The organism is Ornithinimicrobium cavernae, from assembly GCF_003121625.1.
Lineage (GTDB): Bacteria > Actinomycetota > Actinomycetes > Actinomycetales > Dermatophilaceae > Ornithinicoccus > Ornithinicoccus cavernae.
Map to the genome: position 1 here is coordinate 227,480 of NZ_QDDJ01000005.1, position 56,601 is coordinate 284,080.

Consider the following 56,601-nt stretch of genomic DNA (forward strand, 5'->3'; position numbering starts at 1 on the left):
CGAGGATGGCGCTGCGAACGTACCTCGTGAGGACCGCGGACTGGACCAGCGCCAGGGAGGTGGCCGGCAGGATCAGCTGCTTGACGAACATGACCGGGTCCACCACCGGTGCGGTCCAGCCGTTGGCGGGCAACCACCCGAGCCACACGGCGAACAGCGCGATCAGGAGGATCCCGGCCAGGAACGCGGGGATGGCCACGCCCACCTGCGAGAGGGCCGACAGGGTCAGCCCGGAGAGCTGTCGGTGCCGCACCGCCATGACCGCGCCGACCGGGAGCGCCACCAGGAGCGCCACGATCATCGCCGTCCCGACCAGCCAGAGGGTGACCATGACGCGGTCGGCGAGCAGGGGACCGATCTCCGACCGGGTGACATAGGACAGTCCGGGGTCGAACGTCACCAGCCCGCCGATCCACTCCAGGTACTGCTCCAGCAGCGGTCGGTTCAGGCCGAACTCCTCACGGAGCTGGGTGACCGCTGCCTCGGAGGCGTTGACACCCAGCGCGACGCGGGCCGGGTCACCCGGGATGACCGCCATGAAGGCGAACACCAGGACACTGCTCACCGCGACGCTGGCCAGGAGGATGCCCGCCCGGATGAGGAGTCGGAGAGCCATCGCTGGTCAGGACCTGCCCAGCCCGGTCACGTCGAAGGACTCCGAGACGGCGTTCTGGGGCAGCCCGGTGATGCCCGCCTCCGCGACGATCAGGTTCGGCAGCACGAACAGCCAGTCGGCTGCGGCGTCCGTGGAGAGCAGGCGGGCGGCCTCCTTCAGCAGCTCCACCTCCTCCTGCTCGGTGCCGCTGTCGGCCCGCTGCAGCAGGTCGCGGAACTCCTCGCTGTCGTAGCGGGTGTAGTAGCCGGGGTCACCGAACACCTTGGTCATGTCGCGGGGTTCCGTGTGGGCGATGATCGTCATGTCGTAGTCGGCGTTGGTGAACACGGTGTTCAGCCAGGCTGCGGGGAACTCGAGCTGGTCGATCGTGACGTTGAAGCCCGCCTGCTCGAGCTGGCTCTGCACCACGGTGCCGCACGAGGTGGCGTACGAGCGGGTCGGGAGGCGGAGCCGGAAGGTGTGGTCCGCGTGGCCGGACTCCTCGAGCAGGGCGCTGGCCTTGTCGACGTCGTACGGGTAGAGCCCGGTCAGGTCCTCGTACCAGGGGTCGGTCGGAGGCACCATGCTCCCGATGAGGGTGCCGCGCCCGGCCCAGCACGTGTCCAGAAGGGCCTGGTGGTCGATGGCGTGGCGGACCGCCTGGCGGACCTGCTCGTTCTGCATCGGCTCGCTGCCGTTGTTGAACGAGAGCTGGACCTCGCCGTTCGTGGTGCCCTCGATGACCTGGTACTTGTCGTTGCCCTCGAACTGGCCGAGGGTCTCCGGCGACTCCAGGAGGCCGATGACGTTGATGGTGCCCGTCAGCAGTGCGTTGTTGAGGGCGGTCGGGTCCTTGAAGTACTTGAAGTTCACCGTCTCGAACGCCGGCTCGTCGCCCCAGTACTCCGCGTTGCGGGACAGTGAGATCGAGTCACCGCGGGTCCACTTCTGCAGCTCGTAGGGACCGGTGCCGACGGGTTCGGTCGCCAGGTCCTCCGTGGCGTCAGGGCTGAACATGGCGCCGATCCGGGTGGTCATCCGGTAGAGCCAGCTGTTGCTGGGCTCGCTCAGGGTGACCGTCACCTCGGTGGGGGAGACGACTTCGACGGACTCGACGATGTCCATCGGCTCCTTGAGCGAGATGGTCCAGTCGTCCCGGACCGACTCGATGGAGTACTTGACGTCCTCGGCCGTGAACTCGTCACCGTTGGAGAAGGTGACACCTTCCTGAAGGACGAAGGTGTAGGTCCTGCGGTCCTCGGAAACGGTCCACGACTTCGCGAGCGCCGGGACGATCGTCCCGTCCTGGTCGACCTTCACCAGCGTCTCGTAGATGTTGTAGAGCAGCACCTGGGGCAGGGCCGCCCCTGCGGTCGTCGTGAGGTCCAGGTTCTCCGGCTCCGCGCCGAAGCCGATGGAGAGCTCCTCGGTGTCCGCGGAGCCACCGCCGGCGGTCGACCCTCCCTGGTCGGTGCCGGTCCCACCCTCGCCGGGAGCTCCCGCGGAGCAGGAGGCTGTGACGAGGGAGGCCGCCGCGAGCAGCGCCAGCGTCCGGCTTGTCAGTCGAGACTTCATTGTCAGATCTCCATCCGGGTCGGGGGGCGAGGACGGTATGCGGCTGGGTCGCCACCGTCGGGCGCCGCACCACGTGAGCCCGTGCTACTGGTCCAACCAGTGCACTGGTTTGTGGAGTGTAGCCTGACGACAGAACCGGCGGGTTGTCAAGGGTGCAGCCCGGTGAGACCCGGTCGGAGTGTCCTGACGGAAGGGATCTGTGACGTGTCCAGCGAAACCACTCTGGCCGGCATGACGGCCGTGGAGCTGCGGTCGGCCTACAAGGCCGGAACGCTGTCTCCGGTAGAGGTCCACGACACCCTCCAGGACGTCATCGAGTCCCGTGAGGGCACGCTGAACGCCCTGTGGCACCGCGACCCGCTCGCTTCGCGGGTCGCGGCCAAGAGCAGCGAGCAGCGGTGGCGCGAGGGCCGGCCGGCCGGGCCGGTCGATGGCATCCCGATCACCCTCAAGGAGAACATCGCGCGCGCCGGCATCCCCATGCCCTCGGGCACCGCCGGGGTGGAGGCGGTCATCCCGGACCGGGACGCTCCCGTCACGGCGCGGGTGGTCGAGTCCGGTGGGGTGGTGCTCGGGTCCACGGTGATGCCCGACTGGGGGATGCTCTCCTCGGGGGTGTCCAGCCTGCACGGCGTCACCCGGAGCCCCTGGGACCCGCGCTGGACCACCGGTGGGTCCAGCTCCGGTGCTGGCGCCGCCGCAGCCGCCGGTTACGGACCGCTGCACGTCGGCACCGACATCGGTGGCTCCATCCGGCTGCCGGGGACCTGGCTGGGCCTGGCCACGCTGAAGCCCAGCGCCGGACGGATCCCGCTCGATGCGCCGTACCTGGGGCGCTGTGCCGGACCGATGACCCGGACGGTGGCTGACTCCGCCCTGCTCATGAGTGTGCTCGCGCGGCCCGACGACCGGGACTGGACGAGCCTGCCTGCCGAGTCGATCGCCTGGGAGGACCTGGGCCTCGACGTGCGCGGCCTGCGGGTCGGCCTGCACCTGGATGCCGGTTGCGGCGGTGCGGTGGAGGAGGACATCCAGCGGTCCGTGCGCGGGGTCGCCGAGCTCTTTGCGGAGGCCGGAGCAGACGTCGAGACCCTCGACCCCTTCATGACTCCCGACCTGCTCGACGCCGTCGACCTGTTCTGGCGCGTGCGCTCCTGGAACGACTTCTCCGCGCTCTCGAGCGAACAGCAGGCCGCTGTCCTGCCGTACGTCGCCGCCTGGTGCGCCCCGGGTGCCGACGTCACGGGCAGGCGGGTCCTGGAGTGCTATCAGCAGGTGATGCAGATGCAGGCCCGCGCCGTCGCGGCCACCTTGCCGTTCGACATCGTCCTGTCGCCGGTCGCGCCGGTGGCAGCCTTCGCTGCCGAGCAGCCGATGCCCTACCCCGACAACGGGAAGGGCATGCAGCACATCGGGTTCACGGTCCCCTACAACATGTCGGGCCAGCCGGCGGCCACGGTCAACTGTGGGTTCACCGACGACGGCCGCCCGATCGGCGTCCAGCTCTCCGGGCGCCGGTTCGACGACCTGGGGGTGCTCCGCGCAGCGGCCTGGTACGAGCAGCACCGCCCGGCCGCCGCCACGCCGAGCTGGCCCGCGGTCCCGTCGCAGGCGCAGCCGTGACCGGCGACGAGGGGCCGCGCGCCTTCCACAAGGTGCAGCCGGTCCGTCTCTACCAGACCATCGTCGACCAGATCGAGCAGGCGCTGGCCTCGGGCGAGCTGAGGCCCGGCCAGCGGCTCCCCAGCGAGCGCGAGCTCGTCAGCCAGTTCGGCGCCAGCCGGGGGACGGTCCGGGAGGCCCTGCGGGTGCTCGAGAGCAACGGCGTGGTGCGGTCGCGGCCCGGCGACCCGCGCGGCCCCGAGATCCTCCCGTTCTCGTCCCAGGGGATCGCCAAGCAGCTGACGCGGCTGACGCAGGTCGACGGCATCGGCCTGGCCGAGCTGGTCTCCTTCCGGATGATCCTGGACTCCTCGGCGAACCTGCTCGCGGCCCAGCTGCGCACCGCCGAGGAGCTGGCGGCGATCGAGGCGACGGTCGCAGCGATGCGGGACGCGATCCGGGACGGCTACCAGGCGTTCAGCGAGGCCGATGTCGCCTTCCACGACGCCATCGCGATGGCGAGCCGCAACTCACTCATCCAGGTCTGCAACCACGTGGTCCGTGAGGTCGTGCTGTCGTTGATCTCGGACAAGATCGTGCAGTCGCCGAACAGTCAGGCGCTGATGGAGCGGTCACTGCGTCACCACGAGGACGTGCTGGCACAGATCAGAGCGGGCGACGGCATCACCGCGGCGCGGATCTCCCGGCGCAACCTCTACGACTACTACGCGGACTACATCCCCGAGGAGGAGCGCCGGGCCCTGATCGCCCTCCTCCAGGAGCAGGAGCAGGCCGCCCCGGGTCCCACGCTGAGCGGTGACACCGCGATCCAGGATCCTCGATGACGTCCTTCCCCGAGCCGTTCCACGGCGTGATCGGCCGCACCCACGACGAGTCCACGCCCTGGTGGCCAGAGCCCCAGGGTCCGGCGCCGGACACCCCGAACGTCGTCTACGTCGTGCTGGACGACGTGGGCTTCGCCGATCTCGGCTGCTTCGGGTCCGAGCTGCAGACACCGACGGTCGACCGGTTGGCCGCAGGTGGCCTGCGCTACACCAACTTCCACACGACCACCCTGTGCTCTCCCACCCGGGCCTCCCTGCTCACCGGGCGCAACCACCACAGCGTCGGGATGCGCCTGCTGTCCAACCTGGACACCGGTTATCCCAGCGGGCGGGGCCGGGTCACCCACGCCGCCGGCTCGATCGCCGAGATCCTCAGGAGCCAGGGCTTCAACACGATGTGTGTGGGCAAGTGGCACCTGGCGCCGAGCGAGCACACCACGCAGGCCGGCCCCTACGACCACTGGCCACTGGCCCGCGGGTTCGAGCGCTACTACGGCTTCCTGGACGCTGAGACCGACAGCTTCTATCCCGAGCTCACCTACGACAACCACAGCATCGACCCGCCGGCGACGCCGGAGGAGGGCTATCACCTCACCGCCGACCTCGTGGACCGGGCCATCGGCTTTGTCCGGGACCAGACGTCTGTGACCCCGGAGAAGCCGTTCTTCCTGCACCTCGCCTTCGGCGCGGCGCACGCACCGCACCAGGCGCCGCAGGAGTTCCTCGACCGGCAACGCGGGCGCTTCGACGAGGGGTGGGACGTCCTGCGTCAGCGACGCTTCGAGCGGCAGCTGGAGCTGGGGCTGCTGCCCCCGGGGACGCGACTGTCACCCCCCAACCCCGGAGTGCGTGCCTGGGCCGACCTGCCCGCACGGGAGCAGGGTCTGTATGCCCGGCTCCAGGAGGCCTACGCCGCGATGATCGAGCACACCGACCACGAGCTCGGTCGGCTGGTCCGCGCCCTGGAGGAGCTGGGGCGACTGGACAACACCCTCATCGTGCTCCTCTCCGACAACGGTGCCAGCCAGGAGGGCGGTCCCGAGGGCTCGCTCAACACCGCGTCGTTCCAGAACGGGATCCCCGAGGACCTTGACGAGAACATCCGCCGGATGGATCTCATCGGTGGCCCGGCGGTGCAGCCGAACTATCCGTGGGGCTGGGCGCAGGTGAGCAACACACCGTTCCAGCGCTACAAGCAGAACACCCATGAGGGCGGCGTCCGCGACCCGCTGATCATCCACTGGCCGGACGGGATCGGACAGCGCGGCGGCCTGCGCAGCCAGTTCCACCACGTCATCGACGTCACCCCCACGGTGCTGTCGCTGCTGGGTGTCGACAGCCCCAGGCAGCTGGCGGGTGTCGAACAGATGCCGATGCACGGCACCGACATGTCCTACAGCTTCGAGCAGCCCTCGGAGCCGAGCCGTCGGCGCACCCAGCACTTCGAGATGTTCGGTCACCGCGGCATCTGGCACGAGGGGTGGAAGGCGGTGACCTTCCACACCCGTGGCGAGCCGTATGAGAACGACGTCTGGGAGCTCTACCACGTGGAGGAGGACCCGTCGGAGACCCGTGACCTCGCGGCGACGGAGCCCGAGCGGCTGGCGCAGATGATTGAGCTCTTCTGGCAGGAGGCCGACAGGTACGGTGTCCTGCCACTGGATGACCGTCGGTTCGCGATGCGGGCCAAGGTCCCGCGTCCCGGGTCGCCCCGGGACCGGACGACGTTCACCTACTACCCCGGGATGAGCCACCTCCCGGTGGCCGCCGCACCGCCGACGATGAACCGCTCCCACAGCATCACGGCGTTCCTGGCGGGTGCGGCCGACCGGCCGGAGGGGGTGCTCGTTGCGCTGGGCGGTGTGAGCAGCGGCTACGTCATGTACGTGCAGGACGACCACCTGCACTACGAGTACAACTTCCTCGGCACGCACTACCGGCTGCGCTCGCGGGACCCCGTCCCGGCGCAGGTGTCGACCCTGCGCTTCCAGTTCGTCAAGACTGGGGACCAGCGCGGCACCGGTCGGCTGTACATCGACGAGGTCCTCCAGGCGGAGACGGACTTCCCGCAGGTCCTTCCGGACTTCCACGGCTGGGAGGGACTGGACGTGGGGCGGGACGCGCTGTCACCGGTGACCGACACCTACGAGGGTGAGTTCCCGTTCACCGGCGCGCTGGAGAGGGTCGTGTTCGACGTCGACCCGACCGAGGAGGTCACCGTCTACGAGCCCGTGGACTGACGCGCGGCGACCCGGAACCCGGTGTTCCCGGTGGAGCTGTGTGTCGTGCTGCGGCTGCGCGCCGAGACCCGGTAACGGTTGCAGTAGGACTCGTGGCAGAGGTAGGAACCGCCGCGGATGACCCACTCGGCCTCGGGCGCGGGAGGTGCGTCGGACGAGCTCATCTCACGCTCGGGCTCCGTCCAGGGAGTGGCGCACCACTCCCACACATTGCCCACGACGTTGTGCAGGCCGAAGCCGTTGGGTGGGAAGGACCGGACCGGTGCGGTGCCCAGCCAGCCGTCGTCCTCACGGTTCACCGTGGGGAAGCTGCCCTGCCAGATGTTGCAGCGGTGCCGGCCCTCGGGCAGCAGGACATCACCCCACGGGTAGTCGCGCTGCTCCAGGCCGCCGCGCGCGGCATACTCCCACTCCGCCTCCTCGGGCAGCCGGGTGCCCGACCACGCGCAGTAGGCGCGGGCATCGGCCAGGCTGACGTGCACCACCGGGTGGTCCGGGACCGCCGCCGTCGACGATCCCGGTCCCGCCGGGCACGCCCAGGACGCCCCGCCGACGGCCAACCACCACGGGGCACCGGGGACCAGGGCATCGAGCACGTACCCGCGCGCCCCGGGATGGAGCAGCAGGTGGAAGACGAACGACCAACCCGCACGCTCGGCATCGGTCACGTAGCCGGTCCGGTCGACGAACCGCGCGAACTGCTCGTTGGTCACACAGGTCGCTGCGATCCCGAAGTCGCCGACCTGCACGGAGCGGACGGGGCCCTCCGCGTCCTCCGGTCGGGCCCGTGGGCCCTCACAGCCCATCAGGAAGGAACCGCCGGGCAGCCACTGCAGATCGGCAGGCGGCTCGCCGTCGCCGGTGCTCCCGGCCACGCCGTCGCAGGTGCTCCAGGCCACGCCGCCGCTGACGAGGGACGGTGGCGCGACCGGCGAGCCGGTCTGCCGCGGAGGTGAGCAGCACGCTTCGTTCACCGGGCCACCCTACGAAGCCGCGCTGTGACGTGTTCCACCGCGCGGCTCGGCGCCTGCCCAGGAAATGTTGACGAACTGTCCAGAAGTTGTAGGAGAGACCTGACCTTCCGGGGGTTGTCCGGCAGGCCGGCTGGGCCTAACGTCCGCTGCATGCCAACCCCCCGCCCGCGCAGCAGGGTCGCTGCGTCCCTCGCCCTTGCCCTGGGACTCACGATCACCGCCCCGCAGATCGCCAGCTCCCGCGTCGTCGACGATGTCACCGACGACCCGGGCGCCGGTGTCGCCGGCAGGTCGGCAGCGGGCTCCGCGTCAGCCTCACCCCACACGCAGTCCCGAGCAGACGCCGCGGAGCCCGCACGCGACGGGGAGATGCCCGAGTCCGCCAGCGGTCTCTACATCGTCCGGTTGGCGGAGTCGCCGCTGGCGACCTACCAGGGCGGCACCGAGGGCCTGGCCGCGACCAGCCCGCAGGTCACCGGTGAGTCGAGCCTGGACCCGGACAGTGCCGAGAGCCGGGCCTATCTCGAGCACCTGGCCGAGCTCCAGGAGGACGCCGGCCTGGAGATCGAGTCGTTGCTCGGGCGCGACGTGGAGGTGACCGACAGCTACACCCATGCGCTCAACGGGCTCACGGTGGAGCTCTCGGCCGAGGAGGCTGCCGCCCTGGTGGGGGTGCCGGGCATCGCGGCGGTCGAGCCCGACCAGGAGTGGGAGCTGGACACCGACGTCAGCAACGACATCATCAACAGCCCGGCGATCTGGGCCGGGCAGACCGGAGCGGACGTGGGCACCCTCGGTGAGGGCGTCGTCGTGGGCATGCTCGACACCGGCGTCAACGCCGACCACCCCTCGTTCGCCGCCACCGACGGCGAGGGCTACACGCACACCAACCCCTACGGCACCGGCACCTACGTCGGCGTCTGTGCCCCGGACGCCACGAGGCACGAGGACATCTGCAACGACAAGCTCATCGGCGCCTACAACTTCACGGGCACGGCCAGCGCGACCGACGACAACGGCCACGGGAGCCACACCGGCTCGACGATGGCCGGCAACCAGCACACGGCCGTCTTCGACGTCGGCGCCGACACCTACGAGCTGCCCGTCTCCGGTGTCGCCCCACGCGCCAACGTCATCTCCTACAAGGTGTGCAGCTTCCTGTGCTCCTCGGTCGCCAGCGTGGCCGCCATCGAGCAGGCCATCATCGACGGCACCGACGTGCTCAACTACTCGATCTCCGGCCCCGACAACCCGTGGGGCAACTCGGTCGACCTCGCGTTCCTGTCGGCATACGAGTCCGGCATCTATGTCGCCGCCTCGGCCGGCAACGACGGCCCCGGTGCCGGGACGGTGGCCAAGACGGCGCCGTGGAACGCCGCCGTCGCCGCCACCAACAGCCCGCGCCTGATCGCGCACGACGTCTCCGTGACCGGCCCGACGCCGGTGCCCGAGGAGGTCACCGGTCTGGCGGGTGTGCCCGGCACGGGTCCGGGGGTGACCAGCCCTGTCGCGGCCGAGCTCCGGGAGGCCTCCGTGGTCGCCCCGGGCAACGGCGGCGGGTGCGACGACTTCCCGGCCGGCGTCTTCGACGGCGCGCTGGCCCTGATCGAGCGTGGTGGCTGCAACTTCTCCGTCAAGGTGGACAACGCCGAGGACGCCGGCGCGGTCGGCGTGATCATGGTCAACCAGTTCCCCGGACCGCCGGTCGTCATGGGTGCCCTGGAGAGCACGGGCATCCCCTCGGTCATGGTGGCCAACGGCGAGGGCGTGGCCCTGCGCGCGTTCGTCGTCGACCACCCGGGCACGACCGCCGTCCTGGACAGCGGCAGCGTGCTGACGATGACCGACGCCTGGTCCACGATGGTCGCCGACTTCAGCTCGCGCGGCCCCAGCGAGTTCGACCTGCTGGCCCCGACCTTCGCCGCGCCCGGCCGCAACATCCTGGCGGCCACGATGGCCGCGGACGGGCAGGCCGCCACCTACGAGTTCATGCAGGGCACCTCGATGTCCTCTCCGCACGGCGCCGGTGCCGGCGCGCTGCTGCGCGCCCTGCACCCCGACTGGTCACCGGCGCAGATCCGCTCGGCCCTCGCCTCGACCGCCGACCCGTCCGGCATGCTCAAGGACGACGGACTCACCCCCGCCGACCCGTATGACGTGGGGTCGGGTCTGGTGGACCTGGACGCCGCCGGCCGGATCGGCCTGACGATGGACGAGTCGACCGAGGACTTCGCGGCGGCCGACCCCGACCTGGGCGGTGACCCCAGGACCCTGAACCTGCCCGCGTTCGTCGACCAGAACTGTCTCGGCTCCTGCTCGTGGACGCGGGAGGTGACGAACGTCGCGGACGTCGCCACGGCATACAGCACGTCCGTCACCCCGCCCGAGGGCGTGACGATGACCGTCGAGCCGGCGACCTTCACCATCGAGCCCGGCGCGACCCAGACGATCACCGTCACCGCCGACGTCAGCTCCCTGGTCGGCGGGGCGGCGCTCTTCGGGGACGTGCAGCTGAGCACCGACGGCACCCACGCCGGCGGGGCCGAGATCGCCGACGTGCACTACCCGGTCGTGCTCGTCAAGGGCGAGGCCGAGATGGTCCTGGACCCGACCGGGCTGTCCACCCTGCTGGGCGTCGACGAGCAGGAGGCGCACGTCGTCACGGTGACCAACGAGGGCGGCGCCCCGATGGAGTGGTCACTCACCCAGGAGGGTGACTGCGCCCTGCCGGCGTGGACCTCCGTCGACCCGGCCTCGGGCACGGTCGCCGCAGGGGAGTCGCAGCAGGTCACGGTCACCTTCGACTCCTCCGACATGGCCGGTGGGGAGTACACCGCCAGCCTCTGCCTGGCGAGCAACGACCCGCACCACCCAGTCGCCACCGTCGCGCTCGCACTCGAGGTCGTCGAGATCCCCGTGGTCGGGGTGAGCGCCGAGGAGCTCTCGGCGACCCAGCCCGCCGGCACCGTGACCTCCGAGCCGCTGACCATCGGCAACTCCGGCTACGGCGTGCTCGACTGGACCTTCGAGGACCCGGAGGCCGGGCCGTCGGACGAGCGCATCGAGCAGCTGCGCGAGGGTGTGCTGCTGGTGCCGAACTCCTCCCGCGACCACCGCGGTGTGATGGCCTTCGACCCCGAGGACGGCACGCTGCTGGACCCGGAGTTCATCCCCCACTTCGCGTTCTCGGACAGCACGCTCTACACCCCCAACCACGTGCTCCCGAACGCGGACAACACCGGGTTCCTGGTCGCCGACCAGATCCAGGACGTGGTGACCGAGTACGACCTCGACGGCAACTTCGTCGGCTTCTTCGCGCCCCTGCCCGACGGCGCGGACCCCTCGGTCATGCTCAACATCCGCGGCATGGCCTGGTCCCCGCAGGGCACCCTCCTGGTGACGGTCGCCAGCGGCGCCAACGCGGACTCGATCGTGGAGTTCGACGCCGACGGCAACCACCTCGGCTACTTCGTCGAGCCAGGAGCGGACGACCTGGACGGACCCTGGTTCATCACCGTCCGCGACGAGGACGTCCTGGTCTCGGCCAACGGCAGCGAGGGGATCCACTCCTTCAGCACCGACGGCACGAGTGCGAACGCGAGGTTCGCCACGGGCCTGCGCTGGCCGGAGCAGATCGCGCAGACGCCGGAGGGCACCGTGCTGGTGGCGAACTGGACCACCGGCACCGGCTTCCTGCCGCGTGGGATCCACGAGTACTCCGCGGCCGGCGAGCACCTGGGGCACTACACGATCCCGCGGGCCACCTCCCACGCCGGCGTCCACCCGCTGGGCAACGGCAACATCCTGACCACCACCGAGGACGGTGTCTACGAGGTCGACCGGACCGGCGCGGTGCTGGAGCTGGAGCAGGAGGGCGGCCGCGGACGCTTCATCACCGAGGTGGCCATGCCGGACCTGATGCCGTGCCAGACGCCCGACGAGGTGGCCTGGCTGGACGTCGAGCCGGCCTCCGGGCAGACCGCCCGCGGGCAGGAGTCCGGGGTGCGGGTGCTGATGGACAGCACCGGCCTGGCAGCCGGCGACTACACCGCCACCCTCTGTGTGAGCAGTGACGACCCGGCCACGCCGTATGTGCCGGTGGTGGTGACGATGACCGTGACGGGCCAGGCGTGCGACACCACCGTCAGCGGCGTCCACACCGGACCGGTGACCGTGAGCAGCGGCCTGACCTGCCTCGCGGCGGGTGCCGAGGTCGCTGGACCGGTGACGGTCCGGGGAGGCAGCCTGTATGCCGATGACGTCACCATCGAGGGTCCGCTCTCCGGCAGCGGGGCGAGGGGCGTGGAGGTGACCGATGCCGTGATCGAGGGACCGCTGACCCTGCGCGACGGCACCGGTGTGGTCACGGTGGACGGCAACACGATCGCTGGGGCCACGACGCTCGACCGCAACACCACCGGTGAGGTGCCCGTCCTGTTGGCGGACAACGCCATCGACGGTGCCCTGACGTGCCGGGCCAACACGCCGCCGCCCACGGACGACGGCCGGCCCAACGCGGTGGAGGGCAGGCGGTCGGGGCAGTGCGCCGACCTGTGAACCGCCCGCGGCCGGGACTAGCCTCGGGAGCATGAGGGAGACCCCCGAGGAGCTTGCCGCCCTGCAGGACCTGATGGACGCCTCGCACGCGGCAGGCACGAGCCACCTCCGCGAGATCATCAGCGGGGAGCGGCGGCTGGACGCCGCGACCGTGGTCAGGGCGCTGGAGGGCATGAGGGTGCTGAGCCTGGCGACCGTCACGGCGCGCGGCGAGCCGCGGGTCAGCGCCGTGGACGGGCACTTCCTCCACGGCCGGTGGACCTTCGGCACCGACGGTCGCGCGGCCAAGGCGCGCCACCTGCAGGCGCGTCCCGCGGTGAGCGTGGCCCACCTCGACGGGGAGCGGCTCGGCGTCTTCTGCCACGGGCAGGCGGTCCGGCTCACCGCCCGGGACCCGGGCTGGGAGGAGACGATCGCGCACTGGACGGCGCACTACGGGTCCGACCCGACGACCTGGGGCGACGACATCAGGATGTATCGCGTCGAACCGACCTGGTTCGTCGGCTACGGCACGGCTGCGGAGTGATCCGGGCAGAGCCCGCGCGGGGCGCGTAGCGTCGGCGCCATGACGGAGACGTTGCACACCGAGATCCTGGTCATCGGGTGGGGCAAGGCGGGCAAGACACTCGCCGGTGCCCTGGGACGGGACGGACGGAGCGTGACCCTGGTCGAGCAGGCCGCGGACATGGTTGGCGGCACCTGCATCAACATCGGGTGCGTGCCGACCAAGGCCCTGGTCCACAGCGCCGAGGTGCGGCGCGAGGAGGACGAGGCCTCGGCATACTTCCGCCGAGCGGTCGACCGTCGGGACACCCTGATCGACAGGCTCAACGCCGCCAACCGGGCGATACTGGAACCGGTCGACCGGGTCCGGCTCGTCGTCGGCGCCGCTGCGCACTTCACGGCCCCGCGCAGGGTCCGGGTGGTCGGCGGTGCGGAGGAGCTCGACATCACCGCCGACCGTGTCGTGGTCAATACCGGTGCCCTGCCGCGGGCTCTCGACGTGCCGGGCGCGGACGGCCCGCGGGTGCACGACTCGACCACCATCCAGCACGTCGACCCGTTCCCCGCGCGGCTGGCGATCGTGGGGGCGGGCCCGGTGGCGCTCGAGTTCGCCAGCATGTTCGCCCAGTTCGGCAGCGAGGTGACGCTGCTCGAGCGCGGGGAACGGATCCTGCGCGGCGAGGACGAGGACGTGGCGGACTCGGTGGGTGAGGCACTCGCCGACCTGGGGGTCCGGGTCCTGACCCGCGCCGCGACGACAGCGATCGACGACACCGGCTCCGAGGTCGTGGTGCGCACGGGTGCCGGCGACGTGGCCGCCGACGCGGTGCTGGTGGCCGTGGGACGGGTGCCCGCCACCGACGGCCTCGGGCTCGCGGCTGCCGGGATCGCCGTGGGAGAGCGCGGCGAGGTGGTCGTGGACGACCTGTTGCGCGCCAGCGCGGAGGGTGTCTGGGCGGTCGGGGACGTCAACGGGGGACCGCAGCAGACCTATGTCTCCTACGACGACCACCGCATCGTGCTCTCGCAGCTCACCGGTGAGGGGAACCGCTCGCGCGCAGACCGGGTGGCCGTGCCGACGACCGTCTTCACGACGCCGCCCCTCGGCCGCGTGGGGCTCTCCGAGGCGGAGGCCGCCCGGGAGGGACGGCGGGTCGACGTCTATGCCAAGCCGGTGGCGGGCATCGCCGCGATGCCGCGGCCCAAGACGCTGGGGGAGACCCACGGCCTGATCAAGTTCGTCGTCGACCCCGAGACGGACGAGGTGCTGGGTGCCGCCCTGCACACCGTCGACGCGCAGGAGCTGATCAACCTGGTCGCGCTCGCGATGCGCACCGGCACGACCCGCAGCCAGCTCCGCGACGGGATCTGGACGCACCCGTCCTCCACGGAGGCACTCAACGAGGTGTTGCTGAGCACGCGGGCCTGATCGTCCGCGCGGGCGGCTGCGCTGACGTCGTGCTGGGCCTACGCAGGGGTCACCGCCGTCGCGTCGAGGTAGTCCTCGTCGACAGTCATGCCCAGACCCGGTCCGTCGGGCAGGGTCAGGCGTCCGCGCTCCGGCTGGGGAGCGTCGGGGAAGATGCTGTCTCCGATGCCCTGCAGGCCCGGGTGGATCTCGACCGTGTCGCCGTTGCGGACACCTGCGATGAGGTGCATGTTGAGCTGGCTCCACCCGCCGGCCGAGGCGAGCGTGACGTTGTGCGCTGCCGCGAGTGCTGCGACCCGGCGGACCTCGGTGAAGCCCGAGGAGTACACGACGTTGGCCTGCAGGATGTCCACGGCACCGGCGTCCACGAACTGTCGGAACCGCCACAGGTTGCCCTCCATCTGTCCCGTGGCCACCGGGGTCCCCGTGCGGTGCCGCAGGTCGGCCAGCTGTGCAGGGTCGTTGCCGGCCAGGGGCTCCTCGAACCACGCGAGGTCGGCGTCGGCCAGTGCACGGCTGAGCTGTCGGGCCTCCAGTGGCGAGAACTCGCAGTTCGCGTCGATGGCCAGGGCGATGTCCGGACCGATCGTCTCGCGCACCGCTCGGACCCGGGTCGCGTCCTCGCGCCACCCGCCCGCGCGGCCGCCCACCACCATCTTGAGACAGTCATAACCCGCTGCCACCGCGTGCTGGGCTGCCTCGACCAGCTGGCCCTGGGTGTAGGTGGAGGCGCCAAAGGTCACGTAGGTCGCGACACCGGTTGCGTGTCCGCCGAGCAGCTCGGCCACGGACCGCCCCGCCCCGCGGCCGTGGGCGTCCCACATCGCGATGTCGAGGGCGGCGACCGCGCTCGCGACGACCCCGGTGAAGCGGCGCTGGTTGAGCCTCTGCTCGATGAGCGTGTGGATGCCCTCCACGTCCCGGACGTCCCGGCCCCGCACGAGGGGCAGCAGCTCGTCCACGAGGACCGCCCTCACGGCGGTCGGCAACAGCTGCCCCGTGACGCCGAACCCGGAGATCCCACCGTCCGTCCGGAGCTGGCAGGAGACGAAGCGACGACGACCTGCCGGCCGGTCGAGCAGGGGGAGCACGACGGGAGCGCTGTGCACCCGTGCCGTCAGGGTCTCGAGGCGAAACACGTGACTCCTCAGTCGGTCTGTGAGGTGGGTGCGGTCGGGGCCGAGTCGGCTCCGTCGGTTGAGGCCGGGTCCGCTTCCGCCGGATGTTCCCGCAGCGCGTGCTCGACCCAGCGCGCCGAGGCGATCACCTCGGGGACCCACTCCCTCCGGGCCTCCGGCGTGAAGCGGTGATCCGGCCCGGTGATGTTGAGGGCGCCCAGAACCGCCCCTGCGGGATCACGCACCGGCGCCGCGATCGAGGCCAGGTTGGCTGCCCGGTGGCTCTCGCTCGTGGCGTAGCCCAGCGTCCTGATCTCGGCCAGCTGGGACTCGACGGCCGCTCGCGCCCGGGCGTCCAGATCGGTGCGTGCCTGGAGGTATGCCGTGCGCTCGCCGGGGTCGAGATGGCTCAGGATCGCGAGCGAGGGGGAGCCGAGCAGCAGCGATATCGGCTGGCCGATGTCCCGGTAGGTGCGGTGCAGCTCGTGCCGCGACTCCACCTGACGCAGCACGACCCGGGTCCAGCCCTGGCGGATGTGCAGGGCCGCCGTCTCCCCGGTGCGGTCCCGCAGCCCGACGAGGGCGATCCCACCCACGGTCCCGAACTCGCCCCACTGCCGGGTGTACGCGTCCGCCAGGGCGACGGTGCGCCCGCCGAGGGCGAACCGGCCGGTCTCGCCCGCCTCCCGCACGAGACCGGAGGAGGCCAGGGTCTGGAGATAGCGCCAGGCGGTGGTGCGGTTGAGCCCGAGACGCGTCGCGGCCCGGGCCGGCGTCAGCACGGACTCGTGGTCATCGAACAGGAAGAGCACGTCGAGCGCCCGCTTGACGGACTGGACCGGAGGTGGTGAAGTGCTGTTCATTACCTGAACAGTATCGTTCATGATGTGAACAGTCCAGGAGGCGCAGGTGTCGGCTGACCGCTCCCCGAGCCCGACCGGGCCGACCTTCCCGTTCCAGGCGGTGGTCCTGGGGGCGTTCGTGCCATCGGTGCTCTTCGGGATCGCGATCGGTGTCGTGCTTCCCCTCCTGCCGTTGTCGGCGACGCGGCTGGGAGGGGGCCTTGCCACCGCGGGGGTGATCGCGGCGCTGATCCCGGTCGGCAAGATCATCGCGGACCTGCCGGCGGGTGCTCTGGCGGCCCGCATCGGGGACCGCGGCGCCATGCTGCTCGCCGCCGGGGTCGGCATGGTCGGTCTCGCCTGTGTCGCCGTGGCGACCGAGTTGTGGCTGCTCGGTGCCGGAGCGCTGGTGCTGGGGGCCGCCACGGCGGTGTTCAACCTCGCCCGCCACGCCTACCTGACGGAGATCACGCCGGCCGACAAGAGGGCCAGGGTCCTGTCCACGCTCGGAGGCATGCACCGGATCGGCTACTTCATCGGCCCCTTCCTGGGAGCCCTGGTCGTGGCAGGCGCCTCGATCCGTCCGGCGTACTGGCTCGCGGCCGGCTGCGCAGCCCTGGCCGCCGTGGCGGTCCTGGTGGTCCGGGATCCGGCTCATCTGCGCACCACTCGAGGTGACCGCCCCGGCCCGCCCGTGACGCTGCTCGGTGTGATGGCTCGTCACCGCCGGCTCTTCGTCACGCTCGGCCTGACGACGTTCCTGGTGGGCGCGGTGCGCGGCGCCCGGCAGACGGTCCTGCCGCTGTGGGGTGAGCACCTGGGCCTGGACCCGGAGGTGATCTCCCTGATCTTCGGGCTGTCCGGGGCACTGGACATGCTGCTGTTCTATCCGGCCGGCAAGGTCATGGACCACTTCGGGCGGCTCTGGATCGGGATCCCCTCGATGGTGGTTCTGGCGATCTCGATGACCCTGCTGCCCCTGGCGCACACCATCCCGACCCTCGCGCTGGTCGCCGCCCTCATGGGGCTCGGCAACGGGATCGGGTCCGGCCTGATCATGACCGTGGGGGCAGACGTCGCTCCGCCGGGGGAGCGGGCCGCCTTCCTGGGGGTCTGGCGGCTGTTCCAGGACACCGGGGACGGCGCGGGACCGCTGGTGATCGCGGCAGGAGCCGCGCTGGGCTCGTTGGCTGCCGGCATCTGGGTCACCGCTGCCCTCGGGGTGGGTGCCGCTGCGGCGCTGGCGCGGTGGGTGCCGCGCTACTCCGAGCACGCCAACCGGACAACCAGGCTCCGAGCCGGTCTCACCGCCCGTTAGGCCCGCCGGTGGCGTCAGGGGCCTCCGCACGTGCGAGGGCCTGCGCGATCGTCTCGCCCGTCGCACCGAGCGCCTCCGAGACGGACCGGGCGGCGTCCCGGCACAGGAGGCCCAGCTCCTCGACCCGCTCGTCGGGCACGCGCAGGGCAGGCACCGACACCCCGATGGACCCGAGCACCGAGCCACTGACGTCAAAGATCGGAGCGGCCAGGGAGCGGATGCCGGGGGTGCGCTCCGCGTCGGAGTAGGCGAATCCGCGGCCCCGTGTCCGGGCGAGATCCGCGCGAAGGGCATCGGGGTCCGTGATGGTGCGCGGCGTCGCCGACTCGATGGGCTCGGCCAGGTAGCGCTCCTGCTCCGGACCAGGCAGGAAGGCGAGAATCGCCTTCCCCGGGGCGCCGTGCACGATCCGGATGGGCGACCCGAACTCGGTGTAGGTCCGGCGCAGCTCCTGGCGGCTCTCCACCTGGTCGATCACGACGCGCCGACCGCCGGGGATGTGCTCGTGCACCCCGACGGTCTCGTTCGTCTCGTCGCGCAGCCACTGGGCGTGCGGGCGAGCGGCCGAGCGCAGGGTGCCGGCCAGTGCCCCTCCGGTCGCGAGCTGCACGACCAGGGGGCCCAGCGCATACCGGCGATCCAACGACTGGCGGATCAGGTCGTTCTCCAGCATGGAGCCGAGCAGACGGTGCACGGTGCTGGTGGAGAGCCCGGTGCGGCGTGCCAGGTCGCTGATGCCGAGCTCCGGGTTGGCGGCATCGAAGCACCGCAGGATCTGCACAGCACGGTCGATCGACTGCACCTTGGTGTGTCGCTGTCCGTTCATCCGCGTCCTCCGAAGCCGCCGGTGAAAAGTCTCGTCGCACCCCTTGACCCTCTGGGTGATGGCGCCTACTGTAAGCCCTCAGAAGTTCCGAGATGCGAAATACGTGTCCCAAGATGCGGGAAAGGCCCCCATGCTTCCACTAGATGGCTTCCGAGTCCTCGACCTCACCCGATTCCTGTCCGGTCCCTACTGCACGATGGTCCTGGCCGAGTTGGGTGCCGATGTGATCAAGATCGAGCAGCCCCACACCGGTGATGACTCCCGGCGCCTCGCGCCGAAGGTCAACGGGGAGTCCTACCCCTCGGCGATGCCGAACCGGAGCAAGCGGAGCGTGTCCCTCGACCTCAAGACGCCCGAGGGCCTCGACGCCTTCCTGGAGCTGACCAAGACCGCGGACGCGATCATCGAGAACTTCCGGCCCGGCGTGGCGACCAAGCTCGGGATCGACTACGACGCGGCACGTGCGGTGCGACCCGACATCCTCTACTGCTCGATCAGCGGGTTCGGCCAGACCGGTCCGTACCGGCACCGCCCGGGGTTCGACATCATGGCGCAGGGTCTGACCGGTCTGATGCGGATGACCGGTGACGGGTCCCGACCGGCCAAGGTCGGCATCGCGATCAACGACATCGCCGCGGGCGCGACCGCGGCCTACTCGATCCTCGGGGCCCAGATCCTGCGCAGCCGGACGGGCGAGGGGCAGTACATGGACATCTCCCTGGTCGAGGCCGGTCTGGCCTGGACGGTCTGGGAGTCCGGTGCCTGGTTCGGTGGCGGCGAGGTGCCGCAGGCGACCGGCACGCGGCACCGCCGCTCCTCGCCCTACCAGGCGTTCCGCACCTCGGACGGCTTCGTGACGGTGGGCGCCGCCAACGACCGGCTGTGGGAGCGGCTGGTGACCGGCGCGCTGGAGCGGCCCGAGTGGCTCGAGGACCCGCGCTTCGCGACCCTTCCGGACCGGATGGCGAACCTCGACGAGCTGGAGCGGGAGATCGAGCTGATCACGGAGACCCGCACCACCGAGGAGTGGATCGAGGTGATCGACCGGGCCGGCGTGCCGTGTGGTCCGGTCCTGACCTACGACCAGGCCCTTGCGGACCCCCAGGTTGAGGCGCGTGGTGTCGTGACCGAGGTGGAGCACCCGATCATGGGGACCATGCGGACGATCGCGCCGCCCACGAAGTTCTCCAACCTGCCGGACTACGGCGTGCGGAACCCGGCGCCGTGGCTCGGCCAGCACACGACCGAGCTGCTGTCAGAGGTCGGGCTGGACCGGGCGCGGATCCAGGAGCTGTATGCCCGGGGCGTCGCCTTCGATGCCCACCCGGATCTGCACGACGACGCCGAGGTGGCAACGACCGCGTCGGCCGAGGGGGCGCGTCGATGACCGCCGAGGTTGCCCAGCAGGAGCTGGTCGTCGAGCGGGAGGGTGCCATCGCGACGGTCACCCTCAACCGCCCCCAGAGCCACAACGCCATCACGATCAACATGTACCGGTCGCTGCCGGACGTGCTGGGTCCGTTGGAGGCAGACAGCTCGGTGAAGGTCGTGGTGCTTCGCGGAGCGGGCGAGAAGTCGTTCGCGTCCGGTGCAGACATCTCGGAGTTCGAGCGGGAGCGCGGCAGTGCCACCGCGGCCCGGAACTACAACGAGAAGGTCGCGGCCGCGGAGCAGGCCCTGGAAGGGCTGACGAAGCCGACCATCGCGATGATCCACGGCTACTGCATCGGTGGCGGTGCGGGCCTCGCCCTGGCGTGCGACATCCGGTTTGCCGACTCCCGGGCCAGGTTCGCCATCACCCCGGCCAAGCTCGGGCTCGTCTACAGCCTGGAGTCCACCAAGCGGGTCGTCGACCTGGCCGGGCCCTCCCGGGCGAAGTGGATCCTGATGGGCGGTCTGCAGATCCAGGCTGCGCGGGCCGTGGAACTCGGTCTGTTCGACGAGGTGCTCGACCCCGAGGAGCTGGAGACGCACACCTACGAGTTCGCCAGGACTCTCACGGAGCGGGCCCAGTTCAGCGTGCGGGCGGGCAAGGAGATGGTCCGTCGGGTGGTGGGGGGCCAGGCCCGGGACGACGAGGCGACGACCGAGCTGCGCAACTCCTCGTTCGACACGGACGACTTCGCCGAGGGCGTGCGTTCCTTCCTGGCCAAGCGCCCACCGCACTTCACCTGGTCGTGACCGCGTCGATGAGCGGGTCACTGCCCAGCCGGACCGCTTTCCCGGAGGCGGTGGCCGCGGCAACGTCCGCCGCCGGGTCCGGGACCCAGGAGTTCGGCGACTTCTTCCTGTCACGGTTCCTGGGGCTGGACATCGCCTTCGACGACGAGGACCGCACGTGCACGGTCCGGCTGCCCTACGCCCGACACCTCACGAACCCGCAGGGCGCGGTGCACGGCGGCATCCTGACCACGGCCATAGACATCTCGATGGGCCACCTCTGCCAGCGCCACCTGTCGGCGTCGGTCACCGTCGAGATGCAGCTCAGATTCTTCCGCCCGGTGACGACCGACTGCCTCGCGACCGGTCGATTCATCCGGGCGGGCCGGCGGCTCGTGCACGTCGAGTCCCGGATGACCGACACGGCGGGCGACCTGGTCGCCTTCGGGGTCGGGACCTGGCACAGGCTCGACGCCCTGGCGCCACGCAGTTCGTAGCACCCCCTGAGTCTGCGGCCTCGCAGGCCACAACCGACCGGCAACGAAGCCGGGATAGGAGAAGAGTCGATGCGCAACAGGATCATCGCCGGAATCGGTGCAGTGACGCTCACGATCACCCTGGCCGCCTGCGGAGGCGACGGCGGCGGCGGTGAGGCGGGGGAGTACCCCTCGGACGAGCTGGACTGGACGATCGCCTTCGGCCCCGGAGGCGGCAACGACATCATGGCCCGCACGATGGTGGACATCATCAACCAGTACGAGCTCTATCCGGAGGACATCCGGCTGGAGAACCGCGAGGGTGGCAGCGGCGCCACGGGGTGGGGCTATCTGCTCAACCAGCGCGGCAGCGGCTACGGCATCTCCACCACCTCCGGCTCGTTCATCACCACGCCGCTCCAGGCCGACACCGGCTGGACCTATGAGGACTTCACGCCGGTCGGCCTGTTCGCGACCGACGACGCGCTGTTCGTGGTGCCGGGCAGCAGCGACATCAAGACCTGGGAGGACTGGGTCGAGTTCGCCTCCGGCGAGGAGAGCGTGGTGGTCGGCGGCATCGGCACGATCAATGTCGACTTCATCATCCACGAACTGCTGGCCGAGGCCGCCGGCTACGAGATCGAGTACGTCCCCTTCAACGAGGAGGGGCAGCTCCAGACGGCACTGCTGTCGGGCTCCCTGGACGGGATGGTGTCCAACACGGGCTCGATCCTCGGACAGATCGAGGCCAAGGAGGTCACGCCGCTGCTGTTCACCGGTGCCGAGGCGCTCCCTGCGCTCCCCGACGTGCCGACCGGTGTGGACAAGGGCATCGAGAACCTGCCCGCGATGCCACGCGGCATGATCCTGCCCCCGGACGCTCCGCAGGAGGCCCAGGACTGGTGGATCAAGACCATGAAGGAGGTCGTCGAGACACCGGAGTGGCAGGAGTACATCGAGTCCAACTACCTCACCGAGAAGATCCTCTGGGGCGACGAGTTCTATGAGTCCCTCGGGACGACGGTCAACGACTTCACCGAGATCCTGACCGAGGCCGGGGCACTGTGACGCCGATGGCCTCCGTCGATCACCGCCCAGAGGTGGCCCCTCCGGAGGAGCCGTCGCCGCCGACCGCCAACCGGCACGGGTGGTCGGCCAAGCTGGTCTTCTTCGTGGTCCTGCTCGTCGTCATGGCCGCCTACACACAGCTGGCCTTCCAGATGGACTGGGTGACCAAGGCTGGTCGGATCGGCCCGGGGTACTTCCCCCGCATCATCGGGGTCGCCGCCACCCTGTTGGCCGCGTTCGGGGCGTGGCACAGCTGGCGCCACCCCGGTGACGAGTCCGACGTCGTCGAGGAGGAGATGGGTGAGGGTGACCTCGGCAGACACCCCATGGCGATGCTCGTCATGGTGCTCGCCTCGCTCGTCCTGCTGGTCACCCTGCTCTCGCTCGGCGCCATCGTGGCCTCCGCCGTGTTCATGCTCGCGGTGCTCAGCTATCTCAACCCGGGGCGCTGGGTCACCAACCTGGTCCTCGCCGTCGCGGTCCCGTTCGGTCTGTACCTGCTGTTCCAGACCGCGTTGAACGCCGGGCTCCCCTCAGGCATCCTGCCGCGCTTCTGACCCCCGCGGCACCCGACTGAAAGAGTGGTATGGAAATCTTCGAGGCCCTCGGCGGTGGCATCGCCACCGTCCTGACGCTGCAGAACCTCTTCCTCCTGGCGGCCGGTGTCACCGTCGGCATGATCGTCGGCGTGATGCCTGGGCTGGGCCCGTCGGCCGGGCTGGCCATCCTGCTCCCGCTCACCTTCGGACTGGACCCGTCCGGAGCGATCGTCATGCTGGCCGCTGTCTACTACGGCTCGATGTATGGCGGCACGATCACCTCGGTCCTCATCAACACCCCTGGCGAGTCGGCCACCGTCGCGAGCACCTTCGACGGCTATCCGCTGGCCCGCCAGGGTCGGGCCGGCCCGGCACTGGTCATGGCGGCGATCGCCTCGTTCGTGGCGGGCACGGTCGGTGCGGTCCTCATCAGCTTCTTCGCGCCGATGACCGCCTCCGTGGCCAAGACGTTCGGTCCTCCCGAGCTGTTCCTGGTGGTCGTGGCCGGGCTGCTCACCCTGATCGTGATCATCGGCAGGAACAAGCTGCTCGGGGTCCTGTCTGCGCTCCTGGGCTTCGCGCTCGCCACGGTGGGTATCGACGTGGGGGTCGGTCAGCAGCGCTACACCTTCGGGTCCACCGAACTGATCAACGGCATCGACTTCGTCCCCGTGGCCATCGGTCTCTTCGGCGTCGGCGAGATCCTGTACACCCTCTGGCGCGGTGGGCACAAGGAGTCGATCGCCTACGCCAAGGTCACCGTGCGCGATCGGGCGTTCTGGCCGACCCGGCAGGACTACCGGGACTCGAGGGGCGCCATCACCCGCGGGTCCCTCCTGGGCTTCTTCGTCGGGACGGCGCCCGGTGCCGGAGCGACCGTGGCCTCGCTCATGTCCTACAACATGGAGAAGTCCGTCTCCAAGACCCCGGAGAAGTTCGGCAAGGGTGCCATGGCAGGTCTGGCCGGTCCCGAGGCGGCCAACAACGGCGCCTCGGCGGGTGCGATGGTGCCGCTGCTGACGCTCGGTATCCCGGGCTCCGGGGCGACCGCGGTGCTCCTGGCCGGTTTCCTGATGTGGGGCCTGCAGCCCGGTCCGCTGCTGATGGAGCAGAACCCGGACTTTGCCTGGGGGCTCATCGCCAGCATGTACCTGGGCAACGTGATGCTGCTGCTCATCAACATCTTCATGATCCCGAGCTTCGCCAGCATCGCGCGGGTCCCGTTCCGGCTGCTGGCACCGATCATCATCGTGCTGTGCGTCATGGGCACCTTCACGGTCAACGGCAGCATCATCGAGGTCGGGATCATGCTCGCGTGCGGCGTCCTCGGCTTCTTCATGCGGCGCTACGGCATGTCGCCGGCGGCGCTCGTGATCGCCCTGGTCCTCGGGCCGCTGGCTGAGGAGACGCTGCGACAGACCATGGTGATCTCCGGCGGCGACATGACGATCTTCCTGCAGCGCTCGACGTCCGTGTGGCTGCTGGTGCTGATGGCGCTCCTGCTCCTCATCCCCCTCCTGGGCCCGTGGATCCGGCGCATTGTGGACGCGCAGGTGCGGGACCTCGGACGTGCCCGCCGCTACCGTGAGCGGCAGGAACGAAAGAACACGGTGACCGGGCCGGACGCGGACGTCGCAGCGGGTGAGGACCGGCGCGAGGGACACGGCTCCGCCGAGCACGAGAAGGACCCAGCTGGCCACGCCGGCCCGGGAGGCACCGCGTGACCGCCCGACCCGTGTCAGGTGCCCCGGTGTCGGCGTTCGGGGAACATGAGCCTGACACCGACACCATCTGGAATCTCGAGAGGACCGCATGACTGCCCCGCGCTATGCCGTGGTGGGTGGTGGCATCGTGGGTGCCGCCGTCGCCCACCGACTGCTGGAGACCGAACCGGACGCCTCGGTCACCGTGCTGGAGAAGGAGTCCGAGCTGGCCCAGCACCAGACCGGACGGAACAGCGGGGTGGTCCACGCGGGGATCTACTACACCCCTGGCTCACTCAAGGCACAGCTGTGCCGCCAGGGGGTCGGGATGCTCAAGGACTTCTGCGCGGAACACGACATCGCCTACCGGGAGATCGGCAAGGTGCTGGTCGCCCTCGATGAGACCGAGGCCGGGCGGCTGGGTGACATCGAGAGCCGGGCGCACGCCAACGGTGTCCCTGGCGTGCGACGCCTGGGACCGGACGAGCTCACGGAGATCGAGCCCCACGTGCGGGGCGTGGCAGGGTTGCACTCACCGACGACGGCGATCGCGGACTTTCCCGGCGTGACCCGCAAGCTGGCCGAGCTGGTTGTGCAGCGGGGCGGGCGGGTCCGCACGAGCACCGAGGTGGTCGGACTGCGCAACACGGCGAGCGGGGTGTCGGTGACCACCAGGAGCACAAACGCCGGTCGGCCAGGCCGCGGTGCCGGTCCGGAGGAGGAGGTCGAGCGGTTCGACACGGTCGTCCTCTGCGCCGGGTTGCACGTGGACCGGCTCGCCCGCCAGCTCGGTGCCTCCGACGAGCCGCGCATCATGCCGTTCCGGGGGGAGTACCTCCGGATCCGTCCCGAGAAGCGCTCCCTGGTCAACGGGCTCGTCTACCCGGTGCCTGATCCGCGCTATCCCTTCCTCGGGGTGCACCTCACCCCGCAGGTCGACGGCGAGGTGCTGGTGGGTCCCAACGCGGTGCTGGCGCTCGCCCGGGAGGGCTACACCTGGGGCACGGTGTCCCCGAGGGACCTGGCCGACACCGTGTCCTGGCCGGGGTTCCTGCCGTTCGCCCGCAAGAACTGGCGCACCGGCGTCGCGGAGATGGCCGGCTCGTTGAGCCGGCGTCGGTTCGTCGCCGCGGCCCAGCGCTACGTCCCGGATCTCATGCTGGGGGACGTGCTGCCGGGCCGACACGGGATCCGTGCCCAGGCCATGGACCGCGACGGCAGCCTCGTGGACGACTTCCGGATCGACCTGCAGGGCAGCGTCGTGGCACTGCGCAACGCGCCCTCGCCTGCGGCCACGTCCAGCCTGGCGATCGCGAGCTATCTCGTGGACCGGGTCCGGGGCGCGCAACCGGAGGTGGCCTCATGACACCGCGGGAGGCCCTCCCCGGGGACCTCTGGTCGATCCTGGCGACGCCGTTCGACGCGGACGGTGCGCTCGACCACCGGTCGATGAGGCGACAGGTGGACTTCGTCCGGGCGGCCGGCGCCAGCGGTGTCGTGGCGCTGGGTGTGTTCGGCGAGGCCACCTCCCTGAGCCTGGAGGAGCATCGCGCAGTGGTCCGCACGGTGGCGGAGGCTGCCGACGGTCTGCCGGTTGTCGTGGGCGTCGGCGCCCGCAGCACCGCCGTCGCCGTGGAGCAGGCGGTCAACGTGGTTCACGCGCTGCGCGATCGCGCCGGGCCACGGGCACTGATGGTGATGATCCCGTCCGGTGAGGCGATGGCCACCGTCGCGCACCTGACCGCGGTCCACGAGGCCAGCGGGTTGCCCGTCGTGCTCCAGGACTATCCGGCGTCATCGGGCGTGCGCATCAGCCCCTCCGGTCTCGCGGAGGTCGTGCGGCGCTGTCCGTTCGTCTGTGCGATCAAGGCCGAGGCCGCTCCCACCGCGCCGGCGATCGCCGAGCTGTTGGCTGCGGCCGGGTCCTCGGACGTCGGAGCGGTCCCCGTGTTCGGGGGACTGGGTGGCGTCGGACTGGTCGACGAGCTGAGCGTCGGAGCGTCCGGCGCGATGACCGGTTTCAGCCACCCCGAAGGGCTGCGCGCGACCCTGGACGCCTTCAACAAGGGTGGCTTCGGGGCGGCCCGGCAGGCCTGGGCGCGCTGGCTGCCGATCGCTGTGTTCGAGGCACAGGCAGGGATCAGTCTCGCCCTGCGCAAGGCGCTCCTGCAGCGACGGGGTGTCCTGGGCCAGGCCACCGTGCGGCCACCCGCGCCAGGCCTGCCGGCCGCGATGAGTGACCTCGTGGACCGGCACGCCGCGAGCGCGATGGAGCTGCTGGCACCGGGTGCGGCAGCACGCCGGACAGGGGTCCCGACCGTGGAGGTGACACCATGAGACTGGGCCTCGAGGAGCGGGCGGCCGTCGTGCTGGGTGCCACCTCCGGGCTGGGCAGTGCGGTGGCGCAGGCACTGGACGAGGAAGGAGCTCGGGTGGCCGTCGTGGGTCGCGACGCTGACCGGACCGGGGCCAGAGCCGCCGAGCTGGCCTCCGGTGCCCCGATCGTGGCCGACCTGAGCCAGGCAGGGGCGGCGGCAGCGATCGCCGACGCCGCTGAGCGGGCTCTCGGCCCGGTGGAGATCCTCGTGCTCAACGGTGGCGGGCCCCCGCCGGGCACGGCCACCGACCTCACGGCAGAGGGGGCCCTCACGGCGTTCGACCTCCTGCTGCGCACCCACGTCGATCTCGTCCAGCGGATCCTCCCCGGCATGCGCGAGCGTGGCTGGGGACGGATCGTGGCGATCGGCTCCAGCGGTGTCCAGCAGCCGATCCCCAACCTCGCCGCGTCCAACGTGGGGCGGGCGGCGCTCGCGGGATACCTGAAGACCCTGGCCGCCGAGGTCGCCGGCGACGGCGTCACGGTCAACATGGTGCTGCCCGGTCGCATCGCCACGAAGCGGCTGGCCGCCCTCGACGAGGCCGCCGCGGGCAGGACGGGGCGCACCGTGGCCGAGGTCCGGGCGACGTCACAGGCGAGCATCCCCGTCGGACGCTACGGCGAGCCGGAGGAGTTCGCCGCCGTCGTTGCCTTTCTGGCCAGCGACCGTGCCTCGTTCGTGACCGGCGAGGAGATCCGGGTCGACGGCGGCATGGTCCGTGCCCGCTGACCCGGACACGACGAGGCGACCCACCGAGCAGGGAACTGACCCGCCGACCGCGGCGAGCGGCATACCGACCGATCCGAGGAGTTCACATGCACCTGGCCACCATCACCGAGCAGTCCGCCGAGACACCCGTCCTGGTGGATCCCGACCGCGGGGTCATCGCCTTTGCCGCGCTCGGGAACGACGTGCCGACGGAGCTGCTGGAGGCGATCCGTGCAGAACGGATCACCGAGCTCACGGAGCGTGCTGCCGCTGCCCCCGACAGCGCCTTCCGCCCGGTGGACGCGGTGCAGTTCACGGCGCCCTACCGGCACCCGCGGATGATCTGGGGCATCGGGTTGAACTATGTCGACCACGCCAGCGACCTGTCGGAGAGCGTCCCGGAGGAGCCGGCCTCCTTCATCAAGCTGGACCACACCATCATCGGCCCCGGCGACCCGATCCCGATCCCGGTGCAGAGCCAGCGGACCACGAGCGAGGCCGAGATGGGCCTGGTGATCGGACGGCACTGTCGCAACGTCGAGCCCGAGGAGGCTCTCGACTACGTCCTCGGCGTGGTGAACGTGCTGGACCAGACGGCCGAGGACATCCTGCAGCGGAATCCGCGCTTCCTGACCCGGTCCAAGAACTTTCCCGGCTTCTTCTCCTTCGGACCGCGCATCGTGCCCCTCGAGGAGGTGGCAGCGCACGCCGGCGGCGTCCCGAGGATCCAGGTCTCGACCGTCGTCAACGGTGACCAGATCCGCAGCAACACCGTGGAACGGATGCGCTACTCACCGGCCTCCCTGATCAGCTTCCACAGCAAGGTGATGCCTCTCCAGCCGGGCGACATCATCTCGCCAGGGACCCCGGGAGCGATCCACGTGAGTCCCGGCGACGTGGTCGAGTGCCAGATTCCTGGGCTCGGGGTGCTCCGCAACCCTGTGGTTGCTGGCTGACAGGGCACGACGGTGCGACACTTCGGGGGTGACCACGGCGACCCGGATGCACGGCCCGGTCCTGACGGAGTTCAGGACGACCGACCCGCAGCGGGCGCACGCCCTGATCGCCAAGGCCTACTCCGACAACCGGCTGCGGGTCAGCGGGAGCCCACAGGACTTCCGGTTCAGTCAGCGGCGGGTCGACCTGGGGCCCGTGCAGCTCGACATGCTGCACAACACGATGACCACGAAGTACACGATGCATCCGCTCGAGCGCCTCGTGGTGTCCCGGACGCTCAGCAGGACGATGGATGTCGAGGTCGGCCGCTCGCACCAGCGCGTCGGGGTCGGTGACGTCATCCTCATCGCGCCGCCGGACCAGCCGTACCGGACCTGCGTCCACGGGGCCAGCCTGCAGCTCATCGGGGTCGACCTGGCTCTGCTCGACGCACTGACCGAGGGGGAGGACGAGCCCGCGTCCGTCCGGGTCAGCCGGTTCGTCAGGACGCCCCTGTCGCCCGGTGCCGCCCTCAGCTGGCAGCGCACGGTGGACTTCGTGACGGAGCTGGCCGAGCGCGACGACGAGGCATCCCGCAGCCCGCTCGTCCTCGGCGCGGCGGGGCGACTCCTCGCGGCCACACTGCTCGCCGTGTTCGACCCTGCTGCGGTCAACCCCTCGGGCGCCACGACCGGTGACGTCTCCACCGCGACGACCAGGCGTGCCATCGACTACATGGAGTCCAACCCCGATCTCGACCTGGGGGTGACGGACATCGCGCGCGCCGCCAGCGTCTCGGTCCGCACGCTGCAGCTGGCCTTCCGCAAGGACCTGAACACGACGCCGATGGCGCACCTGCGGCGGGTGCGTCTGGATCGCGTGCACGCCGAGCTCGCCCAGTCCGTGCCCGACGGCACCACGACGGTCACCTCCGTCGCCGCCCGCTGGGGCTTCCTCAACAGCAGCCGGTTCACAGCGCACTACCGCAGGGTCTACGGCGTCCTGCCGAGCGAGACGCTGCGCGCGTGACCGCTGGGCCGCAGTGGGCCCTTGCGCTCCCGTCGGTACGGGTGTGCGTTCTGGGGACTGGTCGGGCGCTCGCGGGTGACGCAGACTTGCTCGACAAGGTGATCGAGGTCCAGGAAGAGGCATGGTGCAGGGAGAGGAACTGGCCCGACTCGTCGAGCTGCTGAGCGCTGAGCCGGAACTCGGCTACACCCTCGAGCAGGTCGTGGAGCAGGCGCTGGCCAACGTGCCCGGGTGCGAGTTCTGTGCCGTCTCCCTCTGGCGGGACCGTGACATCGAGCACGCGACCGCGACCGACCCCGTGGCGCGGGAGCTGGACCACCGGCAGGTGGTGCTCGGTGAGGGACCGGGGCTCGAGGTGTCCTGGGACCACGAGATCATCAGGATCCCGGACCTGGCCACCGAGACCCGCTGGCCACGGTGGGTGCGGGAGACCCGCGAGGCTGAGATCGGCTCGTCCCTGACGCTCCTGCTCCCCGTGGACGGCCGGACCGCCACGCTCAGCATGTACTCGCGACGGGTCCGGGCCTTCGGCCAGGCCTCCATCGACCTGGCCGCGGTCTATGCCCGACTCTCCGGAGTCGCCGTCCAGCAGGCCTACCACTCCGTCGGGCTACGGACCGCGCTGCAGAGCAGGCTGACGATCGGAGTCGCGCAGGGGATCCTCATGCAGCGGTACGGCATCTCCCTCGACCGGGCCTTCGAGGTGCTGCGCAGACGATCGAACGAGACCAACACCAAGCTCCGCGACGTTGCGCTCGCGATCGTGCAGCAGGCAGACCCCGTGGCCCTGGGCGGCACGGCGGCGGGCGTCGGACCGGGGGAGGAGTCCGCTGTCGCGGACTCCCCACGTGAGCCGCGCGGTGAAGGCGCGAACCTCACCGCGCCCGCCTCGGTGGAGCCTCCGGACGGTCCGGTGAAGGACGGTGGCTCCCGCACCGTGGTCACGGTGACCCCGGCGACCGCCTTCCCCGCCCGGCGGTAGACCTCAGGACGTGTGCCGGCGGGGGCGGTCCCACGCCAGTGCCGCGAGGGCCAGTGCGCCGACCAGGAGCCCGAAGTCACGCAGGGCGACGTCGAGGTAGTCACCCATCGTCAGGAGGTTGACGATGATGCCAGCGAGCCAGGCCGCGACCAGCAGCCCGCCGAACCGTGGCGTGATGGCGACGACGAGACCAGCAACGATCTCGACGACGCCGACCAGCAGCATCGCCTGGTGCGCGGTGCCGGGCACGAGGTTGTCGATCCACGGGGCCAGGTAGGCGTCCCAGTCGGTCAGCAGGCCGAAGAACTTGTCCAGGCCGAAGGCGATCGGGGCGACGACGAAGACCGTGCGCAGCAGGAAGAAGGCACGGTCCGCGCCGGTGGCGGAGCCGTCCGGGAACAGGTGGTGGGCGGAGTTGTGAGCGGCCGGGTGGGGTGCGTGTGAGGTGGCCATGACCGGGCTCCTTTCTAAAGGTTGATGTTTTCTACGTTAGACCTCCCAGTGTCTATCGTCAACGGTTATCTGTTTTAGAAGTTCTGGGCGCCCTCGGCTCCGCGCGGCTAGGAGGTGGCCGGCTCCAGGCCACTGCGTTTGAAGGTGGTCGTGATGACGGAGACGTCCACGCCCGTGAGTGCCGTGGACCACCCCGTGCCGGTCGTGATCGAGTCCAGCTCCTCCATCGTCGCGGCAGCCACCTCGACGACGAACTGGTGGTCGCCGGCGATGCGGGTGGCATACCGGACGAAGGGCGCGCGCTCCAGGGAGTCCGCGACGGTCTGGACGTCGGCCGGCTTCGTCCTGACCCAGAGGAAGGCCTTGGCCGGATAGCCCAGCGCCACAGGGTCGACCACGGCGCGGATCAGCAGTCGGCCGGAGCGTCGCATCCGGTCGAGTCGGCGCCGCAGGGTCGCCTCGGACAGGCCGGTCAGCCGCGCCAGCTCCTCATAGCTCCGACGCGCATCCTGCTGCAGGGCCTCGACGATGGTGCGCTCCGTCCGGTCGAGGTCGTCCAGGCTGCCGATGTGGAGCTCGTCGGGCTGGCAGGAGTCCTCCAGCAGCAGGGCCTCCGCGTCCGGGCTGAGAAGGCCGGGGCGCCACTGGTGGACTGTCCGGACGTAACGCAGCACCGGCCAGACGAAGGCCTCCCGGACGCCGGGGACTGCCGGCAGCTCGTCCAGGACCAGGCGCTCGATGCGCTCGGGAGGGCAGCTGGCGTGCGCCACCACATCGAGATGACCGGTGAGGGCGTGGCTGTAGATGGTGTCGGCGCGCCCCGCGAGGGCCCGACCCGTGACGCGGATCCGTCCCGGCTCACAGTGGATCCCCACCACGGCCCCGGCCGCAGGGAGGGTCATCCCGGTGACCTGCACCTCGCCCGTGGACAGGAGCCGCCTCCCGCGGCGCGACACGGTCCGTTCCTGCTCTCCCAGCGCCCGGGCGATGCGGACCCAGGGTGCCCTGCCATCCACCTGGAGCGCGGCCACGATCTGATGATCCAGTTCGTCGAGCATTCGGCCACCAACCTCTCCGCCAACTGCAGAATCAGACGCCAATATGGCCGATTCTGTCATATGGGCAGAACTGTTGACCGTGTCGAAGCAAATCTCTACGGTCAGTGGCATCTGAGCGCCGACGATGCCGCACCCCCAGGAGGACTCCCATGACGACCCTCGACTCCGCCCGAGCCACGACGGCCGCCCCTGCCAGCACTCTCCGGGACAGGATCTCGCGCTACGGTCCGGGGCTGACCCTGGCGATCGGCTCGGTGGGCGCCGGCGACATGGTGACCTCGCTCAACGGTGCCGAGAAGTTCGGCATGGGTCTGCTCTGGGCGGTCCTCGTCGGGGTGCTCGTCAAGTACACCCTGACCGAGGCGGTCGGTCGTCTGCAGCTCGGCAGTGACCGCTCCCTGATGGGCAACCTGGGCCGGGCCGGGCGATGGCTCCCCTCGCTCTTCCTCGTCGTCGTCCTGGTGGTGGCCCTGCTGTATGGCGCGGGGCTGAGCTCGGTGGCGGCGCTGGCGGTGACCGCGATGGCACCCGTCCTGCCGGCGCTCCCCACGACGATCGTGATCGGGTTGGTCTCCGGGGTGCTGGTCATCGTCAACCGCTACTCTCGCTTCGAGACCATGATGATCGCGATGTCCGCGATCCTGGTCGTCGGCATGGGGCTGCTCGCGGTCCTGACGCTGCAGAACATGGACTCGCCGGGGATCGTGGCCTCCACGGCGACGGTCTCGCTGCCGGAAGGATCCGTGTTCGCCGTCCTGGCGCTCATCGGCGGCGTCGGCGGTGGCGTCGGTCTGGGGTTCTACGGCTACTGGATCCAGGAGAAGGGGTGGACCGGCCGGGAGTTCCTGGGCACCGTCCGCCGCGACACGGCGCTGTGCTACATCCTGATCTTCGGGTTCGCCGTCGCGATGGCCGTCATCGGCACGGGACTGCTCTATGCGACCGGTGAGAGTCTCGCCGGCACCGAGGGCCTGGCCAACCTGGCGGGACCGGTGGCCGCCATGGCCGGTGGCTTTGCCCGGGTGGTCTTCCTGATCGTCTTCTTCTTCATCGTCTTCAGCTCGATCGTGGCCGGCTTCAACGGCATCGCCTACCTGGCCGCTGACGGCATCCGCGTTCTGCGAGGCATCCCGGAGGCCGAGGCGGCACGGCACGTGTCCACCCGGTCTCCCGTGTTCCGGGGCTCCGTGCTCTTCATGATGCTCGCGACGATCGTGGTGAGCGCGATGGGCGCACCCGTCCAGCTCGTGCTCCTGTATGCCGCCACGGGCGCCCTCTTCCTGCCGCTGCTGGCTGCCGCGCTGCTGTGGCTGCTCAACGGCACGCACGTCGCCAAGGACCTGCGCAACGGTCCCCTGTCCAACATCGTCCTGGTCACGGCGCTGGTCCTCTTCGGGCTGCTCGCCGTCCTGCAGCTGATGGAGGTCCTGAGTTGAGCGAGCTCGTCGACAAGACAGCGGTCGAGCTGACCCGTCTGCTGCGGGTCAAGGAGGTCTCGGCCCGGGAGGTCCTCGAGGCACACCTCGCGCGTATCGACGAGGTCAACCCGCTGGTCAATGCGGTGGTGACCCTCACGGAGGACAGCGCTCAGCAGGCCGCGCGGCACGCCGACGAGCAGCTGGCCGCGGGTGCTGAGGTGGGCCCGCTCCACGGACTGCCCATCGCGCACAAGGACACGCTGCCGACCGCCGGGGTCCGCACGACCTACGGGTCGCCGCTGTTCGCCTCCCACGTCCCCGACCAGGATCACCTGATGGTCGCCAGGGAGCGGGCGGCCGGCGCCATCGCGATCGGCAAGACCAACGTCCCGGAGCTCGGTCTCGGGTCGCACACCACCAACCCGGTCTTCGGTCCGACCCGCAACCCCTATGACCTCGGCCTCAGCGCCGGGGGCAGCAGCGGTGGGAGTGCCGCGGCACTGGCAGCCCGGATGGTCCCGATCGCCGACGGCAGCGACACCGGCGGGTCCCTGCGCAACCCGGCCTCGTTCTGCAACGTCGTCGGGCTGCGGCCGACCCCGGGCCTGGTGCCCTCCTGGCCCGAGACGTTCGGCTGGGGCCAGATCTCCGTCAAGGGCCCGATGGCCCGGACGATCGAGGATCTCGCGCTGATGCTGTCGGTGGTCGCCGGCCCGGACGACCTGAGCCCCCAGTTCCTCGGCATCCCCGGCGCGGACTTCACGGCACCGCTGGAGAAGAGCATGTCCGGCGTCCGGATCGCGTGGGCCCCCGACCTCGGGGGCCAGGTGCCGCTCGATGCGCGGGTGCGTGAGGCCCTCGCGCCACTGCGGACCACCCTCACCGACCTGGGCTGCCACGTCGAGGACGCGTGCCCGGTCCTCACCGAGGCGGATGAGGTGTTCCTGGTGCTGCGCGCCCTGCAGTTCGAGGTGGCCTACGGCAGGCTCCTCGACGAGCACCGGGACCAGCTGAAGCCCGATGCGATCTGGAACATCGAGGAGGGGCGGCGCCTCACCGGGCCAGAGGTCGGGCGGGCGGAGCAGCTGCGCACGACCGTCTACCACCGGGTGCAGCGGTTCTTCGAGAAGTACGACTTCCTGGTGACCACCGTGAGCCAGGTGCCCCCGTTCCCCGTCGAGGTCCTGTACCCGGACGAGGTCGACGGCGTGCCGATGCGCAACTACCTGGAGTGGATGCGCTCGTCGTACCTCATCACGGTGACCGGCTGCCCGGCCCTCTCGGTGCCGGCAGCAACCACCTCCGACGGTCTGCCGGTGGGCCTCCAGGTGATCGGCAGGCCGCGCTCCGACTTCTCGGTGCTCCAGCTCGGTCACGCCGTGGAACAGGCCGTCGACCTGAGCGGGCTCCGTCCCCACCTCGGTGCCCTCAGCGCATCTCCCTGACCAACCCAGCACCACGCGACCCACCATCTAGGAGGACATTTCATGGCCCTGCAGGACTTCCCGCGGTATCCGTTGACCTTTGGCCCCAGCCCCGTCCACCCGTTGCAGCGCCTGAGCGAGCACCTCGGCGGTGCCCGGATCTGGGCCAAGCGCGAGGACTGCAACAGCGGCCTCGCCTTCGGCGGCAACAAGACCCGCAAGCTGGAGTACATCGTCCCCGATGTGCTGGCCCAGGGCGCCGACACCCTCGTGTCCATCGGCGGCTACCAGTCGAACCACACCCGGCAGGTCGCTGCCGTCGCGGCCCGGCTCGGGCTGAAGGCCGTGCTGGTGCAGGAGAAGTGGGTCGACTGGCCCGACGTCGTCAACGACCGCGTGGGCAACATCCAGCTGTCCCGCATCATGGGCGCCGACGTCCGGCTGGACCCGTCCGGCTTCGGCGTCGGCTTCAAGGACTCCTGGCGCCGTGCCCTGGAGGACGTGCGAGAGGCGGGCGGCGTGCCCTACGGGATCCCCGCCGGCGCCTCGGACCACAAGCTCGGCGGGCTCGGGTTCGCCAACTGGGCCGACGAGGTGGCGGTGCAGGAGCAGGAGCTCGGGGTGTTCTTCGACACCATCGTGGTGTGCTCGGTGACCGGGTCCACCCACGCCGGGATGATCGCTGGCTTCGCCGGCCAGGACCGGCCGCGCCGGGTCATCGGCATTGACGCCTCCGCCAGGATCACGGAGACCCGGGAGCAGGTGGAGCGCATCGCCCGCAACACCGCTGAGCTCATCGGTCTGGACCGGGAGCTGCGCGACGACGAGATCACCGTGCTGGAGGGCTGGGCCGGTGACTACTACGGGATCCCGGTCGAGTCCACGCTGGAGGCGATGCGGCTCACGGGCCGCCTCGAGGGGGTCATCATCGACCCCGTCTACGAGGGCAAGTCGATGGCCGGGCTCATCGACCTGGTGAGCAGCAGCGAGATCCCCAAGGACTCCAACGTCCTGTACGCCCACCTCGGCGGACAGCCCGCTGTCAACGCCTACAGCGCGCTGTTCACCGGATAGCTCTCCGGGCTCCGGCCTCGCTGTGCTGAGGGGCTAGCGTGCTCCTGTCGGATGTCGTCCAGAAGGGATACGAACGATGACCCAGCTCTCGCCCCAGGGTGGTGTCGCGGCCGCGGACGCGTCCCCGCCGGCTGATGACGCGACCCTCCGCCAGGTGGAGGACCGGGTGCTGTGGCTGTCCACAGCGATCATCGACCACGCGAACCGGGTGCGCCCCAACACCTCCGGCCTGAAGGTGGGCGGTCACCAGGCGTCGTGCGCCTCGATGGTCACGGTCATGACGGACCTCTGGATGCGGCACCTGCGCCCGCAGGACCGGGTCTCGGTCAAGCCGCACGCCTCGCCCGTGCTGCACGCCCTGAACTACGTGACGGGTCAGCTGGACGCGGACTACCTGCCCACGCTGCGCGCCCTGGGCGGGCTGCAGTCCTACCCGTCGCGGTCCAAGGACCCCGACCCGGTGGACTACTCGACCGGGTCCGTCGGCATCGGGGCGACCGCCCCCATCTGGGGCGCGATCTCCAGGCGGTATGTCGCGGGGCTGGCCGAGGAGCCGGCCGACCGGACGGTCCTGGGTCGGCAGTACTCCCTCCTCGGTGATGCCGAGCTGGACGAGGGCGCGGTGTGGGAGGCGGTCCTCGACCCGCAGGTCGCCACGCTGGGTGAGGTCGTGTGGGTGGTGGACATGAACCGGCAGTCCCTGGACCGGGTGGCCCCACGGATCCAGACGAGCCGGTTCGAGCAGCTGTTCGCGGCGGCGGGCTGGCAGGTGATCACGCTGCGGTGGGGCGCCCGGATCAGCGAGCTCTTCGAGGGGCCCGGCGGGCAGGCGCTGCGACAGCGGATGGAGTCGATGCCGAACCCGGAGTACCAGCGGATGCTGCGGCGCGCCCCGGCCGAGCTGCGCGAGCACCTGCCCGGTGACGGGACGGCGGCCGACGGGGTGCGCCAGGCGATCGCCGGGCTGTCCGACGAGGACCTGGCGGCGGCCTTCCGGGACCTGGGCGGGCACTCGCTGCCCTCGCTGGACGCAGCGTTCGCGCAGATCGACGACCACCGTCCGACGGTGATCCTGGCCTACACGGTCAAGGGCAACCGGCTCTCCAGCGAGGGGCACCCGCAGAACCACTCCTCGCTGCTGACCGGGGAGCAGATGGCGGACCTGGCGGGCCGGCTCGGTGCCGACCTCGCGGACCCGTGGGCGCCGCTGGACCCCGCCTCACCAGCCGGTGCCTGGGCGCTGGAGCGCGGCAGGGCGCTGGCCCGGGAGACGGTCACACGCCACACCGAGGTCGCGGTGCCCACCGACTTCGGTCGCACGCCGAAGGGGACCGCCACCACCCAGGCGTCACTGGGCCGCGCGCTGCTGGACCTGACCCGGCAGGCCCCCGAGGCGGCCCGGCGGGTCGTCTCGGTCAGCCCCGACGTGTCCTCCAGCACCAACCTGGCCGGTTGGCTCAACAAGGTGGGGCTCTGGACGGGGGCAGCGGAGGAGAACCGCGACTGGTTCGCCGACGACCCCGAGACACTGCTGCACTGGCGCGAGTCCCGCTCGGGCCAGCACATCGAGCTCGGCATCGCCGAGGTCAACCTGGTCTCGCTGATCGGCGAGCTGGGCGCCACCTGGTCGCGGTGGGGCCAGCCGCTGCTGCCGATCGGTGTGCTGTACGACCCGTTCGTGCACCGGGCCCTGGAACCGTGGACCTACGGGATCTATGCCGGCGGCCAGTCGATCCTGGTCGGGACCCCGTCCGGGGTCACCTTGGCCCCGGAGGGTGGGGCGCACCAGTCGATCACCACACCGTCGGTGGGGCTGGAGCAGCCGGGGCTGGTGACCTACGAACCGGCCTTCGCCCAGGACACCGAGTGGGTCCTGCTCGCCTCGCTGGGGCGCCTGGGCCGCCCGGACGGGGTGTCGGCCTACCTGCGCCTGTCGACGCGGCCGGTGGACCAGACCCTGGCCGACGTGCCGACGGACCCGGCTGCGCGGGAGCGGCGCCGGGCCCAGGTCGTCGCCGGTGGCTACCGGCTGCGCCGCACCGCGGAGCCGGCCGTGACCCTCGCCGCCATGGGCGCGGTGGTGCCCAACGCGATCCAGGCCGCAGACCGGTTGGAGCAGCTCGGGATCCCTGCCGACGTGCTGGTGGTGACCAGCCCGGGGCTGCTCTACCAGGCGCTGCAGGCCCGGCGGGGGCGTCCGGCCGCGACGCCCTACGCGCAGCCGTGGATCCTGGACCAGCTGCTGCCCGCCGACCGGGCCACCCCGCTGGTGACGGTGCTGGACGGCCATCCGCACACGCTCACCTTCCTGGGCACGGTCAACCAGGTGCCCACCCACAGCCTGGGCGTCACCGAGTTCGGCCAGTCCGGCGACCTCGACGAGGTGCACGCCCTGCACGGCCTCGATGCCGACGCGATCGTGCGCAGCGCCCTGGACCTGACCACCTGAGGCGCGGCCTGCCGCGCGGGCGGGCTCAGCCGAGGGCGGCGAACCGGCCCGCCGCCACGAAGGCGGCGGTGAGCAGCAGCGCCAGGTTCTCGGCGACTGCCTTGGGCTCCCGCAGGGAGGCGTGCGAGACGGCCGCGCCGCACATGACGACGATCAGACCGACCGCCGCCAGGGGAGTGAGCACCCGGGCCGTGTCGGTGAGCCACGGGGCGAACAGGCCGACTGCGGCGAGCAGCTCCGAGGCGGCGGTCAGGCGCACGACGTGCATGGGAAACGGTGCGATGCCGGTCTGGCCGGTGTCGAGCATCCGCTGGCGCGACATGACGAGCTTGGCGGTGCCCGACGCGGCGAACACCAGGGCGAGGGCGCCGCTGGCGATCCACAGGGCGAGGTCCATGACGACTCCTTCGGTGCGAGATCACTGACACCAGGAGGACGGGACGGGACCCGCGACCGTGACAGTCGGCATACGGGGGCGTAGTTTGCGAGAGGACGGTGGTGTCACACTCCACGGCCGCCAGCCGTCCTCCTGTCATGCAGCCGATCGACGAGCGTCTCGCCGACGCCTACTCCGCCCACCGCCGCACCCTGCTGGCTGTCGCCTACCGGATGCTCGGCAGCTTCACCGACGCCGAGGACGTGGTGCAGGACGCGTTCCTGCGTTTCCGGCGGGCACTGGAGTCGGGGGAGCGGCCGGAGTCGGACCGGGCCTACCTGATGACGATCACGAGCCGGCTCGCCATCGACGAGCTGCGGTCGGCGCGGGTGCGGCGCGAGGAGTACGTCGGCCCCTGGCTCCCCGAACCCGCGGTCGAGGGGCTGACCGAGCTGGCCGACGACATCGCGCTGGCCGACTCGTTGTCGACCGCGTTCCTCGTGCTCCTGGAGCGGCTCGGCCCCGAACAGCGGGCTGTGCTGCTGCTCCACGACGTGTTTGCCCTGACGTTCCCGGAGGTCGCCCGGATCGTCGGCAAGTCGGAGGAGGCCTGCCGCCAGATCGGGGCCCGAGCCCGACGACACGTCAGCGAGGGGCGACCACGGTTCACTGCGCAGACGCGGGAGGCGGAGGCGCTCGCGGACCGGTTCTGGGCGGCGGCCAGGGAGGGCGACCTGGAGGGCCTGGTGGGACTGCTCGCGGAGCAGGCCGAGTTCGTCGGCGACGGCGGCGACTCCGGGCGCGGGCTGACCAGGCCGGTGTCCGGTGCCGAGGCGGTGGCGCACGTCGTGCTGGCGATCTTCCGACTCATCCGGGAGCTGGGCGGCACCACGGAGTCGGTCAGGGTCGGCAGCCAGCCGGCGGTCCTCGTCCTGGATGACAGGGGAGACCTCGCTGCCGTCTGGTCCCTGGTCATCGAGACCGACCGCATCGTCGCGGTCCACGGGATGGTCAACCCCGAGAAGCTGGGGCACCTCGGCGTCCCGCTCACCTCCCTGGACGGACGGGCGACGTGGCACAGCCGGCCCCGGTGAGCCGCTCAGCCCGTGACGTCTGCCAGCGCCGCCGTGAACGACTCGTGCACCGGACGCGAGAACAGCACGAACCGCACCAGGTCGAGGTCGCCCGGGTGCTCACCCAGCCAGCCGCGGACGGTCGCGACGGCCACGCGGGCCACCTCCTCGGCGTCCCAGCCGAAGACCCCCGCCGACACGGCCGGACAGGCCACGGACCGGGCGCCCACCTCGGCGGCAACGTCCAGGCTCCGCGAGAAGCAGCTGGCCAGGAGCGCCGGGTCCGTCTCACCGCGGTGCCGGTTCGGGCCGACCGTGTGGATGACCCACCGCGCGGGCAGGTTCCCCGCCCCGGTCGCCACCGCCTCCCCGACGGGCAGCCCGTCGTGCCAGCGGGCGGCCCGCAGCCGCCGGCACTCCTCCAGCAGGCCCGGCCCGGCGGCGGCGTGGATCGCGCCGTCGACACCGCCACCACCCAGCAGCGTGGAGTTGGCCGCGTTGACGACCGCGTCCACGTGCTCGGTCGTGATGTCTCCGTGGACGGCCTCGATCCGCGTCATGACCTTGCCTCCTCCCACTCCTGCCGCAACAGACCCATGATGACCGCGTCGACCCGCTCGCCGTCAAACTGCAGCGCCTCCCGCCGTCGCCCCTCCACGACGAACCCCGCCTTCTCATAGGTCCGTTGCGCCCGCGGGTTGAAGGCATAGACCTCCAGGTCGATCCGGTGCAGGGGTAGGTGGGTGAACGCGTGGTCGATGAGCAGCCGCGTCGCCTCGGTGCCCAGCCCGCGGTCACGTCCGGCCGGCCCGATCAGCACGCGGTAGTTGCAGGTCCGGCTGGCCTCGTCCCACTCGTTGAGCACCACCTCACCGACCACCTCACCGCTGGCGTTGTCCACGACCATCAGGTCGAGCCGGTCGGTCTGGGCGTTGCGCGTGGAGTACCACGCCTGCAGCCGCGTCAGGTCCTCCTCGCCGGACTCGGCCTCGGCGGTGGAGTGCGCACTGGCGGTCAGCCGGCGAAGCTCCGGGTCGGTCAGTATGCGGCCCAGCACCGGCACGTCGTCGGGCTCCACAGGGCGCAGGGTCACCAGGGTCCCGGTCAGGGTCGGCTTGTCGGCGAAGGTGCGGTCGGTCGTGGCCATGCCCCCACTGTCACAGGCGCACCTGTGGATGGCTAGTAGTTTCTCGGCCTATGCATGTAAAATGCATGCATGGTGGCTCTCCAGATCCGCGACGTGCCCGAGGACGTGCGTCAGACGCTCAGCGAGTGCGCGGCGGCCCGCGGGCAGTCCTTGCAGTCGTTCCTGCTGCACCTGGTGACCGCGGAGGCGGGGCGTGCGCGCAACCTCACGCTGCTGGAGCGTTTCGCGGACCGGCGGGACGGTTCCAGGCTGGCCCCGCGCGAGGTCGCTGCGGCCCTCGACACGGCACGGGCAGATCGCCTCGTGAGCCTCGCGATCGATCACGAGGCTGGCCGGACCGAGTGATCGTCGTTGACGCGTCCGTCCTGGTCGCAGCCCTCGCCGATGACGGCCCGGTGGGCGGCGTTGCCAGGGCCGAGCTCTCCCACGATGCTCACTGGACGGTCCCCGACCACTGCGTCGCCGAAGTGTTCTCCGCGCTGCGCGGACTGTGGCTCGGCCGGCAGATCAGTCCTGCCCGCGCCGAGAGCGCTCTCGAGGCCCTCGAGCCCTTCGAGCTCGACGTCGTGCCGACACAGGGACTGCTGGCCCGGATGTGGGAGCTGCGCCACGACGTCTCCGGCTACGACGCCGCCTACCTGGCCCTGGCCGAGGCGTCGGCCTGTCCGCTTGTGACCGCGGACGCCAGGTTGGTCCGGGTGCCGGAAGCACGGTGCGAGATCAGGCTGGCACTCCCCGCCTGACGCACGGGAGCTCACGGCTCGAACGGCTCGAGCGGCTTGATGGCCGGCCCGTTGAGCACGTTGCCGTTCACGCTGAAGCGCGAGCCGTGGCAGGGGCAGTCCCAGGTGCGCTCGGCGTTGTTGAACTGGACGACACAACCCAGGTGCGTGCAGTTGGCCGACACCTCGTGCAGCAGGCCGTCCGGGTCGCGGTAGCTGGCCACCGCGCGGGCACCCACGTGCCGGATCCGGCCCTCGCCCTCGGGCACGTCGGCCGCGTCGTCACCGGAGGAGACCGCCCGGGCCAGGCCGCCCACCAGGTGGGAACCGACCTTCACCTGGTCCATCACGACCCCGGGGACCATCTCCAGCGACACCCTGTTGGGGCTCATCAGGTCCGCCTGCTCGAGGTCCGCCTCACCCGTGATGAGGTCGTGCAGGAGCAGCCCGGCGGCCGTGCCGTTGGTCATGCCCCACAGGTTGAACCCGGTCGCGACCCACAGGTTCTTGCTGGTCGGCAGGTACGGCCCGACATACGGCACGCCGTCCGGGGTGGTCAGGTCGTGCGCCGCCCAGCGGTGCGTCACCTCCCGCAGGCCGACGTTGTCCTGGGCCCACCCGGCGAGGTCGGCAAAGAGCTTCTGCTGGTCCGGCTTGGTGCCCGGTGCGTGCTGACAGCCGCCCACGATGAGACGGTCGCCGGCCCCCGGCGGGGTGCGCAGGGAGTAGCCGTCGTCCGTGTCGAGGTACATGCCCTCGGGTGCCGTGCCGTCGACCGGTCCGCTGACCACCAGGTCGCGGGTCTGGCTGAGGCGGGTGAAGAACAGCGCGCGGTCCAGGACCGGATAGTGCGTGGCGATCACCACGTGACCGGCCGAGACGGTGCGCACCTCGCTCGCCTCGGGACTGCCCGTGGCGGTCTCGACCAGGAGTATGCCGTCACGCTCGTGGACGCCGACGACCACCTCTCCCTCAATCACCTGGCCGCCCGCGGCCTCGACCTGGTCGGCCAGGTGGAGCAGCCAGCGCTGGGGGTGGAACTGCGCCTGGTCGGGCAACCGGACCGCGGCCGCGACCTCGAACGGCAGGTCCACGTCGGTCAGCAGCTCGGTGCCGGTCAGGCCGGCCAGCTGCATCGCCTCGGCCTCGCGGGCCAGCGCGTCCCTGCGGTCCGGGCGCGTGGTGTAGACGTAGGAGTCGCGGCGCTCGAAGCCGCACTCCACCCGGCCGGCGGCGACCCCCTGCGCAACCCAGTCCAGCGCGCGGACCTGCGCCGCGGCATACTGCATCGCCCGGCTCTCACCGAGATCGGCGTAACGCAGCCCGTGCTGGGCAGTCACCTTGGCGGTCGTGTTGCCGGTGACGCCGGCGCCCACCTGGCGTGACTCCAGCACGGTGACCCGGCGTCCCGACCGGGCCAGCAGGCAGGCGGTCGTCAGCCCGGCGATGCCGGCGCCGACCACCACCACGTCGCTGTCCGGTGGGATCTGGCCACGACGGTCGGGTGTCTCGGTGTCGCTGTGCCACAACGACTTCGGCATCGGCAGCTCGAGCATGGACTCCTCCTTCGGCCTCTCCATCATGTGGGGGGCCACCGTCGCCTGCCACCCGGGAGCGTGGGCCCGCCGCGACCGCAGGCCAGGCGCAGGCTGCGGGTGGATGATGGAGGACATGCGGTACGCAGTCACCGGAGCCACGGGGTTCGTCGGGGGAGAGCTCGCCCACCAGCTCGTCGAGCAGGGCCACGACGTCGTCGCACTGGTCCGCTCCCCGGACCGTGCCTCGTCGCTGAGCTCGCTGGGGGTCCGGCTCGTCACGGGGGACCTGGACGACACCGGCGCGCTGGACCAGCTGCTTCATGAGGTGGACGGTCTCTTCCACGTCGCCGGGTGGTACCGGTTGGGCGGGCGCGACCTGTCGACCGGTCAGCGCGTCAACGTCGAGGGCACCCGCAACGTCCTGGCTGCGGCGGAGCGGGCCGGCACCGGCAGGGTCGTCTACACCAGCACCCTCGCCGTGAACTCCGACACCGGGGGAGAGGTGCGCGACGAGACGCACCGTCACACCGGTGGCCACCTGTCCGAGTACGACCGGACCAAGGCGGCGGCCCACGCGATCGCGACCGAGCTGGCCGGCGGTGGACTGCCGCTGGTCACCGTCATGCCAGGCGGCATCTACGGCCCCGGGGACACGTCACAGACCGGGGAGCTCATCCGCCAGGTGGTGTCGGGCCGGCGACCGCAGGTGCCCAGTGGTGGCGGTCAGATGATGTGGGCCCACGTCACCGACATCGCCCGAGGACACCTGCTCGCGATGGAGCTCGGTGCGCCGGGCGAGTCCTACATGCTGGCCGGTGACCAGGCCAGCCTCGCGCAGCTGCTGCAGTCGACCGCCCGCATCGCCGGGACGAGAGGGCCGATGCTGGTGCCGCACGCCATGATCCGCATCGCCGAGAAGGTGATGACACCGGTCCTGCGGATCGCGCCGGTGCCGTCGACCTACCACCCCGAGGCGCTGCGGGCCTCGCTGGCGACCTATCTCGGCACCCGCGACAAGGCCGAGCGCGATCTGCACTGGCACTCGCGTCCTCTGGAGGAGGGGCTCACCGAGACGGTCGCCTGGTTGCGAGGACGCGGGCACTAGCGACGTCGGTTGGCGCTCTGCAGTTTGTGTCGCATGGCGTCGGTTGTGCAGAGCCGTGTGGAGCCGTCCCGGTAGCGCTCTGCAGTTTGTGTCGCAGGGCGTTGGTTCTGCAGAGCCGTGGGCGTGCCTGCCGGCGGCGCTCTGCACTTTGTGTCGCAGGGCGTCGGTTGTGCAGAGCCGTGTGGAGCCGTCCCGGTAGCGCTCTGCAGTTTGTGTCGCAGGGCGTCGTTTCTGCAGAGCCGTGGGCGTGCCTGCCGGTGGCGCAGCCGGGACTACGTGCGTGGGGCGATGCCCCAGGCGTCGGCGAGCAGCTCGAAGGAGCGCTGCCGCATCGCCGGGTCGTGCGTGTAGGTCGTGACGATCAGCTCGTCGAGCTCGTGGGCCGCGGCGAACTGCTCCAGCTGCGGCACCACCTGGGAGGGGTCGCCGACCGCCTTCACGGAGTGGAACTCCTGAATCATCGGCAGCAGTCCCTCGGGGACGACGGTGGAGAGGTCGTCGACCGGGGGAGCCAGGGGCGCGGAGCCGCCGGTGCGGATGGCGGCGACCATCTGCTGGGCGGTGGTGAACAGGTAGTGCGCCTCGGCCTCCGAGGGGGCGACGAGCACGTTGATGCCGGCCATCACGGTGGGGCGCTCCACCTGGGCGGTCTCGGCGTCGGGGTTGAAGCGTTCACGGTAGACCGCCAGGGCCTCACGCATCTGCTGCGGTGCGAAGTGGCTCGCGAAGCTGAACGGCAGCCCGAGCGCCGCCGCGACCTGGGCACCCCCGGTGGAGGAACCCAGCATCCAGATCGGCACGTTGGTGCCCTCGCCGGGCAGTGCCCGCACGCGGGTGCCCGAGCCGTCCCCGAGGTAGCTCACCAGGTCGAGCACGTTGCCGGCGAAGTCGTTGAGTCCGCTGGCGCTGCGGGCCAGGGCGGCCGCCGTGATCGGGTCGGTCCCCGGCGCGCGGCCGAGCCCGAGGTCGAACCGGTCACCGTGCAGGGTCGCCAGCGTGCCGTAGTACTCGGCGACCATCAGCGGGGAGTGGTTGGGCAGCATCACGCCGCCCGAGCCGAGCCGGATGCCGTGCGTGTGGTTGGCGAAGTGCCCGAGGATGAGGGAGGTCGCCGAGGACATGAACGCCTCGGTCCCGTGGTGCTCGGCCACCCACAGCCGGTGAAAGCCCAGCTCGTCCAGGCGGGTCGCCAGCTTGGTCGAGTGCTGCATCGCTTCGGCGGGCGTCTGCCCCTGGGACCGGGGGACCAGTTCGAGGACGGACAGGGGCACACGGGTGTTCGTCGAGGGCATGCCTATGCCAACCGCTGGGCGCAGAAGTTGTTCCCGGGCAGGTCCCGGTCGTGGCACACGCCACCGGATGACGGCGATCTGCGCTTAACGTTGCTTAACGTTTCGGGCCCTGCTTAATGTGCCGGGCGAGACCGGGTCGCGGAACGCGTGGGTCGAGCGTTGAGGAGGCGCCGTGTCAGGGAAGGTGCCGGACGAGGTTTCGGGGCCAGCAGTGTCCGCCGCGGCTGTCGCCCGGGCGGCGGGAGTGTCGGCCGCCACGGTGAGCTACGTCATGAACGGGCAGAGCGGCGTCTCCGAGAACACCCGACGACGGGTTCTCGCACTGGCCCGCGAGATGGGTTTTCGGCCCCGCGGCGGCCCGAGGACCCCGGACCCCCGGCGGAACAACGTGGTCGGCCTGGTCGTCCCCAACGTCACGAACCCGATGTTCCCGCGATGGGCTCAGGGCGTGGTCGACCGCGCAGCCGAGATCGGCTACGAGGTGTTCCTCGCCTCGACGGGCGACGACGCCGACGTGATGGCCAGCACGGTGCGGGCCATGATCGCCCGCCGGGTCGACGGACTGATCCTCGCCTCGACCCAGCGCGAGGAGGTCAGCGCGCTGCAGCTCCTCAGGGCGGCCCGGGTGCCCTACGTCCAGCTCTCCCGCCGCTCGGACTTCCTCGCGGCAGACTTCGTGGGGATCGAGGACGCGGTGGCCGCGGAGGCGATGATGCGGCACGTCATCGACCACGGCCGGCAACGCATCGCCACCGTGATCGGCCCCCGGTTCTCCTCGGCGTCGGCCGCGCGCGAGCGGGGCTTCCTGGCGACCGCCCAGTCGCTCGGGGTCGAGGTGCCGCCCCACCGGCGACTGAGCACCCGGCTGAACAACGCCGGCGGTCGCCTCGCAGCACAGGAGCTCCTGGCCGGTGACGACCATCCCGACGCCATCCTCTGCGGCAGCGACGAACTGGCCATCGGCGTCATGGAGTACCTGCTCAAGCGAGGTCTCACGGTGCCGGACGACGTCGTCGTCACAGGTTTTGACGGGCTCCCGCACAGCCGGTCCGTCCTCGTCGGCCTGACCACGGTTATCCAGCCGCAGATCGGCATGGCCCACGCCGCCTTCGATGTCCTGCAGGAGCGTCTGGACCGGCCCACCGCGCCCTTCCAGAGCCTGGTCATGCCGCACGACCTGTGGATCGGACGCACCTGCGGCTGCCCACCCGAGAGCCAGTCCAGTCCCGAGACCACGAGCACGACCATGAGGCAGGAGACAGAGTGAACACGAATCTCGACGCACGAACCATCGTCACCGGAGGAGGCTCGGGCCTGGGCCTGCGCATCGCCCAGGTGATGCGTGAGGCCGGCGCCACGGTCCTGGTCAGCGACATCAGTGACGAGGCGCTGGGGGCGGCCGTCGAGGACGGTTTCGCCGTCACGGTGTGCGACGTCAGCGACGAGGCGCAGGTCCGGGACATGATCGCGACAGCAGCCGAACAGCTCGGCGGCCTCGATGTCCTGGTCAACAACGCGGGCGTCGCCGGGCCGACCGGGCCGGTGGCAGATCTGGACTCCCAGGAGTGGCGCCGCACGTTCGACGTCAACATCCACGGGCAGTTCTACTGCATCAAGCACGCGCTGCCGCACCTGCGGCGCTCCTCGGACGCGCGCATCATCAACCTCTCCTCGGCAGCAGGCCGCCTCGGCATGGCCGGACGCAGCCCCTACTCCGCGTCGAAGTGGGCCGTCATCGGCCTCACCAAGACCCTGGCCATCGAGCTCGGCCCGGACGGGATCACCGTCAACGCCATCTGCCCCGGCGCGGTCGACGGACCGCGGATCCAGGCCGTCATCGACGCGAAGGCGCAGATGCTGGACCGGCCGGTCGAGGAGGTCACGGCGCTCTACCACGGGCAGGCGAGCCTCGGTCGGCTCGTCACCGCCGACGACGTGGCCCAGGCCGCGCTCTACCTTGCCGGCCCCGGCGGCCGGATGATCAGCGGCCAGGCCCTGGCCGTCGATGGCAACACCGAGAAGCTCTACTGACCCAACCCACCACCAGGAGACCCACCATGGCACCCATTCGCAAGGTCATCATCACCGCGGCCGTCACCGGCGCGATCCACACGCCGTCCATGTCGCCGTACCTGCCGTCCACCCCGGACGAGATCGCCGAGGCGGCGCTGGGGGCGGCCGAGGCCGGAGCAGCCATCCTGCACCTGCACACGCGCGACCCGAAGGACGGTCGTCCGTCCCAGGACCCGGAGCACTTCGCCCCCGTGCTCGACAAGGTCAAGGCCAACAGCAACGCGGTCATCAACATCACCACGGGCGGCAACCCGGCGATGACCGTGGAGGAGCGGATGCGCCCGGTGAAGGCCTTCAAGCCCGAGCTGGCATCGCTGAACATGGGCTCGATGAACTTCGGCCTGTACCCGATGCTGGACCGCTTCACGGAGTTCGCCCACGACTGGGAGCGCCAGGCCCTGGAGAACTCCCGCGACCTGGTCTTCAAGAACACCTTCAAGGACATCGAGACGATCCTGGGGATCGGCTCCGAGAACGGGACCAAGTTCGAGTTCGAGTGCTATGACATCTCCCACCTCTACAACCTGCAGCACATGCACGCCCGCGGGCTGACCCGCGGACCGCTGTTCGTCCAGTCCGTCTTCGGGATCCTCGGCGGCATCGGTGGCCACCCCGAGGACCTCATGCACATGAGGCGCACGGCCGACCGGCTGCTCGGCGCGGACTACCTCTGGTCGATCCTGGGCGCGGGCCGGAACCAGATGCCGTTGGCCACGATGGGCGTCCAGATGGGGTCCCACGTCCGCGTGGGCCTGGAGGACTCGCTGTGGATCGAGCCCAAGGAGCTGGCGCGCTCCAACGCGGACCAGGTCACCAAGATCCGGCGGGCGCTCGAGGACCTCAGCTACGAGATCGCCACGCCCGAGGAGGCACGGCAGATGCTCGGGCTGAAGGGCAAGGACCAGGTCGGCTTCTGAGCCGGCCGCCGTGGTGCCGGCGGTGGGTGCGCGGGCTCAGCTGCTCGTCCACCCACCGTCGACCACCATCAGCTGGCCGGTCATGTAGGCGCTCGCCGACGAGGCCAGGAACACCGCCGGCCCCACCATGTCGTCGACCTGTCCGAAGCGGCCCAGCGGAACGCGGGCCAGCGTCTCCCTGCGCCAGTCGGGCTGCTCGAACAGTGGCCGGGTGAGGGCGGTCTCGATGTACCCCGGCGCGATGCCGTTGACCCGGATGCCCGCAGGGGCCCACTCCGTGCTCAGCGACCGGATCACCCCGAGCAGACCGGTCTTGCTCGCGACGTAGGGCGAGACACCCGGCCGCGAGGTCACCGCCAGCATCGAGGCGATGAAGGTGTGGCTGCCGGGGTGCCCTGCTGCCTGCTGTGAGCGGGCGACCTCCACGCTGAGCCGCCACGGAGCGGTCAGGTTGAGGGCCACCACGCGCTCCCACTCGTCGTCGGAGAGGTCCAGGGCGGGGCCGCGCGCCTGCACGCCCGCGGCATGCACGACCACATCGACCGTTCCACCGAGCGACCTGGTCGCCTCGCCCACCAGGTCGGGCAGTGCAGCGGTCTGGGCCAGGTCGGCCGCGTGGCAGGTCACTGTGCCGCCCGCCTGCTGGATCTCGGCCGCGGCTCCCGCCAGGCCGGACGCGTCCCTCGCCGTGACCGCCACGGCGGCACCGGCCCGGGCCATCCCCACCGCCAGCGCACGACCGATGCCGCGACTGGCTCCCGTCACCAGGACACGGGCACCGGAGAGAGCCTGCGGGGCGGCGGGTGGGACGACAGGGCTGGGCTGGCTCGGCATGCGCTGATCGTGAGCCAGTGCGGGCTGGGCACGCAAGAAATCAACTTAACGTTGCTTAACGTCCACCGGGTCGGGGAACGTCTCCCCGTCGGGCGAGTCCCGAGCGATCCCACGACGAGGTGATGGAGGAAACTGATGCGGACCAGTTCGCTGGCTCTCACGGTCACGGCCGTGGCCACCGCGCTGGGGGTGAGCGCCTGCGGTGCCGTCCAGGCGGTCCCGCTCGGCGCCGAGGAGCCCTTCGAGGGCACCATCACCTTCAGCCTCGCCCTGGGGGAGGGATCTCACCACCATGTCGGAGCCAAGGCGTTCGGTGACAAGCTCACCGAGCTGACCGACGGCCGCATCACGGTGAAGTACTACTACGACAACGCGCTCGGGGGTGAGCGCGAGGTCGTCGAGGGGATGCTCATCGACTCGATCGACATGGGGATCACGTCGACCGGCCCGATCGGCGGCTTCGTCGACGAGTTCTTCGTGTTCGACCTGCCGTACCTCTTCGAGAACCACGACCACGCGCACGCCGTGCTGGACAGCGAGATCGGCGACGAGCTCGCGACCATCCTGAAGGACACCGCCAACGTGCAGATCCTGGCGTGGATGGAGAACGGCTTCCGGCACGAGACCAACAGCGTCCAGCCGATCGAGACGCCGGAGGACCTGCAGGGGATCGACCACCGCACCCAGGAGAGCGAGGTGCAGATCGACACCTGGTCCGCCCTCGGTGCCAATGCCACGCCGATGGCCTGGCCGGAGGTCTACACGGCCCTGCAGCAGGGGGTGATGGACAGCCAGGAGAACCCGCTGCCGACCATCGTCGACGTGCGGTTCTTCGAGGTGCAGGACTACCTGGCGCTGACCCAGCACGTGTACTCGCCGGCGCCGATGATGATCAGCGGCGAGCTGTGGGACAGCCTCAGCGCGGAGGACCAGGCGCTGTTCCGGGAGGCGGCCGAGCACGCGCTGCCCATCCAGCGCGAGGCCAGCTTCGAGCAGGAGCAGGCCGCGGTGGCCGCCCTGGAGGAGAAGGGCATGGAGGTCACCGAACCGGACCTGGACCTCTTCCGGGAGGCCGTCGTGCCGGTCTATGACAAGTGGGCACCGGTCCTGGGTCAGGAGCGCATCGAGGCGGCCCGCAACTTCGACTACTGACCCGTCTCCTCGACCCTTCCCGCACTGCATCCACAAAGAGGTGTGCTCGTGAACTCGATTGCCCTGCGCCTGCTGCGCGCCCTCGACGGCCTGAACACGGTGGTGGGCTGGTTGATGGCCCTGTGTCTGGGCCTCATGACCGTCCTGATCTCCTGGCAGGTCTTCGCCCGGTTCGTCCTGGGGAACTCCCTGACCTTCTCCGAGGAGGTCTCCCGCTTCCTGATGATCTGGCTCACGATGCTCGGCGCCGCGTATGCCGTGCGCCGTGGCTCGCTGCTCGCGGTGGACCTGGTGCCCGAGCTGCTGAGGGGCCGTGCCCGGTTCGTGGTGAACCTGGCCGCCCACGCGGTGTCGCTCGTCTTCTACGTCGTCCTGGCCTTCTACGGCTGGAACATCGCCCAGGCGGTCGCCTTCCAGAGCGCACCGGCCACCGGCGTGTCGATGTTCTGGCCGATGTTCGCTCTCTGCGCCGGTGGTGCCCTGTGCCTGGTCAACACCGTCGGCGTCGTGGTCGAGGACATCATCCAGGGCGGCGAGAGCCCCCACCAGGACCACCTGATCATGGAAGCTGAGGGCTGAGCCGTGCCTGCACTCCTCTTTGGAAGTCTCCTGTTCTGCTTCGCGATCGGTGTGCCGATCGCGGTGGCCCTGGGCTTCGCCACGCTGCTGACCGTCTATGCCAGCGACACCTTCGGGCTCGTGGTGATCCCCCAGCAGATCTTCAACGCGATGAACTCCTTCCCGCTGATGGCCATCCCGTTCTTCATCCTGGCCGGGTTCCTCATGCAGGAGGGCGGGATCTCCGAACGGTTGGTGGACTTCGCCAAGGCGATCGTCGGCCACCTCACCGGTGGTCTGGCCATGGTCGTCGTCGTGACCTCGATGTTCTTCGCGGCGATCTCCGGCTCAGGAGCGGCCACGACGGCCGCGATCGGCTCGATCATGATCCCGGCCATGGTTGCCGCCGGCTACAACCTGCGCTACGCCGGCGCCATCCAGGCAACCTCCGGCGCCCTGGGCGTGATCATCCCGCCCAGCATCCCGCTGATCATCTATGCCATCGCCGCGAACACCTCGGTGGGCGACATGTTCATGGCCGGGGTCATCCCGGGCCTGGTCATCACCCTGTCACTGCTGATCGCCTCGTATGTCGTGGCGCGCCGCCGGGGGTACACCGGCACCCCCGAGCGTGCGGACCTGAGGACCGTGGCGCGCTCGTTCAGCCGGGCGATCCTCGCCCTGATCATGCCGGTCCTGGTGCTGGGTGGCATCTACGGCGGTGTCTTCACCCCGACGGAGGCGGCGGTCATCGCCGTGGCGTACTCCCTGGTGGTCGGTCTGGTCATCTACCGGAGGATCCGGCTGCGCGACCTCCCGGAGATCTTCACCAAGTCGGCGCTGACCACCGCGATCGTGATGATCGTCATCGGCACGGCCGGACTGTTCGGGTTCCTGCTGAACATCCTGGGCATCCCCGACGACATCGCCGCGTTCTTCCTCGACGCAAACTTCAACGTGGTCATGTTCCTGCTGGTCGTCAACCTGCTCCTGCTCGTCGCGGGGATGTTCATCGAGGCGGCGGCGGCCATCCTGATCCTGACCCCGATCCTGCTCCCGGTGGCCACTGAGCTCGGGGTGGACCCGGTCCACTTCGGCGTCATCATGGTGGTCAACCTGGCGATCGGGCTGATCACGCCGCCGGTCGGGATCAACCTGTTCGTCGCCGCGCAGATCGCGGACCTGTCCATCGTGAAGATCAGCCGGGCGATCGTGCCCTATGTGATCATCCTGTTCGTGGACGTCCTCCTGATCACCTACCTACCGGCCCTGTCCACCTGGTTGCCGGGCCTCCTGGCGGGGGAGTGATGATGAGCACGCTCACCCCGGAGAGCATGGTTGCCGTGATCGGCACCGGCTACATGGGCGGCGGGATCGCCCAGACGTTCGCGCTCGCCGGCCACCCGGTCGCGGTGGCCGACGCGACGCTCGAGCAGGCCGAGCGCGCAGTCCGGCGACTCGTCGCCGAGGGGGAGGCGCACGAGGGGTCCGGACTGTTCCCCGAGGGGGCCCACGAGGCACTGAGGGAGCGGCTGACGCCGGCGACCGTCGAGGACGCAGCCAGCCGTGCCGCATACATCACCGAGGCCGTGCCGGAGCAGGTGGCGCTCAAGCACGACGTGCTGGGTGCCGTGTCCGCCGCGGCCTCACCGGATGCGATCATCGCCAGCAACACCTCCGCCATCCCGATCGGGGAGCTGGCCGCGACGGTCACCGGTCCCGAGCGGTTCCTCGGGGTGCACTGGATGAACCCGTCGTACTTCGTGCCGTCCGTCGAGATCATCCCGACCGAGCGCACCGACCCGCAGGTCGCCACCGGGGTCGTGGACCTGATCCGCGCCATCGGCAAGGTGCCGACCATCGTCTCGGACTCGCCCGGGTTCGTCGCCAACCGGCTGCAGTTCGCGCTCTACAAGGAGTGCACCCGGATGGTCGAGGAGGGCATCGCCACGCCGGACCAGATCGACGAGGTGGTGCGCAACTCCTTCGGCTTCCGGCTGCCGTTCTTCGGGCCGTTCGCGATCTCCGACATCGCGGGGCTCGACGTGTATGCCGGGTCGATGGCCACGATGGAACGCGCCTACGGGGAGCGCCTCGCCGTCCCGGCCGTGCTCGCCGAGCACGTGGCCTCCGGACGCCTCGGCATGAAGTCGGGACAGGGTTTCTACCGCCACGGCCCCGAGGACGCCGAGCGCGTGCGCGACTACCGCGACACGGCCTATGCGCGGCTGGTGCAGGTCCGCGCGGAGCTCGCCGACCGCGAGCCGCCTCTCCACGGCTGACCGGTCTCCGACGCGCCGGGGCGGTGCGGCAAGGCAACGAGTGGCAACTGCTCACAGGAACTCGTTGCCGACCGCTATGAATACACGTCAGGACGGTTCACCCCATCCGCCGTCCAACCGTGTCAAAGGAGATCCCCCATGCGGACCACGTCCCGACTTGCGCTCACCGGCATCGCCACCGTCGCGGCCCTCACCCTTGCCGCGTGCGGCGGCTCCGGTGGAGGGTCCGACTCCGCTGCGGGCGGTGACGGCAAGACCATGAAGCTCGCCCTGAACCAGAACGAGGAGCACCCCTCCTTCATCGCGCTGGAGGCGTTCGGCGAGGAGCTGAGCGAGGCCACCGACGGTCGCTGGGACATCGAGGTGTACCCGAACGCGACGCTCGGTGCCCAGGACGAGACGATCCAGCTCGTCAGCGACGGTGGCGTCGACCTGTCGATCGTCTCCGCCCCGCAGCTGGAGAACCTGAACAAGGACTTCGTCATCTTCAGCCTGCCCACGGTCTTTGACTCGGTCGAGTCGCAGATGGCTGTCATCAACGACCCCGCGGTCGTGGGCGACGTCTACGGCAGCCTCGAGGAGAGCCACAGCTTCTCCGTGATCGGCGGCATCACGCAGGGTGCGCGCAGCTTCTACGTCAAGGACGGCCCCGTCGAGACGCCCGCCGACCTGGAGGGCAAGAAGATCCGGGTCCAGGAGAGCCCGGTCTTCATCGCGATGATCGAGGCCCTCGGTGCCTCCCCGACCCCGATGGCCTACGGCGAGGTCTACACCGGCCTGCAGTCCGGCGTCATCGACGGCGCGGAGAACAACGAGGTCTCCTACTTCACCCAGAAGCACTTCGAGGTCGCCCCGTACTTCTCCTACACCAACCACCTGGTCGGTGCCGACTTCCTGATCGCCAACACCGGCGTCCTCGACTCCATGACCGAGGAGGACCGGGCGGCCTTCGACGAGGCCTGGCAGAACACGGCGGACAACCACACCCAGCTGTGGGGCGAGGCCACCGAGAAGGCCATCACCGACGCGGAGGCCGGCGGGGCCACCTTCAACGAGGTCGACGCCCAGGCGTTCACCGACGCCCTGTCGCCGCTGATCGACCAGTTCGTCACCAGCGACTCCCAGCGCGCCCTGTACGACGCCATCGCCGCTGCCACGGAGTAGCCGGCGGCCGCAGCCACCACAGCGAGGGGGCGCCCGACGCCAGTCGTCGGCCAGCGCCCCCTCGCCGTACCCCGAAGTCCCACCCGCGAGCGGTAGCCAGGAGGCACCATGAGCACCGACCCGACAGCACAGGGGGCCGACGATGCCTCCCCGGACGAGGTCTCCCCAGGGCCTGTCCGCTGGCAGCCGCTGATGGCGGTCCTGCGGACCGTGCGGCGCGTCGTGGACCGCATCCTCGCGGGACTCTGCATCGTCATCTTCACCGCCCTGGTCGTCATCGTGGCCTGGCAGGTCTTCACCCGTGAGATCGGCAACTACTCGGCGCCGTGGACCGAGGAGGCGGCCCGCTACACGTTCGTGGTGCTGGCGCTCGTCGCTGCCGCCTACGTCTTCTCCGAGCGCGGCCACATCGCGGTCGAGATGCTCGTCGAGAGGCTGCCCCAGCGCGGCCAGCTGGTCATGGGCGTGCTCATCGAGCTGATCGTCATCGCCTTCACCCTCTTCACCTTCGTATGGGGCGGCTGGCGCATCTCGCAGAACGCCTGGGAGCAGCAGCTGTCGACGCTCCCGGTCACCGTGGGTCAGATCTACCTCGTGATGCCGCTGGCCGGCGTCCTCATCACCTTCTACTCGGTGTACTACGTGCTCGGCATCCTCGCCGGTGCCGAGCGGCCCACGCCCGAGCTCGACGAGAACGCGGAGGCCATCTGACATGGACACCCCGGTCCTGATCGCCACGATCGTCCTCATCGGGGGCATGGCCCTCTTCATCGCGATGGGCCTGCCGGTCGCCTATGCCATGGGGCTCCCCTCGGCCATCGCCATCGTCATCCTGCTCAACTACGACAACGCGGCGCTCACCTCGGCCCAGCGCATCCTCGCCGGGAGCAACTCCTTCCCCCTCCTGGCCATCCCGTTCTTCATTCTCGCCGGCGGCCTGATGAACACAGGAGGGATAGCCCAGCGGCTGATCGACCTGGCGCTGGTGGTCTCGGGGCGGTTGCCCGCCTCGCTCGCCCAGACGACCGTCGTGGCCAACACGCTCTTCGGCACCGTCTCCGGCGCGTCGGTCGCCTCGGCCGCCGCGGTCGGCACCGTCCTGAGCCCCCCGATGCGCCAGGCCGGTTACGACCCGCGGTTCTCGGCCATGGTCAACGCGGTGTCCTCGCCGGCCGGCATGCTCCTGCCCCCGAGCAACACGTTCATCGTCTACTCCCTGGTGTCCGGCTCCTCGATCGCCGCGCTGTTCATGGCGGGTGTCGGCCCCGGCCTCGTGTGGGCACTGGTCTGCCTCATCATGGTGGCGATCTACGCCCGCAAGCACCCGGAGCTGAAGGACCACGGTGAGCGGCCGACGCTCGGGCAGGCCCTGCTCGTGGTCCTCCGGGCGGTCCCCGCCCTGCTCATGATCGTCGTGGTCATCGGCGGCATCCTCGCGGGCATCTTCACCGCGACCGAGTCCGCGGTCATCGCGGTGCTCTACTGCCTCGCCCTGGGCCTGCTCCAGCGCACCCTGCCGGTCCGCTCCCTGCCGGGTGTGGTCCTCGAGGCCGCCAAGGTGACGGGCATCATCATGCTGCTCATCGGCATGTCGGGCGTCCTGGGCTGGGTCCTGTCCTTCGCCCGGCTCCCGCAGCTGGTCGCGGAGAGCCTGCTGGGCCTGACCGACAGCAAGGTCGTGATCATCCTGATCATCATGGTGGTCCTGCTGCTGGCCGGCACGGTGATGGACCCGACCCCGGCCATCCTGATCTTCACCCCGATCTTCCTGCCGGTGGTCACCGAGCTGGGGATCAGCGTGATCCACTTCGGCGCGATGATGGTGTTCAACATGTGCCTGGGCAACATCTCCCCGCCGATCGGCAACAACCTGTTCGTGGCCGCCCGCGTCGGGGACGTGCGCCTCGAGGGGCTGATCGCCAAGCTGTGGCCGTTCTTCTGGGCGCTCGTCGCTGCGCTGTTCGTCGTGGCCTTCGTGCCGCAGCTGTCCGAGTGGCTGCCGACGACCCTCGGCCTGATGGACCTGCCGGCCGGGCAGTGACCACGGGGTATGCCGCTCTGCCGGCTCGGGCGGGGACGCTCGCCCGG

51 protein-coding genes (1 of these 51 running past the window's edge) are annotated in these 56,601 nt (G+C 70.5%); 37 read left to right on the plus strand and 14 right to left on the minus strand.

What is annotated here, in order from left to right:
* On the minus strand, window positions 1–616 hold the 5' portion of the coding sequence (locus DA085_RS07300; RefSeq protein WP_109472283.1) for an ABC transporter permease. 335 nt of this gene lie to the left of the window's left edge; 616 of the gene's 951 nt are visible here — the first part of the coding sequence; the start codon lies at window positions 614–616; its stop codon lies off the left edge, out of view.
* Between the two features lie 6 nt (window positions 617–622).
* Window positions 623–2,170 carry an ABC transporter substrate-binding protein gene (locus DA085_RS07305; RefSeq protein ID WP_109472284.1) on the minus strand — a complete coding sequence of 516 codons (1,548 nt, stop codon included), beginning with the start codon at window positions 2,168–2,170 and terminating at the stop codon, window positions 623–625.
* A gap of 204 nt (window positions 2,171–2,374) precedes the next feature.
* Here DA085_RS07305 and DA085_RS07310 point away from each other — a divergent pair, with 204 nt between their 5' ends.
* The 3 genes from DA085_RS07310 to DA085_RS07320 are packed head-to-tail and all read left to right on the plus strand — an operon-like array spanning window position 2,375 to window position 6,857.
* Window positions 2,375–3,793, plus strand: coding sequence for an amidase (locus DA085_RS07310; RefSeq protein WP_237565366.1), 1,419 nt, complete (start codon window positions 2,375–2,377; stop codon window positions 3,791–3,793).
* On the plus strand, window positions 3,790–4,617 hold the full coding sequence (locus DA085_RS07315) for a FadR/GntR family transcriptional regulator (protein WP_237565367.1): 828 nt from the start codon (window positions 3,790–3,792) through the stop codon (window positions 4,615–4,617). The genes DA085_RS07310 and DA085_RS07315 overlap by 4 nt, the downstream gene beginning before the upstream one ends.
* The gene (locus tag DA085_RS07320; protein WP_109472286.1) at window positions 4,614–6,857 is read left to right on the plus strand and encodes an arylsulfatase; all 2,244 of its coding nucleotides are present in this window, start codon (window positions 4,614–4,616) and stop codon (window positions 6,855–6,857) included. Before DA085_RS07315 ends, DA085_RS07320 begins: the two co-directional genes overlap by 4 nt.
* Here the strand turns inward: DA085_RS07320 and DA085_RS07325 are convergent.
* Window positions 6,839–7,831: a formylglycine-generating enzyme family protein gene (locus tag DA085_RS07325; protein WP_109472287.1), complete on the minus strand. Its 993-nt coding sequence runs from the start codon at window positions 7,829–7,831 to the stop codon at window positions 6,839–6,841. The genes DA085_RS07320 and DA085_RS07325 overlap by 19 nt on opposite strands.
* 150 nt (window positions 7,832–7,981) lie before the next feature.
* Here DA085_RS07325 and DA085_RS07330 point away from each other — a divergent pair, with 150 nt between their 5' ends.
* From DA085_RS07330 to DA085_RS07340, 3 genes are read left to right on the plus strand one after another with little or no spacing between them, the layout of a single operon-like run.
* A complete protein-coding gene (locus DA085_RS07330) occupies window positions 7,982–12,388 on the plus strand; it encodes a S8 family serine peptidase (RefSeq protein WP_109472288.1) in 4,407 nt (1,468 codons plus the stop codon).
* Window positions 12,389–12,419: 31 nt separating this feature from the next.
* Window positions 12,420–12,914, plus strand: a complete 495-nt coding sequence (locus DA085_RS07335) for a pyridoxamine 5'-phosphate oxidase family protein (RefSeq protein ID WP_109472289.1) — start codon at window positions 12,420–12,422, stop codon at window positions 12,912–12,914.
* A gap of 39 nt (window positions 12,915–12,953) precedes the next feature.
* The gene (locus DA085_RS07340; protein WP_202619134.1) at window positions 12,954–14,321 is read left to right on the plus strand and encodes a dihydrolipoyl dehydrogenase family protein; all 1,368 of its coding nucleotides are present in this window, start codon (window positions 12,954–12,956) and stop codon (window positions 14,319–14,321) included.
* 38 nt (window positions 14,322–14,359) lie between these two features.
* Here the strand turns inward: DA085_RS07340 and DA085_RS07345 are convergent, their stop codons facing one another.
* Entirely contained in the window at window positions 14,360–15,460 is a 1,101-nt protein-coding gene (locus tag DA085_RS07345; RefSeq protein WP_109472290.1) for a mandelate racemase/muconate lactonizing enzyme family protein, read from the minus strand.
* Between the two features lie 8 nt (window positions 15,461–15,468).
* Window positions 15,469–16,302 carry an IclR family transcriptional regulator gene (locus DA085_RS07350; RefSeq protein ID WP_161958442.1) on the minus strand — a complete coding sequence of 278 codons (834 nt, stop codon included), beginning with the start codon at window positions 16,300–16,302 and terminating at the stop codon, window positions 15,469–15,471.
* Between the two features lie 46 nt (window positions 16,303–16,348).
* Here DA085_RS07350 and DA085_RS07355 point away from each other — a divergent pair, with 46 nt between their 5' ends.
* Window positions 16,349–17,599 (plus strand): MFS transporter, encoded by a 1,251-nt coding sequence (locus DA085_RS07355; RefSeq protein WP_109472292.1) that lies wholly within the window; start codon window positions 16,349–16,351, stop codon window positions 17,597–17,599.
* Here DA085_RS07355 and DA085_RS07360 read toward each other — a convergent pair.
* Entirely contained in the window at window positions 17,586–18,425 is an 840-nt protein-coding gene (locus DA085_RS07360; protein WP_109472293.1) for an IclR family transcriptional regulator, read from the minus strand. The two genes, DA085_RS07355 and DA085_RS07360, sit on opposite strands and share 14 nt — an antisense overlap.
* Before the next feature lie 130 nt (window positions 18,426–18,555).
* Between DA085_RS07360 and DA085_RS07365 the strand changes: the two genes are divergently transcribed.
* From DA085_RS07365 to DA085_RS07420, 12 genes are all read left to right on the plus strand, one after another.
* Entirely contained in the window at window positions 18,556–19,812 is a 1,257-nt protein-coding gene (locus tag DA085_RS07365) for a CaiB/BaiF CoA transferase family protein (protein ID WP_109472294.1), read from the plus strand.
* Window positions 19,809–20,606, plus strand: coding sequence for an enoyl-CoA hydratase-related protein (locus DA085_RS07370; protein WP_109472295.1), 798 nt, complete (start codon window positions 19,809–19,811; stop codon window positions 20,604–20,606). Before DA085_RS07365 ends, DA085_RS07370 begins: the two co-directional genes overlap by 4 nt.
* 8 nt (window positions 20,607–20,614) lie before the next feature.
* On the plus strand, window positions 20,615–21,082 hold the full coding sequence (locus tag DA085_RS07375) for a PaaI family thioesterase (protein ID WP_154402126.1): 468 nt from the start codon (window positions 20,615–20,617) through the stop codon (window positions 21,080–21,082).
* 69 nt (window positions 21,083–21,151) lie between these two features.
* Window positions 21,152–22,129 carry a Bug family tripartite tricarboxylate transporter substrate binding protein gene (locus DA085_RS07380; RefSeq protein ID WP_109472297.1) on the plus strand — a complete coding sequence of 326 codons (978 nt, stop codon included), beginning with the start codon at window positions 21,152–21,154 and terminating at the stop codon, window positions 22,127–22,129.
* A gap of 5 nt (window positions 22,130–22,134) precedes the next feature.
* Window positions 22,135–22,686 (plus strand): tripartite tricarboxylate transporter TctB family protein, encoded by a 552-nt coding sequence (locus DA085_RS07385; protein ID WP_109472298.1) that lies wholly within the window; start codon window positions 22,135–22,137, stop codon window positions 22,684–22,686.
* 29 nt (window positions 22,687–22,715) lie between these two features.
* Window positions 22,716–24,392: a tripartite tricarboxylate transporter permease gene (locus tag DA085_RS07390; protein WP_109472299.1), complete on the plus strand. Its 1,677-nt coding sequence runs from the start codon at window positions 22,716–22,718 to the stop codon at window positions 24,390–24,392.
* An 88-nt stretch (window positions 24,393–24,480) separates the two neighbouring features.
* Complete coding sequence (gene lhgO, locus DA085_RS07395) at window positions 24,481–25,737, plus strand: L-2-hydroxyglutarate oxidase (protein WP_109472300.1); 1,257 nt, start codon at window positions 24,481–24,483, stop codon at window positions 25,735–25,737.
* Entirely contained in the window at window positions 25,734–26,708 is a 975-nt protein-coding gene (locus tag DA085_RS07400) for a dihydrodipicolinate synthase family protein (protein WP_109472301.1), read from the plus strand. Before lhgO ends, DA085_RS07400 begins: the two co-directional genes overlap by 4 nt.
* Window positions 26,705–27,478: an SDR family oxidoreductase gene (locus DA085_RS07405; RefSeq protein ID WP_109472302.1), complete on the plus strand. Its 774-nt coding sequence runs from the start codon at window positions 26,705–26,707 to the stop codon at window positions 27,476–27,478. Before DA085_RS07400 ends, DA085_RS07405 begins: the two co-directional genes overlap by 4 nt.
* A gap of 86 nt (window positions 27,479–27,564) precedes the next feature.
* Window positions 27,565–28,413 (plus strand): fumarylacetoacetate hydrolase family protein, encoded by an 849-nt coding sequence (locus DA085_RS07410; protein WP_109472303.1) that lies wholly within the window; start codon window positions 27,565–27,567, stop codon window positions 28,411–28,413.
* A 28-nt stretch (window positions 28,414–28,441) separates the two neighbouring features.
* Window positions 28,442–29,422 (plus strand): helix-turn-helix transcriptional regulator, encoded by a 981-nt coding sequence (locus tag DA085_RS07415; RefSeq protein WP_202619135.1) that lies wholly within the window; start codon window positions 28,442–28,444, stop codon window positions 29,420–29,422.
* A gap of 121 nt (window positions 29,423–29,543) precedes the next feature.
* Entirely contained in the window at window positions 29,544–30,404 is an 861-nt protein-coding gene (locus DA085_RS07420; RefSeq protein ID WP_109472304.1) for a GAF and ANTAR domain-containing protein, read from the plus strand.
* A 3-nt stretch (window positions 30,405–30,407) separates the two neighbouring features.
* Here the strand turns inward: DA085_RS07420 and DA085_RS07425 are convergent, their stop codons facing one another.
* A complete protein-coding gene (locus DA085_RS07425) occupies window positions 30,408–30,857 on the minus strand; it encodes a hypothetical protein (RefSeq protein ID WP_109472305.1) in 450 nt (149 codons plus the stop codon).
* 107 nt (window positions 30,858–30,964) lie between these two features.
* The gene (locus tag DA085_RS07430) at window positions 30,965–31,915 is read right to left on the minus strand and encodes an Lrp/AsnC family transcriptional regulator (RefSeq protein ID WP_161958443.1); all 951 of its coding nucleotides are present in this window, start codon (window positions 31,913–31,915) and stop codon (window positions 30,965–30,967) included.
* Window positions 31,916–32,064: 149 nt separating this feature from the next.
* Between DA085_RS07430 and DA085_RS07435 the strand changes: the two genes are divergently transcribed.
* The 4 genes from DA085_RS07435 (at window position 32,065) to DA085_RS07450 (ending at window position 38,280) form a co-directional block, all read left to right on the plus strand.
* Window positions 32,065–33,351 (plus strand): Nramp family divalent metal transporter, encoded by a 1,287-nt coding sequence (locus DA085_RS07435; protein WP_109472307.1) that lies wholly within the window; start codon window positions 32,065–32,067, stop codon window positions 33,349–33,351.
* Window positions 33,348–34,778 (plus strand): amidase, encoded by a 1,431-nt coding sequence (locus DA085_RS07440; protein ID WP_109472308.1) that lies wholly within the window; start codon window positions 33,348–33,350, stop codon window positions 34,776–34,778. Before DA085_RS07435 ends, DA085_RS07440 begins: the two co-directional genes overlap by 4 nt.
* 42 nt (window positions 34,779–34,820) lie before the next feature.
* On the plus strand, window positions 34,821–35,831 hold the full coding sequence (locus DA085_RS07445) for a 1-aminocyclopropane-1-carboxylate deaminase (RefSeq protein WP_109472309.1): 1,011 nt from the start codon (window positions 34,821–34,823) through the stop codon (window positions 35,829–35,831).
* 76 nt (window positions 35,832–35,907) lie between these two features.
* Window positions 35,908–38,280, plus strand: coding sequence for a transketolase-like TK C-terminal-containing protein (locus DA085_RS07450; protein WP_109472310.1), 2,373 nt, complete (start codon window positions 35,908–35,910; stop codon window positions 38,278–38,280).
* A gap of 25 nt (window positions 38,281–38,305) precedes the next feature.
* Here the strand turns inward: DA085_RS07450 and DA085_RS07455 are convergent, their stop codons facing one another.
* Window positions 38,306–38,677 (minus strand): DoxX family protein, encoded by a 372-nt coding sequence (locus tag DA085_RS07455; RefSeq protein WP_109472311.1) that lies wholly within the window; start codon window positions 38,675–38,677, stop codon window positions 38,306–38,308.
* A 137-nt stretch (window positions 38,678–38,814) separates the two neighbouring features.
* Here DA085_RS07455 and sigJ point away from each other — a divergent pair, with 137 nt between their 5' ends.
* Window positions 38,815–39,750: an RNA polymerase sigma factor SigJ gene (gene sigJ, locus DA085_RS07460; RefSeq protein ID WP_109472312.1), complete on the plus strand. Its 936-nt coding sequence runs from the start codon at window positions 38,815–38,817 to the stop codon at window positions 39,748–39,750.
* Between the two features lie 5 nt (window positions 39,751–39,755).
* On the opposite strand, the gene DA085_RS07465 is transcribed toward sigJ, so the two are convergent.
* Both DA085_RS07465 and DA085_RS07470 read right to left on the minus strand, forming a co-directional pair.
* Window positions 39,756–40,289, minus strand: a complete 534-nt coding sequence (locus DA085_RS07465; protein ID WP_109472313.1) for an O-acetyl-ADP-ribose deacetylase — start codon at window positions 40,287–40,289, stop codon at window positions 39,756–39,758.
* Window positions 40,286–40,876, minus strand: a complete 591-nt coding sequence (locus DA085_RS07470) for a GNAT family N-acetyltransferase (RefSeq protein WP_109472314.1) — start codon at window positions 40,874–40,876, stop codon at window positions 40,286–40,288. The genes DA085_RS07465 and DA085_RS07470 overlap by 4 nt, the downstream gene beginning before the upstream one ends.
* Window positions 40,877–40,945: 69 nt before the next feature.
* Here DA085_RS07470 and DA085_RS07475 point away from each other — a divergent pair, with 69 nt between their 5' ends.
* Together DA085_RS07475 and DA085_RS07480 are read left to right on the plus strand one after the other, a co-directional pair.
* Entirely contained in the window at window positions 40,946–41,221 is a 276-nt protein-coding gene (locus DA085_RS07475) for a hypothetical protein (protein ID WP_109472315.1), read from the plus strand.
* Window positions 41,218–41,619: a type II toxin-antitoxin system VapC family toxin gene (locus tag DA085_RS07480; RefSeq protein ID WP_109472316.1), complete on the plus strand. Its 402-nt coding sequence runs from the start codon at window positions 41,218–41,220 to the stop codon at window positions 41,617–41,619. The genes DA085_RS07475 and DA085_RS07480 overlap by 4 nt, the downstream gene beginning before the upstream one ends.
* Window positions 41,620–41,630: 11 nt before the next feature.
* Here DA085_RS07480 and DA085_RS07485 read toward each other — a convergent pair whose 3' ends face one another.
* Window positions 41,631–43,154, minus strand: coding sequence for an FAD-dependent oxidoreductase (locus tag DA085_RS07485; protein ID WP_109472317.1), 1,524 nt, complete (start codon window positions 43,152–43,154; stop codon window positions 41,631–41,633).
* Between the two features lie 115 nt (window positions 43,155–43,269).
* On the opposite strand from DA085_RS07485, the gene DA085_RS07490 reads away from it, so the two are divergent.
* Entirely contained in the window at window positions 43,270–44,241 is a 972-nt protein-coding gene (locus DA085_RS07490) for an NAD-dependent epimerase/dehydratase family protein (protein ID WP_161958444.1), read from the plus strand.
* A 272-nt stretch (window positions 44,242–44,513) separates the two neighbouring features.
* Here DA085_RS07490 and DA085_RS07495 read toward each other — a convergent pair whose 3' ends face one another.
* Complete coding sequence (locus DA085_RS07495) at window positions 44,514–45,533, minus strand: LLM class flavin-dependent oxidoreductase (protein ID WP_109472318.1); 1,020 nt, start codon at window positions 45,531–45,533, stop codon at window positions 44,514–44,516.
* A 172-nt stretch (window positions 45,534–45,705) separates the two neighbouring features.
* Here DA085_RS07495 and DA085_RS07500 point away from each other — a divergent pair, with 172 nt between their 5' ends.
* Genes DA085_RS07500 through kce form a run of 3 tightly spaced genes read left to right on the plus strand, consistent with a single transcriptional unit; the run spans window position 45,706 to window position 48,523 of the window.
* On the plus strand, window positions 45,706–46,800 hold the full coding sequence (locus DA085_RS07500) for a LacI family DNA-binding transcriptional regulator (RefSeq protein WP_237565368.1): 1,095 nt from the start codon (window positions 45,706–45,708) through the stop codon (window positions 46,798–46,800).
* Entirely contained in the window at window positions 46,797–47,564 is a 768-nt protein-coding gene (locus DA085_RS07505; protein ID WP_109472319.1) for an SDR family oxidoreductase, read from the plus strand. Before DA085_RS07500 ends, DA085_RS07505 begins: the two co-directional genes overlap by 4 nt.
* Window positions 47,565–47,590: 26 nt before the next feature.
* Window positions 47,591–48,523 carry a 3,5-dioxohexanoate:acetyl-CoA acetone transferase gene (gene kce, locus DA085_RS07510; RefSeq protein WP_109472320.1) on the plus strand — a complete coding sequence of 311 codons (933 nt, stop codon included), beginning with the start codon at window positions 47,591–47,593 and terminating at the stop codon, window positions 48,521–48,523.
* Between the two features lie 36 nt (window positions 48,524–48,559).
* Here the strand turns inward: kce and DA085_RS07515 are convergent, their stop codons facing one another.
* Window positions 48,560–49,357 carry an SDR family NAD(P)-dependent oxidoreductase gene (locus DA085_RS07515; RefSeq protein ID WP_109472321.1) on the minus strand — a complete coding sequence of 266 codons (798 nt, stop codon included), beginning with the start codon at window positions 49,355–49,357 and terminating at the stop codon, window positions 48,560–48,562.
* Window positions 49,358–49,492: 135 nt separating this feature from the next.
* Between DA085_RS07515 and dctP the strand changes: the two genes are divergently transcribed.
* The 7 genes from dctP (at window position 49,493) to DA085_RS07550 (ending at window position 56,554) form a co-directional block, all read left to right on the plus strand.
* Entirely contained in the window at window positions 49,493–50,509 is a 1,017-nt protein-coding gene (gene dctP / locus DA085_RS07520) for a TRAP transporter substrate-binding protein DctP (protein ID WP_109472322.1), read from the plus strand.
* 48 nt (window positions 50,510–50,557) lie between these two features.
* Window positions 50,558–51,088, plus strand: coding sequence for a TRAP transporter small permease (locus tag DA085_RS07525; protein WP_202619136.1), 531 nt, complete (start codon window positions 50,558–50,560; stop codon window positions 51,086–51,088).
* A 3-nt stretch (window positions 51,089–51,091) separates the two neighbouring features.
* Complete coding sequence (locus tag DA085_RS07530; protein WP_109472323.1) at window positions 51,092–52,375, plus strand: TRAP transporter large permease; 1,284 nt, start codon at window positions 51,092–51,094, stop codon at window positions 52,373–52,375.
* Between the two features lie 2 nt (window positions 52,376–52,377).
* A complete protein-coding gene (locus DA085_RS07535; protein ID WP_202619137.1) occupies window positions 52,378–53,349 on the plus strand; it encodes a 3-hydroxyacyl-CoA dehydrogenase family protein in 972 nt (323 codons plus the stop codon).
* Window positions 53,350–53,487: 138 nt separating this feature from the next.
* Entirely contained in the window at window positions 53,488–54,513 is a 1,026-nt protein-coding gene (locus DA085_RS07540; RefSeq protein ID WP_109472325.1) for a TRAP transporter substrate-binding protein, read from the plus strand.
* A gap of 108 nt (window positions 54,514–54,621) precedes the next feature.
* On the plus strand, window positions 54,622–55,224 hold the full coding sequence (locus DA085_RS07545; RefSeq protein WP_237565369.1) for a TRAP transporter small permease: 603 nt from the start codon (window positions 54,622–54,624) through the stop codon (window positions 55,222–55,224).
* 1 nt (window position 55,225) lies between these two features.
* On the plus strand, window positions 55,226–56,554 hold the full coding sequence (locus DA085_RS07550; RefSeq protein WP_109472326.1) for a TRAP transporter large permease: 1,329 nt from the start codon (window positions 55,226–55,228) through the stop codon (window positions 56,552–56,554).
* Window positions 56,555–56,601 lie beyond the last annotated feature (47 nt).

Bases quoted from the DNA above. Each gene is read 5' to 3' on its own strand.
- DA085_RS07470 (WP_109472314.1), bottom strand. From the start codon at position 40,876: ATGGCCACGACCGACCGCACCTTCGCCGACAAGCCGACCCTGACCGGG.
- DA085_RS07485 (WP_109472317.1), bottom strand. From the start codon at position 43,154: ATGCTCGAGCTGCCGATGCCGAAGTCGTTGTGGCACAGCGACACCGAG.
- DA085_RS07340 (WP_202619134.1), top strand. From the start codon at position 12,954: ATGACGGAGACGTTGCACACCGAGATCCTGGTCATCGGGTGGGGCAAG.
- DA085_RS07435 (WP_109472307.1), top strand. From the start codon at position 32,065: ATGACGACCCTCGACTCCGCCCGAGCCACGACGGCCGCCCCTGCCAGC.
- DA085_RS07360 (WP_109472293.1), bottom strand. From the start codon at position 18,425: ATGAACGGACAGCGACACACCAAGGTGCAGTCGATCGACCGTGCTGTG.
- DA085_RS07305 (WP_109472284.1), bottom strand. From the start codon at position 2,170: ATGAAGTCTCGACTGACAAGCCGGACGCTGGCGCTGCTCGCGGCGGCC.
- DA085_RS07400 (WP_109472301.1), top strand. From the start codon at position 25,734: ATGACACCGCGGGAGGCCCTCCCCGGGGACCTCTGGTCGATCCTGGCG.
- DA085_RS07445 (WP_109472309.1), top strand. From the start codon at position 34,821: ATGGCCCTGCAGGACTTCCCGCGGTATCCGTTGACCTTTGGCCCCAGC.
- DA085_RS07550 (WP_109472326.1), top strand. From the start codon at position 55,226: ATGGACACCCCGGTCCTGATCGCCACGATCGTCCTCATCGGGGGCATG.
- sigJ (WP_109472312.1), top strand. From the start codon at position 38,815: ATGCAGCCGATCGACGAGCGTCTCGCCGACGCCTACTCCGCCCACCGC.
- DA085_RS07350 (WP_161958442.1), bottom strand. From the start codon at position 16,302: ATGAACAGCACTTCACCACCTCCGGTCCAGTCCGTCAAGCGGGCGCTC.
- kce (WP_109472320.1), top strand. From the start codon at position 47,591: ATGGCACCCATTCGCAAGGTCATCATCACCGCGGCCGTCACCGGCGCG.
- DA085_RS07430 (WP_161958443.1), bottom strand. From the start codon at position 31,915: ATGCTCGACGAACTGGATCATCAGATCGTGGCCGCGCTCCAGGTGGAT.
- DA085_RS07540 (WP_109472325.1), top strand. From the start codon at position 53,488: ATGCGGACCACGTCCCGACTTGCGCTCACCGGCATCGCCACCGTCGCG.
- DA085_RS07370 (WP_109472295.1), top strand. From the start codon at position 19,809: ATGACCGCCGAGGTTGCCCAGCAGGAGCTGGTCGTCGAGCGGGAGGGT.
- DA085_RS07410 (WP_109472303.1), top strand. From the start codon at position 27,565: ATGCACCTGGCCACCATCACCGAGCAGTCCGCCGAGACACCCGTCCTG.
- DA085_RS07455 (WP_109472311.1), bottom strand. From the start codon at position 38,677: ATGGACCTCGCCCTGTGGATCGCCAGCGGCGCCCTCGCCCTGGTGTTC.
- DA085_RS07335 (WP_109472289.1), top strand. From the start codon at position 12,420: ATGAGGGAGACCCCCGAGGAGCTTGCCGCCCTGCAGGACCTGATGGAC.
- DA085_RS07515 (WP_109472321.1), bottom strand. From the start codon at position 49,357: ATGCCGAGCCAGCCCAGCCCTGTCGTCCCACCCGCCGCCCCGCAGGCT.
- DA085_RS07330 (WP_109472288.1), top strand. From the start codon at position 7,982: ATGCCAACCCCCCGCCCGCGCAGCAGGGTCGCTGCGTCCCTCGCCCTT.
- DA085_RS07405 (WP_109472302.1), top strand. From the start codon at position 26,705: ATGAGACTGGGCCTCGAGGAGCGGGCGGCCGTCGTGCTGGGTGCCACC.
- DA085_RS07320 (WP_109472286.1), top strand. From the start codon at position 4,614: ATGACGTCCTTCCCCGAGCCGTTCCACGGCGTGATCGGCCGCACCCAC.
- DA085_RS07465 (WP_109472313.1), bottom strand. From the start codon at position 40,289: ATGACGCGGATCGAGGCCGTCCACGGAGACATCACGACCGAGCACGTG.
- DA085_RS07475 (WP_109472315.1), top strand. From the start codon at position 40,946: ATGGTGGCTCTCCAGATCCGCGACGTGCCCGAGGACGTGCGTCAGACG.
- DA085_RS07495 (WP_109472318.1), bottom strand. From the start codon at position 45,533: ATGCCCTCGACGAACACCCGTGTGCCCCTGTCCGTCCTCGAACTGGTC.
- DA085_RS07450 (WP_109472310.1), top strand. From the start codon at position 35,908: ATGACCCAGCTCTCGCCCCAGGGTGGTGTCGCGGCCGCGGACGCGTCC.
- DA085_RS07490 (WP_161958444.1), top strand. From the start codon at position 43,270: ATGCGGTACGCAGTCACCGGAGCCACGGGGTTCGTCGGGGGAGAGCTC.
- DA085_RS07375 (WP_154402126.1), top strand. From the start codon at position 20,615: ATGAGCGGGTCACTGCCCAGCCGGACCGCTTTCCCGGAGGCGGTGGCC.
- DA085_RS07420 (WP_109472304.1), top strand. From the start codon at position 29,544: ATGGTGCAGGGAGAGGAACTGGCCCGACTCGTCGAGCTGCTGAGCGCT.
- DA085_RS07365 (WP_109472294.1), top strand. From the start codon at position 18,556: ATGCTTCCACTAGATGGCTTCCGAGTCCTCGACCTCACCCGATTCCTG.
- DA085_RS07390 (WP_109472299.1), top strand. From the start codon at position 22,716: ATGGAAATCTTCGAGGCCCTCGGCGGTGGCATCGCCACCGTCCTGACG.
- DA085_RS07380 (WP_109472297.1), top strand. From the start codon at position 21,152: ATGCGCAACAGGATCATCGCCGGAATCGGTGCAGTGACGCTCACGATC.
- DA085_RS07425 (WP_109472305.1), bottom strand. From the start codon at position 30,857: ATGGCCACCTCACACGCACCCCACCCGGCCGCTCACAACTCCGCCCAC.
- dctP (WP_109472322.1), top strand. From the start codon at position 49,493: ATGCGGACCAGTTCGCTGGCTCTCACGGTCACGGCCGTGGCCACCGCG.
- lhgO (WP_109472300.1), top strand. From the start codon at position 24,481: ATGACTGCCCCGCGCTATGCCGTGGTGGGTGGTGGCATCGTGGGTGCC.
- DA085_RS07385 (WP_109472298.1), top strand. From the start codon at position 22,135: ATGGCCTCCGTCGATCACCGCCCAGAGGTGGCCCCTCCGGAGGAGCCG.
- DA085_RS07545 (WP_237565369.1), top strand. From the start codon at position 54,622: ATGAGCACCGACCCGACAGCACAGGGGGCCGACGATGCCTCCCCGGAC.
- DA085_RS07535 (WP_202619137.1), top strand. From the start codon at position 52,378: ATGAGCACGCTCACCCCGGAGAGCATGGTTGCCGTGATCGGCACCGGC.